The 57,671-nt window shown below is 57.4% G+C and carries 52 protein-coding genes (2 of these 52 only partly in view); 32 read left to right on the forward strand and 20 right to left on the reverse strand.

Annotated features, from left to right (window positions below):
* Positions 1-1,453, reverse strand: the 5' portion of a protein-coding gene (recQ, locus tag BXY66_RS13185; RefSeq protein ID WP_132860722.1) for a DNA helicase RecQ. Its footprint begins 587 nt before the window's first position; only the first 1,453 of its 2,040 coding nucleotides appear in the window; it begins with the start codon at positions 1,451-1,453; the stop codon falls past the left edge of the window.
* Between the two features lie 77 nt (positions 1,454-1,530).
* Positions 1,531-1,812, reverse strand: coding sequence for a YggT family protein (locus BXY66_RS13190; protein WP_132860724.1), 282 nt, complete (start codon positions 1,810-1,812; stop codon positions 1,531-1,533).
* 140 nt (positions 1,813-1,952) lie between these two features.
* Between BXY66_RS13190 and BXY66_RS13195 the strand changes: the two genes are divergently transcribed.
* The 6 genes from BXY66_RS13195 to arfB all read left to right on the forward strand — a co-directional run bounded on the left by BXY66_RS13195 (position 1,953) and on the right by arfB (position 7,188).
* Positions 1,953-2,489 carry an acyl-CoA thioesterase gene (locus BXY66_RS13195; RefSeq protein ID WP_132860726.1) on the forward strand — a complete coding sequence of 179 codons (537 nt, stop codon included), beginning with the start codon at positions 1,953-1,955 and terminating at the stop codon, positions 2,487-2,489.
* Between the two features lie 56 nt (positions 2,490-2,545).
* On the forward strand, positions 2,546-3,931 hold the full coding sequence (locus BXY66_RS13200) for an MFS transporter (RefSeq protein ID WP_132860727.1): 1,386 nt from the start codon (positions 2,546-2,548) through the stop codon (positions 3,929-3,931).
* Positions 3,932-4,020: 89 nt separating this feature from the next.
* Positions 4,021-4,827 (forward strand): penicillin-insensitive murein endopeptidase, encoded by an 807-nt coding sequence (mepA, locus tag BXY66_RS13205; protein WP_425057072.1) that lies wholly within the window; start codon positions 4,021-4,023, stop codon positions 4,825-4,827.
* Positions 4,800-5,705 carry an esterase-like activity of phytase family protein gene (locus BXY66_RS13210; protein WP_132860729.1) on the forward strand — a complete coding sequence of 302 codons (906 nt, stop codon included), beginning with the start codon at positions 4,800-4,802 and terminating at the stop codon, positions 5,703-5,705. Before mepA ends, BXY66_RS13210 begins: the two co-directional genes overlap by 28 nt.
* Positions 5,706-5,804: 99 nt before the next feature.
* On the forward strand, positions 5,805-6,440 hold the full coding sequence (locus tag BXY66_RS13215) for a queuosine precursor transporter (RefSeq protein ID WP_132860730.1): 636 nt from the start codon (positions 5,805-5,807) through the stop codon (positions 6,438-6,440).
* 325 nt (positions 6,441-6,765) lie between these two features.
* The gene (gene arfB, locus BXY66_RS13220; protein ID WP_132860732.1) at positions 6,766-7,188 is read left to right on the forward strand and encodes an alternative ribosome rescue aminoacyl-tRNA hydrolase ArfB; all 423 of its coding nucleotides are present in this window, start codon (positions 6,766-6,768) and stop codon (positions 7,186-7,188) included.
* Here arfB and BXY66_RS13225 read toward each other — a convergent pair.
* Complete coding sequence (locus tag BXY66_RS13225; RefSeq protein WP_132860734.1) at positions 7,185-8,168, reverse strand: ATP-grasp fold amidoligase family protein; 984 nt, start codon at positions 8,166-8,168, stop codon at positions 7,185-7,187. The genes arfB and BXY66_RS13225 overlap by 4 nt on opposite strands.
* A gap of 108 nt (positions 8,169-8,276) precedes the next feature.
* On the opposite strand from BXY66_RS13225, the gene BXY66_RS13230 reads away from it, so the two are divergent.
* Together BXY66_RS13230 and BXY66_RS13235 are read left to right on the forward strand one after the other, a co-directional pair.
* On the forward strand, positions 8,277-9,542 hold the full coding sequence (locus tag BXY66_RS13230; protein WP_132860735.1) for an aspartate aminotransferase family protein: 1,266 nt from the start codon (positions 8,277-8,279) through the stop codon (positions 9,540-9,542).
* Positions 9,539-10,495, forward strand: coding sequence for a phosphotransferase enzyme family protein (locus BXY66_RS13235; RefSeq protein ID WP_165929182.1), 957 nt, complete (start codon positions 9,539-9,541; stop codon positions 10,493-10,495). Before BXY66_RS13230 ends, BXY66_RS13235 begins: the two co-directional genes overlap by 4 nt.
* Here the strand turns inward: BXY66_RS13235 and BXY66_RS13240 are convergent.
* Complete coding sequence (locus tag BXY66_RS13240) at positions 10,492-10,935, reverse strand: winged helix-turn-helix transcriptional regulator (protein WP_132860737.1); 444 nt, start codon at positions 10,933-10,935, stop codon at positions 10,492-10,494. The two genes, BXY66_RS13235 and BXY66_RS13240, sit on opposite strands and share 4 nt — an antisense overlap.
* Before the next feature lie 119 nt (positions 10,936-11,054).
* Here BXY66_RS13240 and BXY66_RS13245 point away from each other — a divergent pair, with 119 nt between their 5' ends.
* Positions 11,055-11,951 carry an alpha/beta hydrolase gene (locus BXY66_RS13245; protein ID WP_132860738.1) on the forward strand — a complete coding sequence of 299 codons (897 nt, stop codon included), beginning with the start codon at positions 11,055-11,057 and terminating at the stop codon, positions 11,949-11,951.
* On the opposite strand, the gene pncB is transcribed toward BXY66_RS13245, so the two are convergent.
* The 3 genes from pncB to pncA all read right to left on the reverse strand — a co-directional run bounded on the left by pncB (position 11,948) and on the right by pncA (position 16,215).
* Positions 11,948-13,240 (reverse strand): nicotinate phosphoribosyltransferase, encoded by a 1,293-nt coding sequence (pncB, locus tag BXY66_RS13250; RefSeq protein WP_132860740.1) that lies wholly within the window; start codon positions 13,238-13,240, stop codon positions 11,948-11,950. The two genes, BXY66_RS13245 and pncB, sit on opposite strands and share 4 nt — an antisense overlap.
* 68 nt (positions 13,241-13,308) lie before the next feature.
* The gene (locus BXY66_RS13255; RefSeq protein WP_132860741.1) at positions 13,309-15,549 is read right to left on the reverse strand and encodes a hybrid sensor histidine kinase/response regulator; all 2,241 of its coding nucleotides are present in this window, start codon (positions 15,547-15,549) and stop codon (positions 13,309-13,311) included.
* A gap of 69 nt (positions 15,550-15,618) precedes the next feature.
* Positions 15,619-16,215 carry a bifunctional nicotinamidase/pyrazinamidase gene (gene pncA, locus BXY66_RS13260; protein ID WP_132860742.1) on the reverse strand — a complete coding sequence of 199 codons (597 nt, stop codon included), beginning with the start codon at positions 16,213-16,215 and terminating at the stop codon, positions 15,619-15,621.
* 155 nt (positions 16,216-16,370) lie between these two features.
* Between pncA and BXY66_RS13265 the strand changes: the two genes are divergently transcribed.
* A complete protein-coding gene (locus BXY66_RS13265) occupies positions 16,371-17,264 on the forward strand; it encodes a YegS/Rv2252/BmrU family lipid kinase (protein ID WP_165929183.1) in 894 nt (297 codons plus the stop codon).
* On the opposite strand, the gene BXY66_RS13270 is transcribed toward BXY66_RS13265, so the two are convergent.
* The 5 genes from BXY66_RS13270 to BXY66_RS13290 form a co-directional block, all read right to left on the reverse strand.
* The gene (locus BXY66_RS13270; RefSeq protein ID WP_132860745.1) at positions 17,265-19,358 is read right to left on the reverse strand and encodes a molybdopterin oxidoreductase family protein; all 2,094 of its coding nucleotides are present in this window, start codon (positions 19,356-19,358) and stop codon (positions 17,265-17,267) included.
* 129 nt (positions 19,359-19,487) lie between these two features.
* On the reverse strand, positions 19,488-20,219 hold the full coding sequence (locus BXY66_RS13275) for an amino acid ABC transporter ATP-binding protein (protein ID WP_132860746.1): 732 nt from the start codon (positions 20,217-20,219) through the stop codon (positions 19,488-19,490).
* Positions 20,219-21,055, reverse strand: coding sequence for an amino acid ABC transporter permease (locus tag BXY66_RS13280; protein WP_132860747.1), 837 nt, complete (start codon positions 21,053-21,055; stop codon positions 20,219-20,221). The genes BXY66_RS13275 and BXY66_RS13280 overlap by 1 nt, the downstream gene beginning before the upstream one ends.
* 1 nt (position 21,056) lies before the next feature.
* Positions 21,057-21,869 carry an ABC transporter substrate-binding protein gene (locus BXY66_RS13285; protein WP_132860749.1) on the reverse strand — a complete coding sequence of 271 codons (813 nt, stop codon included), beginning with the start codon at positions 21,867-21,869 and terminating at the stop codon, positions 21,057-21,059.
* A 119-nt stretch (positions 21,870-21,988) separates the two neighbouring features.
* Complete coding sequence (locus BXY66_RS13290; RefSeq protein ID WP_132860751.1) at positions 21,989-23,029, reverse strand: LacI family DNA-binding transcriptional regulator; 1,041 nt, start codon at positions 23,027-23,029, stop codon at positions 21,989-21,991.
* Positions 23,030-23,204: 175 nt separating this feature from the next.
* Between BXY66_RS13290 and BXY66_RS13295 the strand changes: the two genes are divergently transcribed.
* From BXY66_RS13295 to BXY66_RS13330, 8 genes are all read left to right on the forward strand, one after another.
* Positions 23,205-24,425, forward strand: coding sequence for an ABC transporter substrate-binding protein (locus BXY66_RS13295; protein ID WP_207911332.1), 1,221 nt, complete (start codon positions 23,205-23,207; stop codon positions 24,423-24,425).
* Positions 24,426-24,640: 215 nt separating this feature from the next.
* The gene (locus BXY66_RS13300) at positions 24,641-25,471 is read left to right on the forward strand and encodes a carbohydrate ABC transporter permease (RefSeq protein WP_425057073.1); all 831 of its coding nucleotides are present in this window, start codon (positions 24,641-24,643) and stop codon (positions 25,469-25,471) included.
* Positions 25,464-26,426 (forward strand): carbohydrate ABC transporter permease, encoded by a 963-nt coding sequence (locus BXY66_RS13305; protein ID WP_243694381.1) that lies wholly within the window; start codon positions 25,464-25,466, stop codon positions 26,424-26,426. The genes BXY66_RS13300 and BXY66_RS13305 overlap by 8 nt, the downstream gene beginning before the upstream one ends.
* Before the next feature lie 2 nt (positions 26,427-26,428).
* The gene (locus BXY66_RS13310; RefSeq protein WP_132860757.1) at positions 26,429-27,514 is read left to right on the forward strand and encodes an ABC transporter ATP-binding protein; all 1,086 of its coding nucleotides are present in this window, start codon (positions 26,429-26,431) and stop codon (positions 27,512-27,514) included.
* A gap of 24 nt (positions 27,515-27,538) precedes the next feature.
* A complete protein-coding gene (locus tag BXY66_RS13315) occupies positions 27,539-28,285 on the forward strand; it encodes a sugar phosphate isomerase/epimerase family protein (protein WP_132860759.1) in 747 nt (248 codons plus the stop codon).
* Between the two features lie 3 nt (positions 28,286-28,288).
* A complete protein-coding gene (locus BXY66_RS13320) occupies positions 28,289-29,419 on the forward strand; it encodes a Gfo/Idh/MocA family protein (RefSeq protein WP_132860761.1) in 1,131 nt (376 codons plus the stop codon).
* Positions 29,419-30,477, forward strand: a complete 1,059-nt coding sequence (locus BXY66_RS13325) for a sugar phosphate isomerase/epimerase family protein (protein ID WP_132860763.1) — start codon at positions 29,419-29,421, stop codon at positions 30,475-30,477. Before BXY66_RS13320 ends, BXY66_RS13325 begins: the two co-directional genes overlap by 1 nt.
* Entirely contained in the window at positions 30,477-31,601 is a 1,125-nt protein-coding gene (locus BXY66_RS13330) for a Gfo/Idh/MocA family protein (RefSeq protein WP_132860765.1), read from the forward strand. The genes BXY66_RS13325 and BXY66_RS13330 overlap by 1 nt, the downstream gene beginning before the upstream one ends.
* A gap of 70 nt (positions 31,602-31,671) precedes the next feature.
* Here BXY66_RS13330 and BXY66_RS13335 read toward each other — a convergent pair whose 3' ends face one another.
* Complete coding sequence (locus tag BXY66_RS13335; RefSeq protein WP_132860767.1) at positions 31,672-32,847, reverse strand: acetyl-CoA C-acyltransferase family protein; 1,176 nt, start codon at positions 32,845-32,847, stop codon at positions 31,672-31,674.
* A gap of 131 nt (positions 32,848-32,978) precedes the next feature.
* Here BXY66_RS13335 and BXY66_RS13340 point away from each other — a divergent pair, with 131 nt between their 5' ends.
* From BXY66_RS13340 to BXY66_RS13355, 4 genes are all read left to right on the forward strand, one after another.
* Positions 32,979-33,536: a helix-turn-helix domain-containing protein gene (locus BXY66_RS13340; protein WP_132861076.1), complete on the forward strand. Its 558-nt coding sequence runs from the start codon at positions 32,979-32,981 to the stop codon at positions 33,534-33,536.
* A 286-nt stretch (positions 33,537-33,822) separates the two neighbouring features.
* Positions 33,823-35,007, forward strand: a complete 1,185-nt coding sequence (locus BXY66_RS13345) for a glycine C-acetyltransferase (protein ID WP_132860768.1) — start codon at positions 33,823-33,825, stop codon at positions 35,005-35,007.
* Between the two features lie 17 nt (positions 35,008-35,024).
* Positions 35,025-36,059: an L-threonine 3-dehydrogenase gene (gene tdh, locus BXY66_RS13350; RefSeq protein ID WP_132861077.1), complete on the forward strand. Its 1,035-nt coding sequence runs from the start codon at positions 35,025-35,027 to the stop codon at positions 36,057-36,059.
* Positions 36,060-36,119: 60 nt separating this feature from the next.
* Entirely contained in the window at positions 36,120-37,271 is a 1,152-nt protein-coding gene (locus tag BXY66_RS13355; protein WP_132860769.1) for an adenylate/guanylate cyclase domain-containing protein, read from the forward strand.
* A 67-nt stretch (positions 37,272-37,338) separates the two neighbouring features.
* Here the strand turns inward: BXY66_RS13355 and BXY66_RS13360 are convergent, their stop codons facing one another.
* The gene (locus BXY66_RS13360) at positions 37,339-38,568 is read right to left on the reverse strand and encodes an L-lactate MFS transporter (RefSeq protein WP_132860771.1); all 1,230 of its coding nucleotides are present in this window, start codon (positions 38,566-38,568) and stop codon (positions 37,339-37,341) included.
* A 290-nt stretch (positions 38,569-38,858) separates the two neighbouring features.
* Between BXY66_RS13360 and BXY66_RS13365 the strand changes: the two genes are divergently transcribed.
* The 4 genes from BXY66_RS13365 to BXY66_RS13380 all read left to right on the forward strand — a co-directional run bounded on the left by BXY66_RS13365 (position 38,859) and on the right by BXY66_RS13380 (position 42,112).
* Positions 38,859-39,815, forward strand: coding sequence for a PLP-dependent cysteine synthase family protein (locus tag BXY66_RS13365; protein WP_132860773.1), 957 nt, complete (start codon positions 38,859-38,861; stop codon positions 39,813-39,815).
* Positions 39,816-39,970: 155 nt separating this feature from the next.
* A complete protein-coding gene (locus BXY66_RS13370) occupies positions 39,971-41,182 on the forward strand; it encodes a GTP-binding protein (protein ID WP_132860775.1) in 1,212 nt (403 codons plus the stop codon).
* An 18-nt stretch (positions 41,183-41,200) separates the two neighbouring features.
* The gene (locus tag BXY66_RS20695) at positions 41,201-41,449 is read left to right on the forward strand and encodes a DUF1826 domain-containing protein (RefSeq protein ID WP_279432501.1); all 249 of its coding nucleotides are present in this window, start codon (positions 41,201-41,203) and stop codon (positions 41,447-41,449) included.
* Between the two features lie 105 nt (positions 41,450-41,554).
* Positions 41,555-42,112 (forward strand): TetR/AcrR family transcriptional regulator, encoded by a 558-nt coding sequence (locus BXY66_RS13380; RefSeq protein ID WP_132860776.1) that lies wholly within the window; start codon positions 41,555-41,557, stop codon positions 42,110-42,112.
* On the opposite strand, the gene BXY66_RS13385 is transcribed toward BXY66_RS13380, so the two are convergent.
* Positions 42,106-45,513, reverse strand: coding sequence for a translocation/assembly module TamB domain-containing protein (locus BXY66_RS13385; RefSeq protein WP_132860778.1), 3,408 nt, complete (start codon positions 45,511-45,513; stop codon positions 42,106-42,108). The genes BXY66_RS13380 and BXY66_RS13385 overlap by 7 nt on opposite strands.
* Complete coding sequence (locus BXY66_RS13390; protein WP_132860779.1) at positions 45,513-47,327, reverse strand: autotransporter assembly complex protein TamA; 1,815 nt, start codon at positions 47,325-47,327, stop codon at positions 45,513-45,515. Before BXY66_RS13390 ends, BXY66_RS13385 begins: the two co-directional genes overlap by 1 nt.
* Before the next feature lie 160 nt (positions 47,328-47,487).
* Here BXY66_RS13390 and BXY66_RS13395 point away from each other — a divergent pair, with 160 nt between their 5' ends.
* The 6 genes from BXY66_RS13395 to BXY66_RS13420 all read left to right on the forward strand — a co-directional run bounded on the left by BXY66_RS13395 (position 47,488) and on the right by BXY66_RS13420 (position 54,154).
* A complete protein-coding gene (locus BXY66_RS13395) occupies positions 47,488-48,234 on the forward strand; it encodes a lysophospholipid acyltransferase family protein (protein ID WP_132860780.1) in 747 nt (248 codons plus the stop codon).
* An 87-nt stretch (positions 48,235-48,321) separates the two neighbouring features.
* A complete protein-coding gene (locus BXY66_RS13400) occupies positions 48,322-49,140 on the forward strand; it encodes an OmpA/MotB family protein (RefSeq protein WP_132860781.1) in 819 nt (272 codons plus the stop codon).
* A 93-nt stretch (positions 49,141-49,233) separates the two neighbouring features.
* Positions 49,234-50,547: a flagellar hook protein FlgE gene (locus tag BXY66_RS13405; protein WP_132860783.1), complete on the forward strand. Its 1,314-nt coding sequence runs from the start codon at positions 49,234-49,236 to the stop codon at positions 50,545-50,547.
* 41 nt (positions 50,548-50,588) lie between these two features.
* A complete protein-coding gene (gene flgK / locus BXY66_RS13410) occupies positions 50,589-52,031 on the forward strand; it encodes a flagellar hook-associated protein FlgK (RefSeq protein WP_132860785.1) in 1,443 nt (480 codons plus the stop codon).
* 3 nt (positions 52,032-52,034) lie between these two features.
* Complete coding sequence (locus BXY66_RS13415; protein ID WP_132860787.1) at positions 52,035-53,045, forward strand: flagellin; 1,011 nt, start codon at positions 52,035-52,037, stop codon at positions 53,043-53,045.
* 26 nt (positions 53,046-53,071) lie between these two features.
* Entirely contained in the window at positions 53,072-54,154 is a 1,083-nt protein-coding gene (locus BXY66_RS13420; protein WP_425057074.1) for a flagellar basal body P-ring protein FlgI, read from the forward strand.
* 441 nt (positions 54,155-54,595) lie between these two features.
* On the opposite strand, the gene fliP is transcribed toward BXY66_RS13420, so the two are convergent.
* The 4 genes in view from fliP to fliF are tightly spaced (each overlapping or abutting the next) and all read right to left on the reverse strand, a layout consistent with a single transcriptional unit that may run on beyond the window.
* On the reverse strand, positions 54,596-55,333 hold the full coding sequence (fliP, locus tag BXY66_RS13425) for a flagellar type III secretion system pore protein FliP (protein WP_132860790.1): 738 nt from the start codon (positions 55,331-55,333) through the stop codon (positions 54,596-54,598).
* Positions 55,330-55,611, reverse strand: coding sequence for a FliM/FliN family flagellar motor switch protein (locus BXY66_RS13430; protein WP_132860791.1), 282 nt, complete (start codon positions 55,609-55,611; stop codon positions 55,330-55,332). The genes fliP and BXY66_RS13430 overlap by 4 nt, the downstream gene beginning before the upstream one ends.
* On the reverse strand, positions 55,604-56,200 hold the full coding sequence (locus tag BXY66_RS13435; RefSeq protein WP_132860792.1) for a FliH/SctL family protein: 597 nt from the start codon (positions 56,198-56,200) through the stop codon (positions 55,604-55,606). The genes BXY66_RS13430 and BXY66_RS13435 overlap by 8 nt, the downstream gene beginning before the upstream one ends.
* Positions 56,197-57,671: the 3' portion of a flagellar basal-body MS-ring/collar protein FliF gene (gene fliF, locus BXY66_RS13440; protein WP_132860793.1), read on the reverse strand. 178 nt of this gene lie beyond the right edge of the window; 1,475 of the gene's 1,653 nt are visible here — the last part of the coding sequence; its start codon lies off the right edge, out of view; its stop codon occupies positions 56,197-56,199. Before fliF ends, BXY66_RS13435 begins: the two co-directional genes overlap by 4 nt.

The raw sequence follows: 57,671 nt of genomic DNA on the forward strand, positions 1-57,671 counted from the left end.
TCGTCAATGCCCCATGGCGTTCCGGATTCGGCCGGACAAGATCATGCCCCATCATTTGGCGGAATACAGCCTGCCACTGCCGCTTGCTGAATTCCCTTCCCACACCAAACGTCGGCAAAGTGTCGTGTCCGCGTTCCCGAATTCGGTCGGTTTCATTGCCCAGTAAAATGTCGATCAGGTGCCCAGAGCCGAACCATTCGTCTGTTCGCAATATGGCAGAGAGCGCTTTGCGAACGGCTTCCGTACCATCAAAAACTTCCGCTGGAGTGTCGCATAAATCGCATTTCCCACAGGTAACTTCGGTTTCGCCAAAATATGCCAAAAGGTTCGAACGACGGCACTCCAGCGCTTCGGCCAATCCCAACAGTGCATTGAGGCGCGCGTGATCAGCCGCTCTGCGCTCCGGTGGCGCTAAACCTTCGTCGATCTGTGACCGGCGAAGCCTTATGTCATCGGGACCAAAAAGCGTCAGCGTCTCTGCGGGTCCTCCGTCCCGACCAGATCGCCCGATTTCCTGATAATAAGCTTCGATCGACTTCGGCAAATCCGCATGGGCCACCCAGCGGATGTCAGGTTTGTCCACCCCCATGCCGAACGCGACGGTTGCAACCACGACCAACCCGTCCTCGCGCTGAAATCGCGCCTCAGTTTCGCGACGTTCGTCTGCCTCCATCCCGCCGTGATAATGCAAAGATGCGTGTCCCTCGTCGCGGAGCGCCTTTGCCAAGGTTTCAGTTTTTGCACGTGTCCCGCAATAAACAATCCCTGACTGGCCTTTTCTTGCCGCAGCAAACTGCAGGATCTGCCGGCGCGGGTTGTCTTTGGCCGCGAAGGCAAGATGGATGTTGGGTCGATCAAATCCATGTAGGAAAGTCTGGGGCGGTAATCCGCCAAATAGCCGCTCAACGATTTCTGCGCGGGTTTCAGCATCCGCTGTCGCGGTAAATGCCGCTACCGGCACATCAAGAGCGCGTTGCAGCTCCCCGATACGCAAGTAGTCTGGGCGAAAGTCATGACCCCACTGGCTCACACAGTGGGCCTCATCAACGGCAATCAAGGACACGTTGATGTCGCGCAGCATTCCCAGCGCAGCATGCGAGCCAAGACGTTCGGGCGCGATGTAGAGCAATTTCAAACGCCCGCTGCTTAATGCATCCCAAACCTGCGCGGTTTCCTCGTCCGTGTTTCCAGAAGTTAGCGCCCCCGCTTCGACACCGCTTTCTCGCAACGCCCGCACTTGATCTCGCATCAGTGCAATAAGGGGGGAAATAACTACCGTCACACCCTCACGCAGGAGGGCAGGAAGTTGGAAACACAGGGATTTCCCACCGCCAGTGGGCATGATCGCGAGAACATTCTCACCTCGCGTGACCGCGGCAACAATCTCTTCCTGCCCAGGGCGGAAGTTTTCGAAGCCGAATACATCGCTCAGAACCGTGGCAGCGGCTGGCATAGGGGACCTGTTTCTTGGGGCAGTCTGCTCTTTTTGCGACTGTCCCACAGCCACAGGTCAGGGGCAAGAGGTCAAGATCAGACAGGAATGAGCGGAATGATCGAACTGCGTACCCAAATGACGCCGATAAAAACGACCAACGGCGCCAGATCAAGAGGCCGCGTGTCCGGAAGGACACGTCGAATTGGGTCATAGATCGGATTCAAAAGGCGGTTCATGCCATACCAGATCTGGGCGACTATAGGCTGTCCCATATTCAGCACCTGGAAATTGATCAACCAGCTCATGATAATGTGCACGATCATAAAGAAGAACAGCACGCTGAGGATAAGATCCAGTAGGGTCGCGATTGGGGGCATGTCATGGCCTTTTTGTTCGTTTCGGCCAACAATTAAGCACCAAACCCTTAAATCACAAGGCCAAGCGAAGAACACGGTTGACGACTCCCTACAACAGGCGTTGAAGGCGACGGCCTCTATTCTGCAAAGGACGTGTATCGATGTACCCGATCATGCGCATGGTCAAGGAACTGGTTAAATACCGCAACTCTGCGCCACTACCATTAACAGGCACGCATGTGTCTGAGCATCGGTGTTGGCCAAGTGACATCGACCTCTGGCTGGAACTCAACAACGGGCGCACGCTGACGCTGTTCGACTTAGGCCGCATTCCATTGGCGCGGCGAAACGGATTGATAGACACTCTGCGCAAAAACCGTTGGGGTATGACAATGGCGGGAGCTTCTGTGCGGTATCGCCGGCGCATCCGGACGTTTGAAAAAATCACCATGTATAGCCGTGCGGTTTATTGGGACGACAAATTTGTCTATCTCGAGCAATCCATGTGGAAGCAAAACGGTGAATGCGCCAATCAGGCGCTATACAGAGCAGCGATCACAGGAAAGGACGGCATCGTCTCGCCATCAACTGTGATGGCCGCCATGGAGCGACAAGAAGCGACACCCGAGGCACCAGCATGGGTCCGAAACTGGATTGCCGCTGACGCCACGCGCCCCTGGCCTCCACAAAAGGATTAACTTGCTATTCCGCAATCCAGACGGTCTAAGTAAGGAAAAACATACTGGGGATGGGTATGACTGAGGTTTCCGCGCGCAAGCGCATCTGGGGTTGGTTCTTTTTTGATTGGGCCAGTCAGCCTTATCACACGCTTCTGGTGACTTTTATCTTCGGGCCGTTCTTTGCGGTTGTGGCGACAAACTACTTCATGGGAACGGGTCTGGAGGAGGACGCGGCAAAAGCCAGCGCGCAATCTCTTTGGGCCTGGAATATGGGGATCGCTGGCCTGATCATCGGGTTTGGCGCACCACTAATGGGTGCGCTTGCGGACACCTCGGGACGCAGACGCACCTACATCGCCTTCTTTTCCGTCATGTATTTTGTTGGTGCTGCCGCTCTTTGGTTCACCGATCCTGCAGGCTCTAATATGTACTGGATGCTGGCCTTCTTTGCATTCGGGTTCATCGGCGCGGAATATGCTCTGATCTTCGTGAACTCTCAACTTCCTGACCTCGGAACCGAAGAAGAAGTCGGAGAGATTTCTGGCAGTGGGTTTGCATTTGGTTACTTCGGCGGATTGATCGCACTGATTATCGTTCTGATTTTCTTTGCCGAGCAAGGCGGAGGGCGCACGATCGCAGGCCTGGCACCCGGACTTGGGCTATTGAATCCCGAAATGTCCGAAGGAACGCGGTCAGTTGGCCCAATCACAGCACTTTGGTTCGCGGTCTTTATGGTGCCTTATTTCCGTTGGGTTCATGAGCCAGTTGTCAGCAAAGTGCGTGGCACTGTCCGCGATGCGATGGGATCCCTTATGACCTCCATCAAGCATCTGAAGCACCGGCGGAGCCTGCTTAACCTGTTGATTTCATCTATGTTCTACAGAGACGCCCTAAATGGCATCTACGCGTTTGGCGGCATCTATGCCTTTAATGTTCTGGACTGGACGGTTCCGCAGGTTGGTATTTTCGGCATCATTGGTGCTGCTTCTGCCGCCCTGTTCAGTTGGCTGGGTGGTAAACTTGACCGCCGCGTTGGCCCCAAGCCTGTAGTAGTCGGTGCAATTTGGGTACTGATCGTCATTTGCTTCACGATGATCAACATGTCCCGCGAGGCTATTTTCGGCTTCGCCCTTCCTGAAGGGTCGTCGCTTCCAGATGTTCTGATGATGGCAGCCGGCGCGCTGATCGGCGGAATGGGAGGCACATTGCAGGCTTCCAGTCGTTCTCTCATGGTGCGGCATACTGATCCAAAGTCACCTGCAGAGAGCTTCGGTCTCTATGGACTGTCAGGTCGGGCAACGGCGTTTATTGCTCCGATCCTTATCGGAGTGGCGACAACCATGACCGAATCCGCGAGATTGGGCGTTTCGCCGGTAATCGGTCTTTTCCTGCTTGGGTTGATCCTGCTACGCTGGGTCAACGCAGCGGGAGACAGCGAAACATGGGAAAGCGCAGCCTGATACTTGTTTTGCTGATGGGTCTTGCGGCCTGTCGGTCTGACAACACAACGACTCCAACGGTTTCCACAAGACAGGCGGTGCCTGTTGAAATGCAGGGCGTCGAAGCAAAGCAACTGTTTGGCGCCAAACCCCAAGCCAGCGCGCAGTCGCCAGCACCATTCGGAAGCTATTCCAAGGGCTGCGTCGCAGGTGGTGTTCAACTGGCTGAAACCGGTCCAACCTGGCAGGCAATGCGCCTTTCACGCAATCGCAATTGGGGTCATCCGGAAGTAGTCGATTATATAAAAACCCTATCCGCTAAAGCCGCCCAACAGCCTGGCTGGGAAGGGCTGTATGTCGGTGACATCAGCCAACCTCGTGGGGGCCCCATGTTAACGGGTCACCGAAGTCACCAGTTGGGACTTGATGTCGATATCTGGATGCTTCCCCCGAAAAGGCTGAACCTCAGTGTTACTGAACGCGAAAACATTTCGTCGATTTCGATGCGACGTGAGCGCGGTGCGTTTGTGAACTCCAGTTGGACGCAACAACACCACGAAGTACTCAAGGCCGCAGCAAGTGATCCACGTGTTGCCAGGATTTTTGTTTTTCCTGGCGCAAAGGTGCAAATGTGCAAGGACGAGAAGGGGGACCGCAAGTGGCTACGGAAAATCCGGCCATGGTGGGGTCATCACTACCACTTCCACGTTCGCCTGAATTGTCCCAAGGGCGCGCAGGGGTGCGTGAATCAGGATCCGCCCCCGGCCGGAGACGGCTGTGACGATGCGCAGCAGTGGGTGCAAAATATTCTGTTCCCTCCGCCGCCGGACCCGAACGCGCCCAAGCCTAAACCACGCCGCGAACTCACAATGTTGGATCTCCCCGGCCAATGCGTCGACGTTTTGCAATCCCCCTGACAATTTCGCACTGTCTGGTTCTTGGTCTTGTAGGCCTGTCGTGGGTTCATGCCGGCGGCAATGAGGGTAAGGCGCGACATGTGTCATCCTTCCGATGGCAATTGACCAATACCTGGTTCGGCGGCTTTTCAGCGATCGACCTGAGTGACGACGGGCTGCAGATGGTTGCATTGTCGGATCGTGGCTACTGGGTTGAGGCTGATCTTGTGCGCGAAGACGGAGAGATCGCAGGGATCAAAAATGTGCAAATGAGCCGAGTTCTGCGATCTTCAGGCAAGTTTGCAAGGCACACAGGATGGCGCGACAGTGAGGGGCTGGCGAGACTAAACGACGGGTCGTTTGTTGTGGCCTTCGAAGCCGAACACCGTGTGGAGCGCTTTGAAAAACCGGGAGCCCTGCCACAAAAGATGCCTTGGAACAAAGACCTCGACAAAATGCCGCTCAATGGCGGGTTTGAGGCCTTGGCTGTTGATGATGCAGGTGTCTTGCATGCAATGCCGGAAGTAGCCATTCGGGCGGACAACTCCATTCAGGTTTTTTCTCTCAGGGATCAAGAATGGTCCCACGCATTTACCTTGACGCGGGATAAACAGTTTCAGCCTGTGGGCGCAGATTTCGGACCTGACGGGCGCTTTTACGTTCTGGAGCGGGGATTCAACGGTTTCGGTTTTCGCACGCGCGTGAGAAGCTTTCTTGTAACCGGCGACACCGCAGTTGATGAAAAATTACTATTTTCCAGAGGCGTAGCCGGACACGACAACCTTGAAGGACTGTCCGTTTGGCAAGATGAAAACGGAGCAATCCGGCTGACGATGATTTCAGACGACAATTTCCGTTTTCTGCAAAAGACCGAACTGGTGGAATACGTTCTTCCCTAAAATGTCTTGATCCCTTCAAAGCTTGGGTTTAAACGCCGTCCGTCCCGCGACGAGCGCGGGGCCAAGTCGCCGCTACCTTGTCAAAACGGGCATACAGACATGAAAACGATCCATCTTCCCGGCATTTTTGCCATGGCCGCCATTGTTGTGGCCTCCAACATCCTTGTGCAGTTCCTGTTTGGAAACTGGCTGACATGGGGTGCTTTCACCTATCCGCTTGCCTTCCTTGTGACCGACGTGATGAACCGCGTTTATGGCAAAGACGCCGCGCGCCGCGTGGTGTTTGCCGGTTTCATCGTCGGCGTTATCTGTTCCTTCATCGGCACAAAAATCATGCTGCAAGGCGATGGATTCACCTATCCGGCCGTCACTTTGCGCATCGCGATTGGCTCCGGTTTGGCGTTCCTGACCGCGCAACTGCTTGATGTGGCGATCTTTGATCGGCTGCGCGAAGGCGCGTGGTGGCGGGCGCCGTTGGCCTCGACCCTGATCGGCTCCACTGTAGATACCGCGATTTTCTTCACCGTTGCTTTCAGCGGCGCACTCACCTTTATCGAGCCGGTCAACGATGTGAGCTGGGCCGGTGAGGTTCTGCCTCTGCTGGGCGTTGGTCCTATGGTGCCTCTGTGGGTCAGCCTCGCGGTCGCAGACTGGATGGTCAAATTGAGCCTTGCTTTGCTTGCTCTTGTGCCATTCCGCATCATCGTGGGGAATCTCACTGCACGCACCACATGATTTTGTTTGACTTATCCACAGCCTGTGGCAGGCTGTAGGTACGCGAAACAATTGAAAGGAGGTGCCCATTGTCTAGAGAAGCTATGGAGAACGAGGTCGGAACAGTTTGGAAGGAGTGCAGCTGAGGCAGCCCTTGGCTGACATAAGGTCCGAATTGGTGTGATCCTAACCGACGCACCTCCAATCATCTCGAAGGGCTGTCTCCAACGCGGGAGACAGCCCTTTTCGATTGCGGAGACGGCGTAAAACGCGTTGTCTGCAAAACGTCGGTATTACGTCGGCAAAGTGTCGGCACCAAAAAACAGGTACGGAAACTTACGAAACCATGTTGGTTGTCGCCGAAAATATCACTCTTCAGGACTGGGAGTTGACGGAGCAGTTTGTGCGCGCCAGCGGGCCTGGTGGTCAGAATGTGAACAAGGTCGCGACCGCCGTCGAACTGCGCTTTGAAGCCGAGCGTTCGCCGTCCCTTCCGCCGCAGGTCAAGGCAAGGCTCAAGCGTCTGGCCGGACGGCGCTGGACCAAGGACGGCGCGATTGTCATCCAGTGTGACGAGACCCGTAGCCAGTCCCGGAACCGTGACATTGCCAGAGATCGATTGGCTGAATTGATCCGAAAAGCCATGGTCGCACCGAAGCGTCGAATAAAGACAAAACCAACTTACGGAAGCCAACAACGCAGGCTAAAGGCAAAGAAGGAACGGGGCGAGGTCAAGGCCATGCGTGGCAAAGTGAACCGCGAAGACTAAGCGAAAAAATCGCTTCGCCAAGCGTCGCCCATCATCCGGTCCAGTTTTTCCGATTGTGGAACCCGTTGCCCGCCGAAGGGGGCCAGAGTGATTTCCCCAAGGTAGAGTACGCCTGGTTTGAGGTAGAGGTCGATGCGAGCAAACTCAAAAGGCTTGGCGACGTCTTCCACTACTTTCACGATTGTCCGGTATCCGCTCGGTCTGCGCACTGGTGTTCCGGTCGGAAAAAACATCACTTCGGGCACAAAATTGAAATCGCGGTCAAAGATCAATTGCCGATGGTTTGTGTGTCGATCCAGATCAAGTTGCACCGCAAGTACACGACCGCCGCCGCAGTAAAGCTTCCAGTCAGGCAGATCGCTGTTCACGCTGGGCGACAGGTCGGCCTCAATCAGATTTTGGGGCCGGATCAGCCCGTACCACCATACGCCAGCCCGCACACCATGTTCATGGCTCAACCATTGGGTCGACCGCTTTTCCAGTTCTTCAAGCACTTCCCGTGTCGTGGGCAATGTAAACTGCATGTTTGTGTATGAACCGCAGTTCGACTTGGCAAAATACCGCCCCGGTTTCAGGTCGGCCTGTAGCAATACCTCAGGCGTAATTGGCGACTGCCCCGACCACAATCCCGGTACAGGCCGGATGTGCCGTGCCGCGGTTTCGGGAATGAATCTGCCAGTGGCCAGCTTATCGGCGGGCGATGGCATTGGCACCGGAGCAAAAAACTTGCTGACCGTGAGCTTTTCAAAAAATGTACTTGGGTTGGTCAGATCGGGCACTTCGTTGCGTGCGGCGGCAAATACTTGCAAGGCGCGAGAAATTTTTTGAGTGACTGTGGGGGTGCCCAGAACATCAATGCCACGCAGGGTTCCTCGGGGTGCTGGGTTCGCTGCGCCGAAAAGGTTCTGTTCAAAAATGGATTTCACGGTTTCGCGGGCTATACGCCGCGCCGTGATACGCGTATCCGTTTCCTTGGCCATGGGGTGTTCTGCTCGTCCACGATTTCGGGAATGGGAACACCTTGCGGTCGGCTGAGCAAGCCTATTTCATGGCCGCTGGCTGATACGGTCTTTTGAGGGGAGTGACCGATGAGCGAAATTCTGGAACGCCGTGCGCGTCTCTTGGGTCCGCATATGACAACGTTTTATCGGGAGCCAGTACGCGTGGCTCGGGGGAAGGGTGTCTGGCTTTGGGACACCAATGGCCGGCAATATCTGGATTGCTATAACAACGTACCACATGTTGGACATTGTCATCCGCGCGTCGTGGAAGCCATTTCCAAGCAGGCTTCGGAACTCAACACCCATACGCGGTATGTTCACGACCTGATACTGGACTATGGCGAGGCTCTTGTAGCGAAGTTCGCACATGACCTTGAGAGCATGGTGATGGTTTGTTCAGGGTCTGAGGCCAATGACGTTGCCCTACGCATGGCACAGGCGATGAACGGCAAAACAGGCATCATCGGGACAGACAATACGTATCACGGAAACACGACCGCCGTGAGCCAGCTGAATTCATCAAAGGTGCCAATTGGCGGCTACCTGGATCACATCCGGCAGGTACCTGCTCCAGACAACTTGGCGCCGGTCGGTGGCACACGTGCGGAACAGGCTGAAGCTTTTGCAGCAGGCGTCGAAAACGCCATAGCCGAGCTTGAAGCCTCCGGCCATGGCGTATCGGCTCTTATCGTGTGCCCCTACTTTGCGAACGAAGGTTTCCCCACGCTGGAGCGCGGCTTTATGGATCGCGCGATCTCTGCCGTTCGGAAGGCGGGCGGACTTATTATCGCGGACGAGGTACAGCCGGGTTTTGGTCGTATCGGAAGCCATTGGTGGGGGCATGAAAAGCTCGGGTTTGCTCCGGACATCGTCACACTTGGCAAACCGATGGGCAACGGGCATCCGGTCGCGGCAGTCGTGACACGCCATGATGTGCTGACTTGCTTTCAGGAACAGTTCAAATATTTCAATACTTTCGGCGGAAACCCTGTGAGCGCTGCGGCTGCCATGGCCGTTTTGAACGTGATCGAAGAAGAAGACTTGGTGGCAAATGCGGCCGATGTTGGCGCCTATGCACTGGGCCTTTTGACCGAAGTCGCCAAACGCCATGATGTCATTGCGGATGTACGCGGATCGGGTCTCTTCTTTGGCGCGGAACTTTGGCGGGACGGAAAGCCGGCAACTGAGCTTTGCGCGCTGATGGTCGACGAAATGCGTGATCGCGGCGTTCTTCTGCATTCCGTGGGGCGACATGACAACACCCTAAAGGTAAGGCCGCCTTGCGTCTTCAGTCACGCCAATGCGGATCAACTCGCAGACACGCTGGACGCGGCTCTGGAGGTGGTTGCGTGAACGATCAGGAGGCATATGCGGCGGCGCAAGACGCATTATTGGCGTGGGGTGTCACAGCCAAACCGCGCCTGATCAAGAACCGGGAAAACATCGTTTTTCAAGCCTGTGGCCCGAATGGAGAAAAGGCCGCTTTGCGGCTGCATCGTCCGGGGTATCAGAGCAATGATGCAATCCGGTCCGAACTGTGGTGGTCCGAGGCGCTTGTTGCGGGAGGTATGCACGTTCCGCAGTCAATCCGGACGCTAAATGGTGATGTACTGGCCACCTCCGGTCCTCGCGTCGCGTCCCTTTTGACGTGGCTGGAAGGCGAGCCATTGGGAGAAGGTGATATTCCCCTCGCGATGAACGCAGGTCAGCAAGAACTTTTGCACGAAGCCCTCGGGAGGGAGTTGGCGAGGCTGCACACTGTCAGCGATGCGATGGAAATGCCTGCAGGGTTCACGCGAGAAGCGATGGATATCGATGCGCTTTTAGGCGAACAACCGAGCTGGGGTCGGTTTTGGGAGAATCCTAGCCTGTCGGCAGACGAAGCTGCCTTGTTGCTTGAAGCCAGAGCGCAGGTTCGAGGCGTCATAGAAGCCCACGCCAAAGGTGGTGATTGGGGTTTGATCCACGGGGATGCACTTCGGGAAAACATCCTGGTACAAGGCGGGTCTATAAGGCTTATCGATTTTGACGATGGCGCATTCGGTTTTCGGATGTACGAACTTGGCGTCGCCATGGCACAAAATTGGGATCAGCCTAATTGCGCTGCCTTGGGTCGCGCATTGTTGTACGGCTACGGTGCCGAGCGAGCCTTGCCAGACAACGCCCCGAAGCTTCTTGACGCCTTTATGCTGATGCGCGGTTTGTCATCCTGTGGCTGGGTCATTGGACGCTATGACGATGATCATCCAGCTGTGCGGCAATATGCCGAGAGGGCTTTGGCCATAACACGCCGCTGGCTGGCTTAGTCGTTGGATTCGACCCAAATTGATGAAGACGTGATTTCGGTGCCTGTGTTGGCATCAATCACTTTCGGGGCGATAGGGTCGCGGGTTTCCCGGTTCAATATCCGGTATGGCGGTGCTTTGTCCGTTGTCAGATGTGCGTCTGCCCATGCGATCATAGTTTGCATCACCGGAATGAAATCCTTGGCAGCGCGGGTGGGCACATATTCGTGCCGCACAGGTCGCTCCTGATACGGACGACGCTCCAAAAGGCCTGCTGTCTCCAGCTTTTTCAGGCGTTCGGCCAAAACATGTCGTGTGATACCTAAACGGCGCTGGATGTCGTCAAACTTGCGAATTCCAAAAAGGCAATCGCGCAAAATCAGCAAGGTCCAGCGATCGCCTACGACCGACATGGCACGCGCGACGGGGCAGGCTTCGTCTGAGAGTTCATTCCACTTCATAGCCACGTCTTAGCATCTCCGGCATTAAGTTCCAAATTAGAACTTGACTAAGTTCCGATTCGGAACTCAGTATAGTGCATTCTTTTTTGGAACGCACATCGAGGTATCCGGAGTTCGTCATGGCCTATGTCAGCCCAGCCCGCACCAACACGCGCACTAAACTGAAAAAGCGTCAGGGTATTTCTCTGGGACTTGCCGCATTGAAAGTCCGCTTAGTGGCTCTGAGCATTATCTCACCAGATGCCGCGGCGGCTCTCCTAGCCCGCACATTCACTCAGCGGAGCAAACGGCCTCTCAAGGCCTATGAGCGCGGCTGGGACAAGGGCGCACGCCATTTGGAAATGCGCTTTGGCCAGAATAAGACGCTGGCGGCCTATGTATGGGGTGAAGGACCTCCGGTTATGCTGGTGCACGGATTTGGTGGGCGCGCAGCCCAAATGGCGGGATTTGTCGCGCCGCTGGTGTCAGCTGGTTATAGGGTTGTGACTTTTGACGGCCCTGCACATGGGATCTCTGCAGGTACGCACACAGCCCTGCCGGAGTTCGTTGAAGCCATACACAGTATCGCCGCAAGGACAGGTCCGCTCCATGCCGTGATCGGGCATTCAATGGGGGCGGCGGCTATCGCCACATGTCTCGTTGACGGGCTTGATGCCAAACGCGCGGTTTTGATCTCTGCGCCGGGATACCCAGGTTCGTTTCTGAAAAAACTCGGGATGGCGTTGGGGGCATCAGACAAGGTCATCGGACGGGCGCAGGCTTGGATCGAGGAACGCTACGGAGCGCCGTTTGACACGTACCGAACTGCTTTGAATACCGCGTCACTGAGTTTGCCCGGGCTGGTCATACATGATGCCCACGACAAAAAAGTCCCGGTGGATGACGGGCGCGCAACCGCGAAAGGATGGAAGGCCGCTTCGCTGATGGAAACGGAAGGACTGGGGCACAGCCGGATCCTCGCCGATCCGCATGTGATCTCGGCCGTGACAGACTTCGTGGACAAGGTCGACGTCTAGACAATCACGTCCATTTTTTCTTGCTGCCCAACGCCGAAAACACGCTTGTAGCGCTCGATCTCGGCGGCGGGTCCCATGGCCTTATTCGGGTTGTCTGACAGTTTGACCGTTGGATTGCCGTTGGCGCTTACGGCTTTGCAAACCATGGAGAACGGTGCGAGACCGTCGTCAGGCGTCAGGCCACGGAAGTCATTGGTCAGCAAGGTGCCCCAACCAAAGGAAATTCGAGCACGACCGGCAAACTGGTTGTGCAGTTCGACGATCTTGTCGGTGTCCAGCCCGTCAGAGAAAATGATGAGTTTCTTCGTCGGGTCCTCGCCCCGGTCTTTCCACCATTGTATCGCGGTTTCGGCGCCGCCAGCAGGGTCGCCGCTGTCGATGCGGATACCAGTCCAGCCAGCGAGCCAATCCGGTGCACGATCCAAGAATCCCTTGGTGCCATAAGTATCAGGCAGGATTATGCGAAGGTTGCCCTCGTGCTCTTCATGCCAATCAGCCAAAACCTTGTAAGGCGCTTGAAGAAGCTCATCGTCGTTTCCGGCAAGCGCGGAGAAGACCATAGGCAGTTCGTGCGCGTTGGTACCGATAGCTTCGAGATCACGCTTCATGGCGATTAGGCAATTAGAGGTACCGACAAACTTGTCGCCCAGACCTTCGACCATGGCTTGCACACACCAGTCCTGCCACAAATAGGAGTGGCGGCGGCGCGTACCGAAATCCGCAATGCGCAGATGAGGCAACTCATTCAACTGACCGATCTTTTCCCAAAGTTTGGTCATGGCGCGGGCATAGAGTACTTGAAGCTCGAATTTCCGCATGTCGTGTAGCACAGCCCGGCCACGCAGCTCCATCAGGACTGCCAGCGCCGGAATCTCCCACAGCATTACTTCGTGCCACTTGCCTTCGAAGGTCAGTTCGTATTGGCCGTCCCGCTTCTCCAAATGGTAGTCCGGCAGGCGCATGTTTTCGAACCACTCCATAAAGTCGGAGCGGAACATCTGGCGCTTTCCGTAGAAGGTGTTGCCGCGCAGGAAAGTGCTCTCCCCACGTGTCAGCGACAGGGACTTGATGTGATCCAGCTGCTCTCGCAGTTCGCCCTCGTCGATCAAGTCTGCAAGACGAATGTTCCTGGAACGGTTGATCAGGCTGAATGTCACGTGTGCATCAGGGCGATTGCGGAAAATCGACTGGCACATCAGAAGTTTATAGAAATCGTTGTCGATCAGTGAGCGGACGATCGGGTCGATCTTCCACTTGTGGTTCCAGACGCGCGTGGCGATGTCGGACATGTCGAAAAAGGTCCATTTATCAACGTTTGGACGTTGATAGCCACTTATGCCAAAGGCTCCAACCCCTTTCAGGACGCTTTCAAGTGAGCCCCTGCATGAGCTTTGGCTCGGGTCAGCTCGTGGATCAGTTGTCCTCTGCGAACCGGCTTACTGAGAAAACTGTCCATGCCGGCCTGTAAACAGGCTTCCTTATCCGAAGCGTAAGCATTCGCTGTGAGCGCGATAATGACCGGTTGCACCCCGCCCAGATCACGGATGCGGCGGGTGGCTTCCAGCCCGTCCATGATGGGCATCGACATATCCATGAGAATAATGTCAGGCATGCTTTGGATGGCCGCGTCCACCGCCTCCTGCCCGTTTACGGCCATAGACAGGTCGACTTGTGTGCCTTGCAGGAATTTTTCGATCACCAGACGATTTGTGCGGTTGTCTTCGGCCAGAAGGACCTTTGCGCCAACGAGCAGAGTGCCATCCAGCTTCTCGACTGTTTTTTCTTCGCTGGCCACCTGCTTGGCGATGCCAAAATCAGCCGTAAAGCGGAAACGCGCTCCTTTGTTTGGCAAATTTTCAGCCGTGATGTCACCATTCATCAGCCGTGCAAGGCTGCGTGAAATTGGTAAGCCCAGACCAGTTCCGCCAAATCGACGGGTGCTTGCAGCGTCCGCTTGTGCGAAGCGCTCAAAAATGCGGTCCAACTGGTCTTCCGGAATGCCTATCCCACTGTCTTCGATATTGAACACAAGCTTCGCGACGCCAGATTTCATGGTCGCGGACACCTTCAAACCGACGTGTCCGTTGTCAGTGAACTTGATTGCGTTGCCGATCACGTTGATCAGGATCTGGCGTAGACGCCCGTCATCGCCGATCACCATTGACGGAAGCTCAGGCGTGCAATCCATCCAAAGATCGAGGCCTTTTGCTTTTGCCTGCGGGCGAAGTAAGTTCATCACTTCGTTCAGGCAGGGCTTCAACGCAAAGGTGGTCGGCTTGATCGTCAAATGCCCATCATTCAACTTCGAGAAATCGAGGATGTCGTTAATGATGGTCAAAAGCGCTTCGCCGGAACTGTGTATGGTATCCACGTAGAGGCGGTCCGATTTCGACAAATCGGATTTCGACAACAACTCGGACATGCCAATGATACCGTTCATTGGCGTTCGAATTTCGTGGCTCATAGTCGCAAGGAAAGATGACTTGGCGTGTTCGCCTTTCTCGGCTGCGATGCGCGCCTCTTCCAGTTCAATCTCACGGGTTTTGATGTCGGTAATGTCGCGGTCGATGATAAACATCAACTCCAGTTGGCCTTCTTCATCGAAAACCGGACCGAAGCTGGTTTCAAGCCATCTTTCCTCTCCGCCTCGGTCGTGGAACATGTTGACGATCTTGCCGGAAGCTCCGTCACGCAGACCATCCTTGATCACTTGACTGGCCTCGTTCTCCTCTCCCGGAGAGTTGAAGAAATCGCTGGATTCGTGGCCAAGGATTTCCTTCAATTCGTAGCCGGTGAGTTGCACGAATCCCTCGTTGGCCCAAACGACCTTACCCTTTGGATCCACAAGACAAATTGCATCCGACGCCCGCTGTGCCACAAGCGCCAGCCGGCGGGTTTCCTGTTGCTTGGCGTAAAGAGAGGAATTGGCTTTGGCCAAAGCTAGGCCTTGAGCCAGCAGACGGCGTTGAGCCGAGTTTTCCTTGCCTCGTTCGCGGGTCGCATGGGTCACGAACGGTATGATCAGATAGATCAGCATGGCCGCGCCGAAGAGGTTGAAAAAGAGGTAAACGGGGAACGTATCAAAACGGAACGTGTCGACAATCGCCAGGCTGACAATCAATCCCGCAAACAGACTCAGGCGCATGATTCCGATCTTGCGGTTGAGCGGCATCGCCGTCAGCGCGTTGACGCCACTTCCGCCAAGCAGCGATAAACAAAGGATAATCGCAGACTCACGTGGAACGAAAAACCACGCAATGAAGATGAAGATGCACAGTGCGGATGTTTGGACGAGCGAGCCGACGAACGTCCATCGCCGGGCGGTCAAAACCGGCATGCCACGGTCGAGCCATTTTGGAATGCGCAGCAAGATGGCCGAGTCTATGGCCTCTCCGATCAGGTAGATCCCCAATGCGCCAACCGCGACCTCAAGGCTGATCAGAATACCGACCGCAACCACGCCCGTCATCACGAGCGCGAGGCGGCCGTAAAACCGTGACAGGCGTTCGTCGCGATAGCGCTTCAGCTTTCCCAAAGGAGAGTTGCGGGCGTCAAAGTCTTCTAGCGCCTGTTCAAGTTCTTGAATGGCGTCTGCCATCTTCAGGGAATCTCCGAATAGAGTTTCCCGCTCAATGCCAAGAATTGCTTAATAAAGCGCTAGTGCAAACTAGATCAGGGTTACGCCTGCGACTTGCATGCCGCTGCGTGCAGCAGCGAGCGAACCATCCAGATCTATTGCCCGGCAAAGGCTCTGGTTTACGGTGACATCGAAGCCCAGTTTTGAAGCGTCAACTGCCGAGAAATTCACACAAAAATCTGTCGCCAAGCCCACCATTGTCATTGCTGTCACGCCCCTGGTGCGCAGGTAGCCTTCAAGCCCTGTCGGAGTGGTCTGGTCGTTTTCAAAGAACGCGGAATAGCTGTCGATGGCAGGGTTCATACCCTTGCGGATCACAAGATCCGGGCGTGTGACGTTCAGGCCCTTGTGGAAGGCGCCACCGTCGCTGCCTTGCACACAGTGATCAGGCCATAGAACTTGTGGACCGTAGGGCATATCAACCATGTCGTAGGGAGCTTTGCCGTCGTGACTGGATGCAAATGAGGAGTGGTCCTCGGGGTGCCAATCTTGAGTGAGAACCACAACGTCGAAGTCTGACATCAATGCATTGATGCCGGGAACAATCAGGTCGCCTTCGGGGACGGCAAGCGCGCCGCCAGGGCAGAAATCGTTTTGTACATCAATGACAATCAAAGCGTTGGACATGGAAGCCTCCAGTGGATTTGCGACACGCATACCAGCGCGGAAATGGGGCGTAAATGCGCCTCTGCAACACGTCTGCAAAACGTCGGTATTGCGTCGGTAAGGCCTGCACATGCATTCTGTGGGAGATTTTCAGAAGCAAAACACCGGATTTTTTCATGTGCGCCAAGTCTCTTCTTCTGCTGAACCGGAAATCGGCTGTCCGCTCGGACATCCGTACTATCGTTAAAAAGCTTCAAAACGAGCTCGACATTGATGTGTGGGTACCTTGGTCTGGCAAGCAAACCCGAAAGCTGATCCGACAAGCGGTGAGGAAAGGGACAACCCGGGTCATCGGAGCTGGCGGCGACGGCACAGTGAACGCCGTGGCCAACGCCATCCTGCGGCTCGAATTGGGAGAAACGGTCGATATGGGCCTCGTGCCTCTGGGCACAGCAAATGACTTTGCGCGGGCCTTTGGTGATGACGGTGCCGATCCGGAAGCTTCGTTAAGACGAGCGGCAACCGGCGAAAGCAAAGCAATCGACCTCGGGCGGGTCAATGGAGAGGTCTTTGTGAACGTTGCCAGCGGCGGATATGGCGCGATGATCACGGCCACTACAGACGTCGAGATCAAAAGGCGGTTGGGCGGAATGGCCTATACGCTTGCTGGCATCGCGCGACTGAACGAGCTGGCCCCGACCAAAGCCCGAGTCACTCTAGATAAGGGAGAAACCCGCGAGGTTGACCTGACGATCATGGCGATCGGCAACAGCCGGTTCGCGGGCGGTGGGTTTGATGTGACCCCATTGGCAGACGTGTCGGACGGCAAACTGGATTTTGCGATGCTGGCAGCACCTGGCCTGGTCGAAGGACGTCCGGATTTGCGGGCAATCTTTGAACGGGACGATCCGGCCGAAGCCTTTATGTTCCGCGCGCAGTTTGAGAAGGCGGTTATAGAAACCGATACCCCCTATCACATCAATCTGGACGGCGAGCCCATGGTAGGTTCGCGGTTCGAGGTGGACATCATGCCCGGCGCGCTGCGCCTTGTGCCGCCGGGCAAGTCTTGATCAGCCTGCGAGCCTTACAGCCACCGGCACCCCGTTAAAGGCTGCGTTCCCGCTGACGGGATCAATGCGCGTATCGTCGGTCAGATCGTTGATCGAAACCGTCTGTGTTTTGGTCGCTGCATTGATGTTTCCATGCCGCTGGCCCCAACCCTGCGGGATCGAAACCACGCCCGGGGCCATGTCCTCAGTCACTTCTGCAGGCATTGTCACTTCGCCCACACGGCTTTGAACCACAACGTCGGACTCATCTGATAGACCGAGGCGGGCCGCGTCCGTTGGATGGATTTGCACGGTACAGCGGTTGCGACCTTTCACAAGACGCGGGCTGTTTTGTGTCCAGCTGTTGTGGCTGCGCACCTGACGGCGGCCGATCATCATCATCGGGAAATCATCAGAGGTTGGTGCCTCAAAGTCCTGCAGGCGCGGGAGATCATCAAGAAAGACCTGCGGTGCGAGATGCAGCTTGCCATCCGGTGTCTCCAGACGATCCACGAGGTTAGGTACCAGCGGTCCAAGATCGACAGAGCCTCCCGCAGTCAACATGCCATCTACGGTCACCGTGTCGGCATGGTGGCCTTGAGGAAGAAGCATCGTCAGCACCTGCTCGGGAGATGGCCCGATCTTGTTGGCGCCCGTGAGTTTTGCCGCGAGCGTTGCAATGACTTCCCACTCCTGAGGGTTGCCGTTGGGTGTATCAAAGATCGGCCGCGCATAGGCTGCTGTGTTGTGCACAGCAAAGCTGTGGAAGACCATATCGTACACAACTTCCTCGAGCGCCACAGTGGCAGGCAGGATGAGGTCAGCATGTCTCGTGGTGTCGTTGATGTGAATGTCGATGGACATCATGAAGTCGAGCTTTTCCATCGCACGGTCGATCCGCTGGCCGTTTGGCGCTGTCAGAACGGGGTTGCCTGCGACCGTGACCATGGCGCGGATCTGACCTTCGCCCGGAGTTTCCATTTCCTCCGCCATAACGGAGATCGGAAATTCTCCGTTGTACAGCGGTTGACCGGACACGCGGGACCGTTTTTCGGGATAGGTGCGGTTCTTGCCTTTGCGAGACGTCATACCGACGTAGTCCAACGCCGGGGTGGTGAACATCGCTCCACCTTCGGCATCGAAATTGCCCGTAAGGATGTTGAGCACATTGGTGGCCCACTGGCAAAGCGACCCAAACGCCTGTGTGCTGGCGCCCATGCGTGAATAGACCGCCGCCGTATTCGACGTCGCAAAATCATGGGCCAAAGCCTGAATGGTTTCGGCAGGAATGCCGGTCATGTCGGCGGCTTTGTCCGCGGTGAACGGAACAACCGCATCGCGGAGGGTCTCCAGACCAGTTACCACAGAAGTGAGGGTGTCGAGGTTCACCAGATCGGCGGCAAGAATCTCGTGGATCATCGCCATTAGGAGGTAAGCGTCTGTCTCCGGCTTGATAAAGTGATGTTCCGTGGCCTTCGCTGCAGTCTCAGTGCGACGTGGATCGATCACGATGATGCGGCCGCCGCGGGCTTTCAGCTCGTCCATCCGTTTGCCAAATCCGGGGGCCGTCATCATCGAACCGTTGGAAACCACTGGGTTGCCGCCGACAATCATGAGAAAATCGGTGCGAGCCACGTCAGGGACGGGGATCAGCATAGGATGGCCGAGCATGTGGATAGACGCGACGTGGTGCGGAATCTGGTCAGCCGTCGCAGAGGAATAGCGGTTCTGGGTGCCCAGCGCACGCACCAGAGCCGGCAGGTTCAAAAGGTTTCCGAATTTATGCGCGTTGGGATTGCCCAGATAGACGCCAACCGCGTCCTTGCCGTGTGCTTCCTGAACCAATTGCAAGCGTTCCACCGCAAACTCATATGCCTCGTCCCAGCTGATCGGCACAAACTCTCCATCCACCTTTTTCAGTGGCGTGGTGATGCGGTCCGGGTCTGTGCGGAAATCCTGAAGCGCGGTCGCTTTGGGGCAGATGTGGCCCCGCGAAAGCGGATCGGCAGGGTCCGCTTTGATCGACAGGACATCTTTGTCATCGTGGGTGATGATCAGGCCGCACATGGCCTCGCAAATGTTGCAGGTGCGGTGGTGTATTTGTGCGTTGCTCACGGGTGGCCTCCTCTGGCTTTCGCCCCATTCCGTTGGCTGAAATTAAGGCAAGTTTAAGCGAGGATCGCATCGCGTGGCGAAAAAACACGCGATGCCTTGGTTTGGCGACACTGCGTCACTTCTGATCGGTTACTTGAGCGCGCGCGCGAGGAAAGCTTGAGTTTCAGGCTGTTGCGGCGTGTCAAAGAGCGCCTTGGCCGGACCTTCCTCGATGATTTTGCCATCCTTGAGAAAGCAGACCTTGTCCGCGGCCTCGCGGGCGAACCCCATTTCATGGGTCGCCAACACCATGGTCATCCCGCTCTCCTTGAGCAGACGCAATACGTCGAGCACTTCGCCCACCAATTGAGGATCAAGCGCCGACGTGATTTCGTCAAACAGCATGACCTCGGGCTTCATGGCGAGCGCGCGGACGATGGCGACGCGCTGTTGCTGTCCGCCGGAAAGCTGATCGGGATAGTGGTTCATGTGTTCGGCCAGGCCGAAGCGCGCAAAGAGATCGGTTACTTCCGGGCGCAGGTCGTCGCGGCTGCGTTTGTAGACGCGGCGCGGTGCGAGCATCACGTTTTCAGCTGCCGTCATGTGCGGGAAGAGGTTGAAGGACTGGAACACCATGCCGATGCGGCGGCGCACAGGTTGCGGATCAAGTCCGGGAATGGAGATGTCTTCCTCGTCCAGAAAGATCTCACCGTCCTCGATGTTTTCCAAAAGGTTGATGCAGCGCAGGAGCGTGGATTTTCCGCCACCGGACGCGCCGATCAGACAGACCATCTGGCCTTCCTCAACGTCGAGCGAAATACCGTTGCAGACAGTTTTGTCTCCGAAGCGTTTGACCACGTTTTTCAGGGAAAGCTTGGGCATCAGCTGCGCTCGCGGTTCTGTTTGGCCATGAGGTAATCAGCGTAACGTGTTGCCGGAATTGTCACAGCGAGAAAGATCACGGCAGCGCCGACATATGGCGTGAAATTGGCCAGAAGTGATTTGAACACGCCGGCCTGACGGAAGATTTCCACGGGGCCGATGAAGCTGAGTAATGCAACGTCTTTCTGCAGGGCAATGAACATGTTCATCTGGGCAGGAACGACGCGTCGGATGGCCTGCGGCAAGATCACAAAGCGCATGCTGTCCGCGTCGGACAAACCAAGCGACTGGGCCGCAGAACGCTGGGAGGCGTGCACGCTTTCGATGCCGGAGCGAAATATTTCAGCGACATAAGCTGCATAGGTCAGGATGAGGGCGAGTGAGCCCCAGATATAAGGCGAGTTCCACGGGCGTGGCAGCCCGAGACCCGGAACACCGAACCCGATCAGGTAAACGGTCAGCACGACCGGCACACCGCGGAAGATATCCGTGTAGGCGGCGCCAAGAATTCGCAGCGGGAACAGCGCCGGGTTTCGGACGTCTCGTGCAAGCGCGATCAGGAGACCGAGAATTACGATGGCTGGTGCCGACCATAAGAAGATCAGCACATCCAACTTGAAAGCGGCGAGCAGCTTGGGGAAGGTTTTGGCAAAGACCTCCCAGTTGAAAAAGCTGGCTTTGACCTTTTCCCAACCCGGCGCCATCGGCACAAGGATGATCACGGCAAGAAACACCGCGAGCGTTGAGCTTGCGGCGATGATCATCGAGCGACGGCGGAGCCGGTCTTCGTAGAGTTGGCGACGGGTCTTGCCCGCCGCCTGTTTCTGGTCGGTCATGTTACTTGATCAGCGGGACACCAGTGGTCTGCTGCAGCCACTCAGCTTCGATTGCGTCGAGCTTGCCGGACCCTTTGAGCGACATGATCGCTTCGTCTACACACGCCTTTAGCGCGTTCCCTTCCTCCAGGAGCATGCCAAACTGATCGGGGTTTTCGCTGCGATCAGCGGGGAACTGGCCGATAACGGCGGAGCCTTCCACAACAACGGCGGACAAATAAAGCGCGGTCGGCAGATCAAAAAGCGCGGCGTCGATCTGATTGGCCTGCATCGCGGCGGTCACATCGGCATTGTCACCGTAGAGCAGCGGGTCCTTGTTCGGCCCGATGGCGTCCATCAGCATCGGAACCGCAGTTGTGCCGCCCATGGCGCCCCAGAGAAGACCTTTGAGGGCTTCGGTTTCCGCAGGCGTGTCCTTGACGTTACCCGAAGCGAGAACCGCCATTGGGGCGGCATAGTAAGGCACCGAGAAATCGACGACTTTCTCGCGTTCTTCCGTGATGGAGAACTGCTGCAGGTTGAAGTCGAAATTCTTGGGGCCTGGCTGGATGGCCTCGTCGAAGGAAGACCGAACCCAGGTTACGGCATCTGCTGCAAAGCCCATTTCTTCTGCGACGGCATAGGCCACAGCGGCCTCAAAGCCATTGCCGCTTTCGGGCGCATCATCCATGACCCACGGGTAGTATGCAGGATTGCCGGTGGCGATCGTCAGCGTGCCCTCGGTCAGAGTTTTGCCATCGGCGCAGTGACCTGCAGCAAAAGCGGTAGAAGCAGAAAGCGCCAGTACGGCGGCAGTGGTGAATAGCTTGGTCATGGAAGTCCCCTCTCTCAAAGTGGCGTGAGCAACCCTAGAAAGGGGCGGCAGGCATTGTCCAGAACCCCTGCGCATTTTCCTGACGGTTTGGTCAGGTTTTTTGGCCGATGCGCAGTTTGTCACCGCGGGGCAGGACCGGTGCTCTTGCGTGAAACCAGATGCACCGGAAGGATATGGATGCGCGCGCTGTTCTCCTGCCCGCGGATAAGGCCAAGAATGGACATTGCGGCCTGATGACCCATCTTGTTGCGAGGCTGGTGAATTGTGGTGAGGGGCGGATTGAAAACCTCGGTCATCTCGATGTTGTCAAATCCGGCAACGGAAACATCTTCCGGCACACGCACCCCTGCGCGGTTCAAGGCAGAGATCAGGCCAAATGCGATCTGGTCAGAGGCGCATATCCACGCTGTTGGCGCGTCTGTCATTGCCAATATGGCAGCCGCAGCGACGCGCCCCGCATCAATGGAAAAGTCACCGGGCACAATCCAGTCATCACGGATTTCGCCGCCAAGGGCGCGAACGCGGGACACGAAGCCTTCGCGGCGCACAGTGGAAAGAACATTGGAAGCCGGCCCCATCACGTGACCGAATCGCCGATGACCGTTTTCCCAGAGATGATCGACAAGATTCGCCATGCCGCCCATGTTGTCAGCCCGGACTGAGGGACAATCGACGTCGTTGACCCATTCACAGGCAAAAACCATCGGGCAGGACGGATTGTTATTCTGCACCTGCGCAAAGTCGGATTGCGAGATGCTCCCGTCGAGGACAATCACGCCGTCTGCCTGACCGGCCGCGATCAACCTGTCCATTTGGTCGACAGAAAGCGGCGCGTCGCCGCTGTCAGTGACCAACAGGTTGTAGTCTTCGGCGTTCAGGGCCCGCTCGAGACCGGACAAAATGTTGGAAAAGAACGGGTTAGATAAGTTCGGAACAAGAGCCAAAATGGAACGGCTGCTGTTTGTCCGCAGATTTCGCGCAGCACGATTCACGCGATATCCGGTTTCACTTACCGCCGCGAGAACGGCCTCACGCGTGTCTTTTGACACTTTGTCCGGATTGTTCAGAACGCGACTTACGGTGGCGGTCGAGACTCCGGCGAGGCGGGCCACGTCGACTACTTTGGGTGCGGATCGAGGGGTTTTTGTTTTTTGCACCATTTAATTCTTGACTCAAATTAAGAGCAGGCTACCATTTTGTAATCGATTACAACATTGCTGCATTCTCGTGCGCGACCCCAAGAGGAGGGGGAAGCGGGGCGGAAAGACAGTTTGGGAGAACATGTAATCGATTACAAGGGCAATCAGGCCCATTAGGGAGGAAGAAATGAATTTCATGAAAGCTACCACCGCTGGCATCGCGTTTTGCGCGGCTGGCGCCGTTTCTGCGGCGGAACTGGAAGTCACCCACTGGTGGACTTCGGGCGGCGAGGCCGCGGCTGTTGCAGAATTCGCCAAAGCGTTTGACGCGACCGGCCACACATGGATTGACGGCGCAATCGCCGGTTCGGGCGGCACCGCGCGTCCGATCATCATCAGCCGGATCATCGGTGGTGACCCGATGCATGCCACGCAGCTGAACCATGGCCGTCAGGCGGAGGAGCTGATTGAAGCAGGTCTCTTGCTGGACCTGACCGATGTTGCCGAAGCAGAAGGCTGGAAGGACATCGTGAACCCGACATCGCTGTTGGACAGCTGTACTGTCGATGGCAAAGTATATTGCGCGCCTGTGAACATTCACAGCTGGCAGTGGATCTGGCTCAGCCACAAAGCCTATGAAGACGCTGGCGTGCCGGTTCCGTCCAACTGGGACGAGTATGTTGCCTCTGCCGCAGCATTGGAAGCGGCTGGTAAAATCCCGCTGGCGATGGGCCAACAGGCATGGCAGTCTTCCGGCGCATTTGGCGTGATCAACGTCGCAGTTGGCGGCGTCGAGCTCTGGAACAAGATCAACGTTCAGAAAGACGCCGAAGCAGCTGGTGGTCCGGAAATGGCCAAGGTGTTCGAAGCGGCGGCAGCGGCACGCGCTATGGCAGCCAACTCCAACGTTCAGGACTGGAACCAGGCGACAAACCTTGTCATTACCGGTCAAGCCGGCGCGCAGATCATGGGTGACTGGGCTCAGGGTGAATTTCAGGTGGCCGGCCAGGTCGCAGGTCAAGACTACACCTGTCTGCCAGGTCTGGGTGTGAACGAAGTTATCTCCACCGGCGGTGACGCGTTCTACTTCCCCAAACAAGATGATCCTGAAATCGAGAAGGCCCAGAAAGAACTGGCGGCTCTGCTGTTGAGCCCGGAAGTTCAGGTCAACTTCAACCTGAAGAAGGGCTCCTTGCCGGTTCGTGGTGACATCGATCTGGCGGCTGCCAACGATTGTATGAAGAAGGGTCTCGAAATCCTCGCGGCAGGCAACATCCTGCTGTCGGGTGATCAGGTTCTGTCAGCGGACACCTCGGGTCAGATCGAAGACCTGATGGTCGAGTTCTGGAACGACCCGTCCTACTCGGCGGCTGATGCTCAGGCGAAATACGCCTCGATCATCGCTGACGCGGACTAATCGCAAAGACGCGGGGGCTGGCTTGAGGCCGGCCCCTGCTCTCTTCGCATCTTACCTGACACAGATTTCAGCTTGGCCCGTCGGGATGCGGGATCAAGCGGGGGACGCTGACTATGGCTGTGACCGACAGCGGGGGGACGGAGTCCGCGAGGACCACGTCCAAGAAACCCAACCGCCTATTCAAGAACCTGACGGCAAAGCTCGCCTCGATCCCGATGATACTGACCGCTGTTGTGGTTTTCATCGGATGCACGGGGTGGACGATCTACCACTCATTTACCAAATCGCGACTACTGCCGGCGCCGGACAAATGGGTCGGGCTTGATCAGTACGAACGTCTTTGGAGCACACGGCGCTGGCTGGTCAGCATCGAGAACCTCGCGATATACGGGGTTTGCTCGCTGATCCTGAGCCTTGTGATCGGCTTTACTCTGGCGGCTCTTCTGGACCGGAAAATCCGCGGCGAGAACGTGTTCCGCACGATCTTTCTGTATCCGTTCGCCTTGAGCTTCATCGTTACCGGCCTTGTCTGGCAATGGGTTCTCAATCCCCAGTTTGGCATTCAAAGCGTGGTGCAGCGCTGGGGCTGGGAAAGCTTTGCGTTTGACCCCCTGAACAACGCGGACATCGTTATCTACGGCATCCTGATTGCCGGCATCTGGCAGGGCTCCGGCTTTATCATGGTCATCATGCTGGCCGGTTTGCGCGGCATCGACGAAGACATTTGGAAAGCCACGCGTGTCGAAGGAATCCCCGTTTGGAAAACCTACATCGTTGTGATCATTCCAATGATGCGTCCGGTCTTTGTGACTGCGCTGGTGCTGATCGCCGCAGGGATCATCAAAGTTTATGACCTTGTTGTCGCCCAAACGTCGGGGGGACCAGGCATATCCTCGGAAGTTCCCGCGAAATACGTCATCGAGAAAATGTTCCAATCCCAGAATCTTGGGCAGGGCTTTGCGGCCTCCACCATGATGCTCCTGAGCGTCCTCGTGGTGCTGATCCCCTGGGCCTACCTTGAATTCGGAGGCAAGCGCCGTGACTGATGCAACCGCAAACGCCAATACGGCACCCGCAAAACAACGCGTAACGCCTCGTGGCGCAAAACCGCGCCGCCGCCTGTCTCCTGCAAACATCATGCTCTATGGCACCTTGTTCGTGGCGTCCGTCTACTACCTGTTGCCGCTTTACGTGATGATCGTGACTTCACTAAAAGGCATGCCGGAAATCCGGCTCGGCAATGTGTTCTCTCCGCCAGTCGAAGTGACATTCGAGCCATGGGTGAAGGCCTGGGCGGAAGCCTGTACCGGCATCAACTGCGATGGCCTGAGCCGCGGCTTCTGGAATTCCGTGCAGATCCTCGTGCCTTCGGTGGTGATCTCTATCGCGATTGCCTCGGTCAACGGCTATGCCCTGTCACTCTGGAAGTTCAAGGGTTCGGAAGTCTTCTTCACCATTCTGATCTTTGGAGCCTTCATTCCCTATCAGGTGATGATCTATCCGATTGTTATCCTGTTGCGTGAAGCCGGTGACGTGCTGTCGGCCATCACGGGAACCAAAATCCGCCTGATGGGCAGTATTTGGGGACTTGTGATCGTTCACACAATCTTTGGCATGCCAATCCTGACGCTGTTGTTCCGCAACTATTTCGCCTCGGTGCCGGAAGAGCTTTTCAAGGCCGCCCGCGTGGACGGCGCCGGGTTCTGGGGCATCTATTTCCGGATCATGCTGCCAATGGCTCTGCCGATCTTTGTTGTGGCGATGATCCTTCAGGTCACAGGTATCTGGAATGACTTCCTGTTCGGGGTGATCTTCACCAAGCCCGAGACCTATCCGATGACGGTGCAGCTCAACAATATCGTCAACTCGGTGCAGGGCGTGAAGGAATATAACGTCAACATGGCCGCCACGCTTCTGACCGGCCTTGTCCCTCTCATCATCTACTTTGCCTCCGGCAAACTCTTCGTGCGCGGCATCGCCGCCGGCGCAGTAAAGGGCTGACCATGACCAATGTAACTGTCAAAGACCTCACGCTTGAATTCGGCGCCGTGCGCGTGCTGGACAAGCTCAATATCGAGATCGAGGAGGGCGAGTTCCTCGTGCTGCTTGGTGCATCAGGCTGTGGCAAGTCCACACTTCTGAACTGTGTGGCAGGCCTGCTGGACATCACGGACGGCGAAATCCACATCGGCGGTCGCAACGTGACATGGGAAGAGCCCAGCGAACGAGGCATCGGCATGGTGTTTCAGTCCTACGCGCTCTATCCGCAGATGACAGTCGAAGGGAACCTGTCCTTCGGCCTGAAAAACGCCCGTGTCCCAAAAGCGGAAATTGCTGAGCGGGTCGCCCGCGCGGCGGAAATCCTGCAGATCGAGCCGCTTCTGAAACGCAAGCCTGCTGCCCTGTCGGGCGGACAGCGCCAGCGTGTCGCAATCGGTCGCGCGCTGGTGCGGGACGTGGATGTGTTCCTGTTTGACGAGCCTCTTTCCAACCTTGATGCGAAGCTACGCGCCGACCTTCGGGTAGAACTCAAGCTGCTGCACCAGAAACTCGACAACACCATGATCTATGTAACGCACGATCAGGTCGAAGCGATGACGCTTGCCGACCGGATCGCGATCATGCGGGGCGGCGTCGTGCAACAGATTGCCAGCCCTTCCGAAGTCTACAACCGTCCGTCAAACAAATACGTCGCAGGCTTTATCGGGTCGCCGACGATCAACTTCTTCGAAGGTTCCATCACGGACGGCACCGCGCCAGAATTCTTGGCGGCGGACATGAAGATGCCGCTGGCCGGCTATGAAGCTTCACAAGGTGCACTTTCACCGCGTCCCGCTTGGCTTGGCGTGCGTCCGGAGGCGGTCATCACCGGTACCGACGTGGACAAACAACCATTCACTGCAGAGATCACGGTGGAACTGTTCGAAGCCATGGGCGCGGACACGCTGGTTTACACAACATTGGCTGGTACCCCTTTCCGGTTCCGCATGAGCGGACAGGCTCGGGTGGCGGCTGGCGACACGCTGCGGATCGGGTTCGACCCGGCGCAGGGCTCTCTTTTTGACAAGACAACCGAGGAGCGTCTTTGACGCCCCTAATTTTCGGAGACTGAAATGGGTTTTTCATTCCAACTGTATTCCTCGCGTGATGTCGCGAGCCAAGAGGCCTTTCTCTCGCGTTTGGCCGAGCTGGGCTACACTGCTGTCGAAGGCTATGGCGGTGTTTACGGCAACGCTGACAGCTTCTCCGAAGCGATGCGTGCCAACGGCCTGACGATGCCGAGCGGTCACTTTGGCATCGATGATCTGCGCGAAAACTTCGACGGCGTGATGGCGCTGGCGGAGACCCTGGGCATCGAGCATGTGATCGTTCCCTATCTGAACGCCGAAGTGCGTCCCGCGGACACCGCCGGCTGGCAGGCATTCGCCAAGGAGCTGGCGGCGATCGGCGAGAAGGTCAAAGCGACAGGCAAATCGTTCAGCTGGCACAATCATGATTTCGAGTTCGAAGCTCTCCCGGACGGGACTTACCCGATGGAAGTGATGCTGGAAGCGGCGACTTCAATCGGCTGGGAAGCCGACTTGGGTTGGGTTGCGCGCGCCGGTCTCGACCCTGCGCCGTTTGTTGAGAAATGGGCCGACCGTCTGGTGGCAGTGCACGTCAAGGACATCGCCAAGGAAGGCGAGGGGCTGGATGAAGATGGCTGGTCAGATATTGGCGAAGGTGTCGTGGATTGGGCCGGTCTGTTGAAGCTGATCCGTGCAAAGGCGCCGAACGCCATCCTCGTTGCGGAACAAGACAAGCCGAGCGACGCAGATCGTTTTGCAACCGTCTCGATGACAAATCTGAAAGGGATGTGAGTGATGAGTGAAGCAGTCAAAGTCGGCATTATCGGATGCGGCAACATTTCATCCACCTATATGCGAATGGGTCGGTTTTTCCGCGACTACAAGGTCGTTGCCTGTGCTGACCTGAATATGGAAGCGGCCGAAGCGCGCGCGGCAGAATACGATCTTCGCGCGCTGACGATCGAGGAATTGCTGGCCGATCCGGAAATCGAGGTTGTGGTGAACCTGACAGTGCCAAATGCGCACTTCGAAGTGTCCAGCAACATCCTCAAGGCGGGCAAACATGTGTACTCCGAAAAGCCTTTTGTGCTGACTGCCCAGGAAGGGGCGGCGTTGAAGGCGCTGGCGGAGGAAAAGGGTCTGCGGATCGGGTCCGCGCCAGACACGTTCATGGGCGGCAGCCACCAGAAAGCACGGGAATTGATCGATGCCGGCGAAATCGGGCGCGTGAACTCCGGCACAATCCACGTCATGAGCGGCGGGATGGAGCACTGGCATCCAAATCCGGATTTCTTCTTCCAGCCCGGCGCAGGCCCGATTTTTGATCTGGCACCTTATTACCTGTCCAATCTTGTTCAGCTGCTGGGCCCGGTGTCCCGCGTGGTCGCCATGAGCAGCACGCCGAATTCCCATCGCACAATTGGATGCGGGCCGCGCGACGGCGAGAAGATCCCGGTCGACACGCCAACCACGGTGCATTCGATCCTGCAATTCGCGAATGGCGCGGTCATAAGCTACGGCACCAGTTGGGACGTGAAGGACCACGGGCATTCCAACATGGAGCTTTATGGTCAGGAAGGCACGCTTTACGTACCAGACCCCAACTTCTTTGGCGGTCAGTTGCGGCTGGCCAAGGGTGACGGATCGGAAGCGCTGATTTCCACCGGCCATCCGTTCAGCCAACCCAATGACGGCGACAACGCAAACTATCGTGGCGCGGGTCTCGCGGACATGGCAGCCGCTATTCGTGAAGGTCGCCCGCACCGGTGCAACGATGATCTGGCTGGGCATGTGGTCGAAGTCATGGGCGCGATTCTGGAAGCCGGCGAAACGGGCAACGCCATCGACATCAAAACCACCTGTGAGCGCCCTGCCCCGTTCAGCGCGGATGATGCCTTTGCCATCATGGAACTGGAGGAGACCTGATGCCGACGATGATTAAGGGACCTGCGCTGTTTCTGGCGCAGTTCGCGGATGATACCGCACCATTTAATCAGCTCGATACCATTGCGGATTGGGCGTCCGGTCTTGGCTACAAGGGCCTTCAGGTTCCTTCGGGCGACGCCCGCCTGATGGATCTGGACAAGGCCGCAGAAAGCCAAACCTATTGTGATGATCTGAAAGGTATGCTGGCAGAGCGCGGCATAGAGTTGACCGAGCTTTCGACCCACATTCAGGGACAGCTGCTTGCGGTGCATCCCGCATACGACAAACAGTTCGACGGATTTGCACCGGCGGCTGTGCACGGGAATGCCAAGGCGCGGACAGAATGGGCGCATGATCAGTTGATCAAGACCGCGCAGGCGTCGCGTAAGCTGGGGCTGGATGTCACGGTGTCCTTTTCAGGCTCGCTCGCATTTCCCTATCTCTACCCCTGGCCACAGCGGCCAGCAGGGTTGATTGACGAAGCCTTTGACGAGTTGGCACGGCGTTGGAAACCGGTGATGGATGCCTACGACGACCTCGGCGTGGACATCGCGTTTGAGCTTCATCCGGGCGAGGATCTGTTTGACGGAGCCACATTCGAAATGCTGCTGGATCGGCTGGGCAACCATCCACGCTGTACGATCAACTACGATCCGAGCCACTTTCTGTTGCAGCAGCTGGATTACCTGGCCTTCATCGACATCTACCACGAGCGCATCAAGGCGTTTCACGTCAAAGACGCGGAGTTCCGCCCGGACGGGCGCCAAGGCGTTTACTCGGGGTACCAACCCTGGATCAATCGTGCGGGCCGGTTCCGCAGTCTGGGTGACGGACAAGTCGATTTCCGCGCGATTTTCTCGAAGCTGGCGCAACACGGTTATGACAGCTGGGCTGTGCTGGAATGGGAATGCTGCCTGAAGGACTCTGCAACCGGCGCGGCCGAAGGCGCACCATTCATCATGGATCACATCATTGATGTGACCGAGAAGGCGTTTGACGACTTTGCGGACTCGGGGCTCAGCCAACAGGAAACCCGCGAACTTCTGGGATTGTCGTGATGGCGCGTCTCAAACTTGGCATGGTCGGCGGTGGCGAAGGGGCTTTTATCGGCGCGGTCCACCGTATGGCAGCGCGACTGGATGATCGCTGGGACCTCGTTGCCGGCAACCTTTCTTCCACGCCTGAAAAAGCAGCCCGATCAGCGGCCGCTATCGGGTTGTCACGTAGCTACGGGTCCTTCGAGGAAATGGCCCGCGAGGAAGCCGCACGCGAGGATGGCATCGATGCGGTGTCCATCGTGACCCCGAACCATATGCATGTTCCGGTTGCACGGGCATTTCTAGCGGCTGGCATACATGTGATCTGCGACAAGCCGCTGACCACAGATCTCGAAACCGCGCAGTCCTTTGCTGGGGAATGCAGCCAGTATGAGGCGCAATTCTTCCTGACGCACAACTACACCGGAAGCCCGCTTGTGCGGCAGGCGCGACAGATGGTGGCCGAGGGCATGTTGGGGAACATCCGACTTGTTCACGCCGAATATCTGCAGGACTGGCTAAGCCGCCCCGCTGATCCGGATAATGTACAGGCCGCGTGGCGCACCGATCCCGCGCGCACGGGCGGCGCCGGTGCCATCGGAGACATCGGCACGCATGCCTATAACCTCGCCTGCTTTGTGGCGGGCGAAACCGCCAGTCATCTGGCCGCGGATTTGCAGAGTTTTGTGGACGGACGTGAGGTTGATGACAACGCCAACATCCTGCTGAGGTTCGACTCGGGCGCTCGTGGTTCCATTTTCGCCAGTCAGGTTGCCACGGGCACCGAGAACGGGTTGAAGCTGCGCATTCATGGCGACAAAGGCGGTTTGAGCTGGGCGCAGGAAAATCCGAACGAGCTGATCTACACGCCGATTGGTGGCGTCGAACAGCGCATCACGCGCGGCGGTGCCGGCGCCATGTCTGCAGCAGAGGCTGTGACGCGGATACCCGCGGGCCATCCAGAAGGCTATCTCGAAGCGTTTGGCACGCTCTACCGCGAAGTTGCAGACCATCTTGCAGACGGCAAAACCGGAGCGTCGGACACAGTTCCGGGAATCGCCGAGGCAGTTGCAGGCATGGCATTTATCGATGCCTGCCAGCGATCGACAAAGGCAAACGCCGCTTGGTGTGACCTATCCTCCTGAGGTCACCTCATGCGGAACGAAAACGGCGCGGGGAACCTCCCCGCGCCGTTTTACTTTCAAGCGTTGCGCCTTAGATGCGCTCAATAGCGATAGCGATGCCCTGACCGCCGCCAATGCACATGGTAATCAAACCCTTGGAGCCACCAATGCGCTCAAGTTCGTACATTGCCTTGACGGTGATGATTGCGCCTGTTGCGCCGACGGGGTGACCGAGCGCGATCGCGCCGCCATTCGGGTTCACTTTGGCCGGATCAAGACCGAGGCCTTTGTTCACGGCAATCGCCTGAGCTGCGAAGGCTTCGTTGCTTTCGATCACGTCAAAGTCGGTGATTGCCAGACCTGTTTTTGCCAGCAGGTTCTCCACCGCAGGCACAGGACCGATGCCCATTACTTCGGGACGCACACCGGCGTGGGCATAGCCCAATACGCGGAACTTCGGTGTCAGACCGGCCTTCTCCGCGGCTTCGGCACGCGCGAGAACAATGGCGGCAGCGCCATCGTTGATGCCCGAAGCGTTGCCCGCGGTGACACGACCGTCTTTCTTGAATACAGGGCGCAGCTTGCCGAGAGTTTCCATGGTGGACGCGGTTGGGTGCTCGTCGCGGGCAAAGGCGACCATGTCGCGCTTCACTTTAACCTCGACCGGTACGATCTGCTCGTCGAAATAGCCGGCTTCGATGGCTGCGGCGGCGCGCTGCTGAGACGCGAGCGCGAAGGCGTCCATGTCCTCACGGGTAACGTCATGCTCATCTGCAACATTTTCGGCGGTGACACCCATGTGGCCGGTGCCGAAGGGGCAATTCAGCGCGCCCAGCATCATGTCGAGCGTTTTGACGTCGCCCATCTTTTGGCCCCAGCGCTGGGACTGCATGATGTAAGGCGATTTGGACATGTTTTCGGCGCCTCCTGCGAGCGCGAAGTCCGCATCACCGAGCATCAGGGATTGCGTGGCGGAGACGATGGCCTGTGCACCGGATCCGCAGAGGCGGTTCACGTTCATTGCAGGCGTTGTGTTCGGAATACCCGCGTTCACAGCCGCAACGCGAGAAAGATACATATCGCGTGGCTCAGTGTTGATCACGTGTCCATAGACCACATTGCCGATCTGGCCGGCCTCGACGCCGGAGCGTGACATGGCTTCTTTGGCCACGACGGTGCCAAGGTCGATGGGCGCGGTGTTGGCAAGCGAGCCGCCGAAAGTGCCGATGGCGGTGCGGGCGCCGCCGAGAATGACGATATCTGACATGGTGTCCTCCTGAAGATTTGCGCGCACTATGCAGGTGCAGCATTGCCGAGTCAGGTGAAACGGTGCGTCACAGAGTTTCTACGGACGCGCTTTGATTGACAAACGGGGACGGTTCGCCGCATCTGAAGGGCATGGAAAACGACTTGCCCATTCTCGATCTTTTGCCGTCCCGTCTGCGCGAGGCGCGCCGCGAACAGGGCTTGTCACTGGACGCGGTGGCGAAACTTTCGGGCGTCAGCCGGTCTATGGTGAGCCAGATCGAACGCGGCGAAAGCAGCCCAACAATTGCGACGCTTTGGAACCTGACACGCGCCTTGCAGGTGGATTTTGCCGGTCTGCTTGATGCGGATGCAGGCGACAAGGTGGATGTGCTGCGGGCCTCGGATGTGCCGAGCTTTGACAAGATGGGCGAAAGTTGCCTGATCCGCGTTTTGTCGCCACCTGAGGAGGCTGGCGGGCATGAGGTTTATGACATCCGGTTTGAGAAGGGCGGCAACCTGAAAAGTCAGCCGCATGCGCGTGGTGCGACCGAGCAGTTGACCGTATTGTCAGGTGCAGTGCGCGTGACCAGTGGCAGCGCAACTCAGGATTTGGCGGAGGGTGACACAGCGCGTTATGCGGCGGATGTGGCACATGCGATCGAAGCAAGCGCGGCAGCGCGGGTGTTTTTGATTGTGAAGAACGCTTGAGAGATGAGGGCTGCGCCCGACGCTGGGTGGGCGCGCTCGATCCCTCTCTACTTGTCTTGAAGCGCTGAAAACCACCAAGCATCAATTTCTTTTGAAACGTCGACAAGCGCCCTCCCGTGGGGAGCGTCGGGCGCAGCACGGGCTTGCAGCCCGCGCTATTGGATTGTGCTACACTCCCAACAAACGATTTCCCTAATTGCGGATATTTGTCCGTTATCTTGAATTTCCCACTTTTCGGACGCATGTCCGTTATGCTAGATGTAGTTCCATCATTATGGAGGACCCCATGTCTGACGCTTTCCTGAACGACATTCGTGACACTTTGAAAACCATCGACGCCGAAGGGCTGATGAAACGTGAGCGAATGATCACCTCGCCTCAGGGCGGTGAGATTCAGGTGGGCGACGCGGATGTCATCAACCTTTGTGCCAACAACTACCTTGGATTGGCAGACAATCCGGCGCTGATCGAGGCGGCCAAGGGCGCGATGGACCCGCGCGGGTTTGGCATGGCCTCGGTGCGGTTCATCTGTGGCACACAGGACATTCACCGCGACCTGGAGCAAAAGCTGGCGGATTTCCTGAACAAGGACGACGCGATTCTGTTTGCAGCCTGTTTTGACGCCAACGGCGGGTTGTTCGAGCCGCTGCTGACGGCCGAGGATGCCATTGTGTCAGACAGTCTCAACCATGCGTCAATTATCGACGGCATCCGGCTGTGTAAGGCCAAGCGTTATCGTTATGCGAACAACGATATGAATGATCTTGAAGAGATGCTCAAACATGCACGCAACGAAGGTGCGCGACATATCATGATCGCCACTGATGGTGTTTTCAGCATGGATGGCTATCTGGCGAACCTGCCGGAGATCACGCGGCTGGCAAAGCAATATGGCGCGGTGGTCATGGTGGACGACTGCCACGCGACGGGATTTATGGGGCCGAACGGCGCCGGAACGCCGGATCATTTTGGTGTGGATGTGGACATCCTCACGGGAACTCTGGGCAAGGCACTTGGGGGGGCTATTGGCGGTTATATCGCCGGGCCGCAGCCAGTGATCGACCTGCTGCGGCAGCGGGCGCGGCCCTATTTGTTCTCCAATTCGCTGCCGCCAAGCATCGTGGCCGCCGGGATAGAAGCAATCCGGCTGGTGGAAGAGGGTGCGGAAACGCGTGCGAAACTGTTTGAGAATGCCAACTATTGGCGGGCCGGGCTCGAAAAGCTGGGATTTGACATTTTACCGGGTGAGCACCCGATTATTCCGGTGATGCTTGGCGAAGCCACCGTGGCGCAGGAGATGGCAGCCAAGCTGTTTGACGAAGGCGTGTATGTCTCCGGCTTTTTCTTCCCCGTGGTACCCCGCGGTCAGGCTCGGATCAGGACGCAAATGAACGCGGCACTGACCAAAGACGATCTGGATCGCGCGCTGGCGGCCTTCGGCAAGGTGGGTAAAGAGTTGGGGATCATCTGATGAGCAAACCGAACACAATGACCGCATTGGAAAAATCCAAACCCGAGGAAGGGTTGTGGATGGTGCAGGCTCCGGTGCCGGAAATCGGGCCGGATGAGGTTCTGATCAAGGTCAACAAGACCGGAATTTGCGGTACGGATATCCACATATGGAATTGGGACGACTGGGCCAGCGCGACGGTGCCGGTCCCCATGATCACCGGCCACGAGTTTGCCGGTGAGATTGTCGAAATGGGGCGCAATGTCGAAGGGCTGGAGATCGGCCAGCGCTGTTCCGGCGAGGGCCACATCATCGGCCATGAAAGCCGGCAGGCGCGTGCAGGCAAGTTCCACCTCGACCCTGGCACGCGCGGCATCGGCGTGAATATTCAGGGCGCTTTTGCACAATACCTGCGCCTGCCCGCATTCAACGTGGTGCCCTTACCCGATGATATTCCCGACGAAATCGGAGCCATCCTCGATCCGCTTGGGAACGCCGTTCATACGGCATTGAGCTTTGATCTTCTGGGCGAAGACGTGTTGATCACAGGCGCAGGTCCGATCGGGATCATGTCAGCAGCCGTGGCCAAACACGCGGGCGCGCGGCATGTGGTGATCACCGACATCAATCCCGACAGATTGGCGTTAAGCCAGCACGTCGTTCCGAATGCGCGCACCGTGAATGTTGCGACGGAAGACCTGAACGACGTGATGCACGAACTCGGCCTGAAAGAGGGCTTTGATGTTGGGTTGGAGATGAGTGGCAGCCAGATCGCGCTGGACCAGATGGTCGAGGCTTTGGTGATGGGGGGCAAGATCGCGCTTTTGGGTATTCCGCCAGGCAAATCGCCAGTGGACTGGAGCCGGATCGTGTTCAAGGCGATCACCATCAAGGGCGTCTATGGCCGCGAGATGTTCGAGACCTGGTACAAGATGATTGCCATGTTGCAGAACGGCCTGGATGTGAGCCGCGTGATCACTCATGAATTGCCTGTTGGAGACTTCACCAGCGGGTTTGAAGCGATGAAGTCGGGGAAATCGGGCAAAGTCGTGCTGGACTGGCGTGGGGTCTAAGCTGGCTGGAACTGGCGCGGTCATGGTGTAGGATTGTTCGACCATGACCGTGAGTGAACCGTGCGCGACATCGACACCCTCAACAAATGGCTGATCGCCGAAGGGCGCCTGATTGGTGACGAAATCGCCATTGTGAAAGGGTACTGTCAGGCTTTGGTAGCGTTGGGTGTGCCATTGGCGCGGGCGAGGATTGCGCAGACCTACGCGAACCCTCTGCTGAGTGCGTGGGGTATCATATGGACCGCCGAAAAAACCCACCGATACACGGTTGCTTCCGAAGTCCTATCAACAGGTGCATGGCACGGAAGCCCATTCGAACATGTTGTGACGACACGCTCGTCGCTGCGCCAACGACTTACCGGCGTCGACCTTGACGGGAAGCACACCCTTTATCGTGAACTCGCAGAAGCTGGAGCCACGGATTTCTTGGCGATGGCTCTCGAGTACGGCGACGGTGCCGTTCAGGGCGCGAGCTTCACCACAGCCGCACCGGAAGGGTTTTCGGACCGACATCTCGAGGCGCTGGAGCATACCCGACACGCGCTGGCTGCCGCGCTGGAGCCAATCGCGATGCGAGAGTCCCAGAAGAGCCTACTTCAGACGTATCTCGGTCAGGGACCAGCCATTGAAATCGGACAGGGCCACATCAAGCGGGGCGAATCTCGCAAGCTGAACGCAGCGATCCTCTTTGCGGATTTGCGTGGTTTCACGGCCAAATCGGAAACGTGGCCGGAAGACCAACTGCTTGCCGTTATGGGTGACTATTTCGAGATGGTGGTTGGCGCCATACAAGACCACGGCGGAGATGTTCTGAAATTCATGGGCGACGGTATTCTTGCCGTCTTTGGAGATGGTGAGGCTACGAAAGAAGCCTGCCAATCCGCCGCGAGCGCAGCACAAGCGGCGTTGCAGAAACTGGAAACCTACAACCAAACCGCGATTCAACCCATCGCCTTTGTAGTCGGGCTGGACTACGGCGACGTGACCTATGGCAATATTGGCAGCCCCGACCGGCTTGATTTCACGGTCGTCGGGCGCGCAGTTAACACCGCCAGTCGCGTGCAGGAGCTTTGCAAGACATTGGGCGAGCACGTTTTGATGACACGCGATGTGGCGGTCCAACTCGGTACGCAGACCCGCTCGCTTGGACGTCACCGGATGCGCGGGCTTCCAGAAGCGGTTGAGGTTTTCACAATGGATCCTGATCCTTAGCTGCGTGACAAAAAAATACCTCGCCGAAACGCAGCCCGGCGAGGTGGAGTTTTTCGCGAAGGACGCGTCAGGCTCGGGCCAGAACCTTTTTCTCTTGCACGTCTGTTTCGGCCGAGGGTGCCTTGGTCATGAAGGCGATCAATGCCGCGCCTGCGAGCATGGCCGCGCTGATGACGTAGGCAGTGTTGAAGCTGCCGGTACTGTCAAAGCTGAGCGAGGCAATCACCGGACCAAGTGCACCGGAAAGCCCCCAGCCAATGTAAACGAGGCCATAGTTGGCACCGTAGCCTTTGAGGCCAAAGTAGTCCGCCGTGAGCGACGGGAACACGCTGAGCAACGCACCGTAGCAGAGCGCACCGGTGACGGCCCCTGCAATAAGCATGGCCTCGGTCGAGATCCCCATGAAGAACCACATGTTGGCGGCTTGCAAAACAAAGGCCACGATCAGTGTATTCACTCGCCCGATCTTGTCGGACACCATGCCACCCAAAACACGACCAGCCGCATTTGCGATGGCCAAAAGGCTGACGAGATAGACCGCGCCTTCAAGCCCAACCTGGAGCGCACCGATCTGGGTGATGTTCCCGATCAACATGACACCGGCGCTGGAGGCCAGCGCGAACATGATGAACAAGAAATAGAACTGACGTGTCTTGATCATCTCGCGCCAGTTCATTTCAACGCCTGTTCCGGCTGCTTCAGGGTTCCAATCCTCGGGCCCTTCAGCGACATAACCTTTGGGCGGGTTCACGACAGTGGCGCCCAGACCGACTGAAATCGCGATGATGCCGGTTCCGAGAATTATGAAGGCTGTCTGGATGTCGAAGGCATTGACCAAGGCTTTGGTCAAAGGCGCTACATAGACCGCACCGAGGCCGAAGCCACCGACGATCAGGCCCGAGACCATGCCTTTTTTGGATGGGTGCCACCATTTCATCGCTGCTGGCGTCACACAGGCATAAGCAAAGCCGATGCCTGATCCAACCACCACACCAAAGGTCAGCATCACTGCTGTGGGATTGGTCAAAAGACCGGTGAGGATCATGCCTGAACCCACAAACGCACCACCAAGCATGATGATCCGCCGCGGGCCAAATTTGTCCTGAAGGACACCAGCGGTCAGCGTCGCGATGGAGAATACCACGATGGCGATACTGTAAGGCGTCGACGCTTGAGTGGCCGTCCAGCCAAGGTCATTCACAAGCGCATCTTTGAACACGCTCCAGGCGTACAGAACGCCGATTGAAAGGTTGATTCCGATCCCGGCAAGCAGAATCGTAAGGGGTCGTTTTGACATCTTACCGCTCCAAAAACTCATGTCTGAAAGGCGCCTAGACTGGCGGATTGGGGCGGTAAATCAGCGAAAAGATCGGGTTGTAATCGTTTTTTAACACTCGGCCAAGACCAGCCGATTGCAGCCGTTTGACGTGGCTTTTCAGGCAGGTTTTGGCCGAGTGAACGGGATCTGAACAGGAGCTAGAATGGGGCCGCAATTCGGGTTTGCCAGCCGTGCAAGGGTCTGAACTTCTTGGATTTTGATTCGCGATTGCGCAAAGTGCCTAGTAAGACGATGGCGAGGGAAAAATCATGGCGGCAGGGTCTTTACTAGAGGTGATTGGCAGGACGCCATCGGTGTGGCTCGACCGGATGATCGCTGCACGCGGACTTGAGGGGCGCATTCTGGCAAAGCTCGATTACCTGAACCCCGGCTTTTCCAAAAAAGACCGCGCCGCCAAGGGCATCATCGAAATGGCCGAGGCATCGGGAGACTTGCGCCCCGGACAAACTGTTGTGGAATTGACCAGCGGCAACATGGGCACGGGGCTTGCCATTGTTTGCGGGATCAAGGGGTATCCGTTTGTGGCAGTGATGAGCCGCGGCAATTCTGTTGAGCGCGCCCGCATGATGGAAGCTCTGGGCGCTGAAGTGGTGCTGGTGGATCAACTTCCGGGGTCAGTACCCGGACAAGTATCGGGCGGCGACCTCGCACAAGTCGACAAAGTCGCGATGGAGATCGTTGCGGAACGCGGAGCTTATCGCGCAGATCAGTTCCATCATGCCGGAAATGCTCGGGCGCATCTTGAAACCACCGGTCCCGAGATGTGGCGGGACAGCGACGAAGAGCTGACCGCGTTTGTGGATTTCGCCGGATCCGGCGGAACCTACGGCGGCACGATGACCGCTTTGAAAGAGTTCAAACGTGACATTCGCGGATACGTGCTTGAGCCAATTGGAGCAGCCGCACTTTCCGGCGCTGAAGTAACGCAGCCAGAGCACCCCATGCAGGGCGGCGGATATGCGATGGCTGAACTCGATTTTCTTCGAAACGCGCCGGTAGACGGATATATCACTGTGACCGGCGAACAGGCGCGGGCAACCGCGCGGGCGATGGCGAAAGAAGAAGGCATTTTTGGCGGTTTCTCCGCTGGTGCCAACGTTGCAGCTGCATTGGATTTGCTGGCAGGACCGGAAAAGGGTGGCGTCGTCGGGGTTGTGATTTGCGATAGCGGTTTGAAATATTTGTCTACTGACTTGTGGGCATGATCACCCCGCCATTGGCGGCCAATCCCGTTGGCAGCAACCGCCTCCGCAAAATTTCACGAGAACACCGTTTATCAACCTGATTATTGTTATGTTATACCATTATGTGCCGTAAATTGATTTTCGCCACCCTACCTGCACCGACGAGGACTTCAGACATGACCGACAATCGCCTGCCCGTAACCGTTCTGTCCGGATTTCTTGGAGCCGGAAAAACCACCCTGCTCAACCGTGTTTTGAACAATCGGGACGGGCGGCGTGTCGCTGTCATTGTAAATGACATGTCGGAAGTGAATATCGACGCCGATCTGGTGCGCGCCGACACCGAGCTGTCGCGAACGGAGGAAACGCTTGTCGAAATGTCCAATGGCTGCATTTGCTGCACTTTGCGCGATGACCTTCTGGCCGAGGTGCGGCAACTGGCGACGGCGGGGAGGTTGGATTATTTGCTGATCGAGTCCACGGGCATCTCTGAGCCATTGCCCGTCGCCGCGACCTTTGAGTTCCGAGATGAGTTGGGTGACAGCCTCGCGGACGTCTCCCGACTGGACACGATGGTTACCGTCGTCGACGCGGTCAACTTGCTCAAAGACTTCTCCAGCCACGATTTCCTGCACGACCGCGGCGAAACACTTGGCGAAGAAGACGACCGTACACTGGTTCATCTGCTGACCGATCAGATCGAATTTGCAGATGTTGTGATCCTGAATAAAGTTTCCGACGCCGGCCCAGAGCGTACCGACGCAGCGCGTAAAATCATTCGCAGCCTGAACGCAGATGCGCGCATTCTGGAAACCGATCATTCAAACGTCGCCGCGCAGGAAATTCTCGACACCGGCCTGTTTGACTTTGACAAAGCCCATGAGCATCCAATGTGGGCCAAAGAACTTTATGGTTTCTCCGACCACGTGCCGGAAACCGAAGAGTATGGCGTAGCAAGCTTCGTGTACCGCGCACGGCAGCCTTTTGTGCCCGAGAAGATCATGGAAATCCTCAACGGTGATCTCCCCGGTGTCATCAGGGCCAAGGGCCATTTCTGGATTGCCACGCGGCCGGAATGGGTGGCGGAGTTCTCCCTTGCAGGGGCGTTGTCCTCCGTCACGCCGTTGGGCACTTGGTGGGCAACTGTCCCAAAGGAACGCTGGCCCGACCATGACAGCGCAAAAGCCTACTTGCAGCAACACTGGCAGGAACCATGGGGCGACCGTCGGCAAGAGATTGTGTTTATCGGTGCGGGCATCGACTGGCCGGCGCTAAAGGCGCGTTTGGATACCGCACTGTTGCCGGTTGTTGCAGCAAGTGGTCCGGACAGTCTGCCTGATTTGCCTGATCCCTTCCCGGTTTGGCGCCGCGCGGAGGCGGCAGAATGATGGACGGCTCTTTGTGGAGTGACGTGCAGGCCGCGTCCCGCGTGCATTTGGCATCATCGCGCGACGGGCTTGCCGACTTCAAAATACAACGACCCGGAAGAAATTCTGACCGCGCCAACAGGCGGCGCAATGGTGTTGCGGGGCACGTTGTCAGAAGGCCTGTCCAATCCCAGCTTGCGTCACCGATCACCGCCAATAGAAGGGTCGGGTGAAGTCCGCTCCGTCCTGGTGGTGGATCCCGTCGAAGATTCCGCGAGCGAACTCTGACTCTCTGACGTTGGCCGTCACGACGCTTGCCCCGTTCCGCACCACCGCCTATTGTCCAGCGTTGAACAGGTGTTCAATGGCACTGATTTGGGGACAAGAGGCGGGATGCGGGACAAGATTCTTGAGGCCACTGCGGCAATGTTGGTGGAACACGGCACGCAGGCGTCCATGGCACGGATTGCAAGCCGGGCGGGCGTGGCAACCGGATCTCTCTACAACCACTTTGAAAACAAGGATGTGTTGATCCGTGCGGTCTATGACGATCTGGCGCGCGTGGTCGAAGAAAACCTTGTTGCTGGCGATGCGCCCGATGCAGGCGCACCGGAGCGGTTGACCCGCTACATCGACAACCAGATCACCTTCTTCTGGGAAAACCCTGATCGCGCAATCCTATTTGAATACCTGTCGAATGTGCCGCTGCTGCCGGGTGAAGAGGTTCTGAGCAGCTTTGAGCGCACAACGCGGTTCATTGGAGATTTGCTGCGGGAATTGCAGGCCGATGGATGGCTGATCGAGGGTGATGTCAGTGTGATGGGGGGCTTCATTGGCGGGGCGATCCGCAACACATTGAAGTGGCAACGTATGCTGGGCGCCGATCTGACGGACGAGAAGCGCACTCAAATGCGGGACATGTGCCTGAAGTCTCTCAAGCGGAATCAGTAATCGTGCTGATAGAAAATGCCGACGCCCGTCTCGTTTTCAGAGTTCACGCGCCCCTTAATCGTCACGCGGTCATTTACGTCCAGATTTAGGTCGATCGTGCTTTTGCCGTCGCTGTCCACACCAATTTCAGTATAGAGGTTGTCGTTCAGATATCCGCCAGTAGACAACCCTGCGCCGCCACTGTCCGACGTCAGGGTAAAGAGGCCGCCACCACCGCCGCCGCGCGACAGCGCCCTGACCGTGGTTGCGAGTTGGAGCGCCTGAAGGGGCGAAATACTGGAAATGTCCCGCCCGAAAAGGAGTTGCGACAGCACTTCGTCTTCGGGCAGTTCCGGATCGGAATCGAGTCTGATCTTCAGATCATCCAGCGATCCTTCAATGGTCAGGTTCACGGTGACGTCGGTCTGATCGGCGAAGGCCACAATACGCACCGTTGGCGTAAATCCACCGGCCAGCGCGACACGGCCTTCGTCGATTTCAAGCGTCTTTCCAAGAAAGTTCATGCGGCCGCGTGTCACTTCAAGCCCGCCCTCTGGCTTCACGTCAGCCGTCGTGCCTTTCAAAGTCAGCGCGCCTTCGAAAACCGTGTCCAGTCCCAGACCTGAAACGTTGATGCGTTCGCCTGTTCGAACCGAGATATCAAGGTTGAACGGCGGAGCAGATGACCCCGACGAGGTCTCTTCCTCCAGAACTCCTGCCCGCAATCGGGTCGTGCGCGACCCGCCGGGCTCGGCGATGTGTAAGACATCGGGAATGCCCGCTGCGCCGCCCAGCGCGCTCTCGGAAATGCGTACATCGGTTTTTCCCAAAACCAGATCACCTGCGATAGAGCCACCGCCCGTCAGGGGACCGGACAAAGTCACGGTGCCGTCCACGCCGGTTTCGATGAAGCGGCCTTCCTGATGGCGGAGTCCAATCAGTTGCACCGGAAGGTTGGCATTGAACGGCGGCGCAATGCCGACGGTACCGTTCACTGCGATCTGGCCACCACCGGAATAGTCGGTGGTCATGTTTACCCGAGCCACAGAGTCCGCCAGCGTGACAGTGCCACCAATTTCGGAGAAAGCCATGCGCAAAGCAGGCATAGCGAAACGACCACCACCCAGAGATACCGTCCCGGTCAGGTTGCCGGGATCGAGCGCGCCGTTGAGTTGCATGTCCAGTTGCGCAGTGCCTTGAATGGAGTTCGGGGAAAGGAACGGGTTCGCCGCTGCCAGCGGCACCGCACCAGTCAGCGTCAGCGCGTTTCTGTTACCCGTCGGATCAATGGTGCCTTCGCTATTGAGTGTTGATTGCAACGGACCCTGAACCGCCAGTTTGACGTCGAACACATCGCCGTTCTGGGACGCCGATCCTTTGACATTGGCCGAACCCGGCAAAGACGGCACGAAGAGTTCGACCTTGCCGATCTTCAGATCAAAATCCGCCTTTGCCTGTCCATCGGAGTTCACGGTAGCCAGCACTTTGGCTGAACTGTCCGCAGGCGCTGTGGCGCTGGCATCAACTTGCCAGTTGCCTTCAGAAAGCTGCGCCCTTCCCCGGACGGTGGCGGGACCGGAAATATCCGGAACCAACAAGGATGTGTCGGTGAGACTCACGTTGAATGCCACGTCGCCCGCTTCGCTCGATAGCATGCCTTGCCCCTCGGCAGAAACCGCATCGCTGGTGAGCGCAAACTCCCGCAGGTTGATGCCTTCGAAGGTGCGCGCTGCGGAGACTTTCAGATTGGCCTCACCTTTGGCCAGTGCGTCTACTTGTGCGATGCCTACGGTCAAATCTCGTGTACGGGCTGAAACCTCGCCGTCAAAAACGCCATCAAGCGCGGCAAAGCTCCCATTGACCGATGCGACCAATTCTCCGCCGAGATCCCGCCCTGCGACAGCAGAAAAGCGAGAAGCGTCCGGCACCAGCACGCGGGCCGCTCCAGCAACGGTAAGGCTTTCATCCAGGCCGCTAACTGTCGCGTTGCCGCGCGCGACAAGCCCTCCTGAGAGCAGTTCAAATTCTGAAATCTCTACATCCGCGCCTTCATTCCACAACAGGTTCGCCATGAGCGTCCCGTCTGTGCCAACGGCTTGGGACAGTCCAGCGTCTTCCATACGCAGACCCGCCATGTCCAACAGCAGATCGGCGGACACTCGAAGCGGTGTGTTCGGATTGATAATGCCCTTGCCGGTAATACCGAGACGATTCAGACCAACCGCGGGCGTGTCGAGGCCGTCCACCGTACCGTTGAGTGTCCAGCGATTGCCAACGTCATGATCAAAACTGGCCGTCAGATTGGCAGATTGAAGTCGGATTGGATCACCCGCAACCGGAAGCAACATTGCTTCATTTTCAGGATCGCGCATTCGCAAGTTCAGTCCAAACTGGCTCGGCATTCCGTTGGCCGCCAGTTCGAGATCACCCACCAGATTGAGTGCAGCAGTCCATAGAGCGAGGTTTTCCAGTGTGATGCGTCCGTCGGGAAATATCCGCGCGAAGGTCGTTAGGCCGATATCGGTGCCAAAAAACTTGCGATATTCTTCATCGAAAAGCGGAGCGATATCGCCGCGAAGGTCTGCGCTGACAGTCCGCATGAGGGCAGTTTCGTCTTCGGGCATAGGCTGTGCTCCAAGCACAACCTGCCCCGCGAGCCGATCCTGACCGTCACTGGAAAGTTTGATGTCAGCGGTGAAATCATCCAGCGGCCCAGCGCCCAGCATTGTCAACGCGATGGAGGGCTCACCCGGGATGCCTGCGAGCGTTGTTATGATACCGCCTTGTGCCTCGGACGCATTCAGGTCAAGCCGCAGTTGGCGCGACGCGTTGGAATAACCCACGTCCACAAGGAAATGAGATGCAGGGCCGTCGACGCGTGTGGCATTCAGAAGCGCTTCACCATCACCGCCGGACAAAATAAGCCGGGCCTGCAAAGACAGCGACAGCGCTTCTCCCAGGACTGCTTCACCCAAGTCAATCTGCGTGGCTGTCAAATCTTGAATATTGATGCTGACGGGCAGTTCCGGCAACGAGAACGGCGTTGCCTCGGCCTTGGGCGCATCAGGCTGGGGAGTGGTCTTTGGTACCCGCGTCAGGACAATTCTGTCAGCTTTTAGCTGGTTGACGTCGAAATTGCCTGCCAGCACGGCCAGCCGGTTCCAGTTCAAGGTGACGCCTGACAGCGAGAGCCAGACGCCTTCGTCGTCGGAAATGCGCAGTTCCCGTAGCGATGCTTCAGAGCTGATCGCTCCGCGTAAACCAATGACTTCAACCTTGCGGCCCGCGCCGGACAGGGATTCTTCGATGAAGTTTGCCAGCATCCCCTTGTCTTCTTCGCTTGCTTCCGGAGTTTCCTCCGAGCTTTGCGCGAAGAGCTGTAAGGGCATTAACGCCAATATGAGAACCGCCAGCCACCGCATCAGAACGCGTGTCCAATGCCAATGTAGAGTTGAGGTCCGCCGGATGTATCACCCGACACGGGGAACCCGAGATCAAGCCGCAAGGGACCAAAACCGGTGTGATATCGCGCGCCAAGGCCGGCACCTGCGTGCCAGTTGCCAGCGCCCGTGAAATCCGCGGTCTCCCCGACGAAACCGGCATCATAAAAGGCGACCGCCGAAATCTGCTGGGTCACTTTCACGCGCAATTCACCAGACAAACCAAGGAAGGACAAACCACCGCTGTCGATCCCACCAACCGAGACAAAGTTGGATTGATACGGCTGACCACGCACGCTGCCGCCGCCGCCAGAGAAGAACAGCAGGTCCGGAGGCGTTTCAGGAATGTCTGGTCCGATGATCGAGCCGACCTGAACCCGTGCGGCCGCGATCACGCGGTTGTCGAGGCCGAAGCCGCGATAGGTTCTGAAATCACCTTTCAGGAAAAGCGCGTTTTTCGCGTCGGCATAGCCAAGGTACGGAAACGCGGTTGCTCCAACGTAATACCCGCGGGTCGGATCAACGATATCGTCCCGCGCATCGTATTTGAAGCGGAATGGCAAACCGTAGATGGCGAAGTCCCTGACGCCGAAATTGTCTTCAACCTCAGAGATAAAAACGCCCAGGCCAAGTTCGGCTTCGACCCTTTTGGAGTAGACACGTCGAAACCCGATCACGGTGCCGACCTGCCGCAAAAAGTAGAGCGGCTCGTCTTCCTGTTTGATTTCGAAGGCGATGGCAAGCTCAGTATCCGAACGCAAGGTGGCAGGGCGGGTATACGTGGTGCCGATCCTGTAGTCTGTGCCACCTGATTGTGCGCCGAGGTTGTCCACGGATGCATCGATGCGGAAGTTCTCGGCGCCCCCGAACAGGTTCCGGTGCAGCCAGAATGCCGACAGGCTAAGGCCGTCGCGGCTTTCCAGTTCCGCGCCAAAACCGATCCGCCGCCGTTTGTCGTCGACAACCGTCAGGTTCATGTCCAGAGACCCGTCCGGGTTGGGTTCGTCGGCTTCGCGAAGGTCGACGGCACGGAACGTGCCGGTCCGGCGCAGACGGGTTGCAACGCGGCGGGCTTCTTCCGGATCGAACCGTTCACCGGAGGGAAGGTCCGCGATCGCAACGACCCGCTCGTCGCGCACCTGGGATTCGCCGGTGTAGATCAGCCGACCGAACGTGAGTTCCGGGCCGGGTTCAATGTCCACTTTTGCGTCCAGCTCAGCAGAGCGGTGGTCGGCGGTGATGGTTTGACCAGCAACATCCGCCTTTGCGTGCCCCTTGGCCCGCCAGCCGTCAACAGCGGCAACCGCTGCGTCTTGAATGACGGACACAGAAGCCGTTTTGCCACTGGCAAATCCGTCAGGTAGTTCCGTCTCCGGCGCAACGGGTGCGACCACTGCGTCGCCAAACTGGAACTGAGGGCCGGTGTCCACATCTAATACGATCCGTTTCACCGAGGTAATCGTGGCAAACGGTGAAATGTCCGCAGCTTCGCGGCCATCCAGATTAATGCTGACACTTGGACCGAAGTAGCCTGCCTCATAAAGAACGCTTATCAGGCGTTTGTAATCGGCCTGCGCAGCAGCGACGATATCTTGACCATCGGTGATTTCTTCGGCTTTTGCCTGAAACACCAGAGAGGCGCCGGTGACCCTTTGATACAAGGGTGTGTCCGGTGCAATACCTTCCAGTATTGCGTCAAAGGCGCTTGCCAGACCGGGTATTAAACAAAGCAAAAGAGACGTTAGGACATGGGGAGTTTTAGGGAAAAAACGGAAAGGTAGTGTCCGCTTTGCCATTCGCCAGAACCCTTTAAACCTGAATGCGCCGAAATACGGCTTTGCTTGCTGCTCACGTCCTTTATTTGACCCTAGCGGACAGGTTTTGGTTTGGCCATAAAAAGCATGGGTGAAATTTGTGCGGCATGCGCCGCTGATTCTGGATTAGATTATTTCATAGATGACCGATCTTGTCCGAGCACACTCCCAGACGCCACGCCTTGCAGATTACCTGCGCACAATGGCGTTTTTTGGGCTGTCATGCGCTCTGGCTCTTCCGTTTCTTCTGTTGTTCCCGTTCATTTTCCTGCCTGAAAGTATCGTTCGGCGCGTGTGCATGGCGTACCTGAAGCTGCAAGGCGGGCTGTTGTCCATCTTTTGCGGAATCCGCTATCGCGTCACCGGACTGGAGAACCTGCCGGATGGGGCTGCGTTGATTGCGTCCCAACACGAAAGCACCTGGGAGACGTTGTACTTCCAGATGCTGCTGGACCGTCCGGTGATGTATGCAAAGGAAGACATATTTTCCTATCCCGTATTTGGGCCTCTCACTCGCAAGTTCGGCCATATTCCGGTTTCGAGGTCCGGAGGCGGGGACGCGATGCGCGAAGGATTTCGCAAGGGCGCCGAAGTGGTTTCATCCGGCCGAAAACTGCTGATATTTCCTACGGGCACGCGACGGTTGGCGGAGGCACAGAAACTGCAATCCGGCGTCGGCGTGGTTTATCAATTGGCGAACGCGCCTCTAGTACCTGTGCTGGTGAATTCAGGGCAATGCTGGCCGCACGGCACGTGGATCAAATTCTCAGGAACGATCGACGTGGAGATATTGCCGCCTATTCCGGCAGGGTTGCCGCGACCTGAGTTGATGGAACGCTTGCGCGCCGATTTGGCCAGAGCGCCCACCAAAGCTCAAAAAGATGGTTAAGATCATTCCGACTTTCTGGATTTCATTAAGCCTGAAGTAAGGCCTGATGCCTATGGGTTGGCTGCGCGCAAGCAGTCAGGACTCAAAATGGCAGACCAGTCGAACAGGCCGATCATCATCAAACGCAAGAAGGTTGTCGCCGGTGGCGGCCACCATGGTGGCGCATGGAAGATCGCATATGCTGACTTTGTGACAGCCATGATGGCGTTTTTCTTGCTGATGTGGCTGATCAATGCCACGTCCGAAGAACAACGTCTGGGGCTCGCCGAATACTTCAGTCCGACCATCCCGCTCAACCGAATCGCCGGTGGTGGCAGCCACATGTTTGGTGGCAAGAGCGTGACCGAAGAACAGATTCTGTCCCGTTCGGGGCGCGGTGGTCTTCCGACCAACATGACAGGACAACCGGGCACCGAGGAATCCGACGAATCCGCGATGAATTCGGGCGACAAGTTTAGCGACGTTCAGGATTATCTGGTCGGTGGCGGAGGCGAGAGCTTCCTGAAAGACAACCTCGAGAAACATGTTGTCACGCGCCTGACCGACGAGGGGCTTGTCATCGAGTTGTTTGCCATCAAGGACGACCCGCTCTTTGTTGACGGCGAAGCCACTCCGATGCCGATCATGGGTGACCTTGTGGAAATCATCGCGAAGGCTGCTCAGATGGTGAACAACAATGTCGCCGTCGAAGGCCATGTGCGCACCGAACCGGTGGTTCTGCGCGAATCGCGTGTGTGGGATCTGTCGACCGCAAGAGCCGCAACCGTCCGCGAGATGCTGGAGAATTTCGGTGTCGCTCCGCACCGTCTGGCACGGGTCGTCGGGCATGCCGACCGCGAGCTTATGTCCAATGCACCAAGGGATGTGCGCAACAACCGGATCGAAATCATCCTGTTGCGCGAGTGAACGGATTAAACGGCTAAGATTTTATCCGTTAGCCGCCTGTTAATCGCGTCCGTCCTATCACCAGAGCAAATCGATACAGCAGAAAGGCGTACCATGTCACTTTCCTCCTCGCTGAACGCGGGCGTCGCGGGTCTGGCCGCGAACTCCACGAAGCTCAGCGCAATTTCCGACAACATTGCGAACTCCGGCACCTATGGCTATCGCCGGGCTTCGACCGACTTCCACTCGATGGTGACCGGAAGCGGCGGTGGCGGCAGCTATTCCGCAGGCGGCGTGAAAGCGACAACCAGCCGTCTGATCACACAGGGTGGCACGCTGGTATCGACATCCAATCCGACCGACCTGGCAGTCAGCGGCGGCGGCTTCCTTCCTGTGGCCTCTGCAACCGAGATCAACGCGAACGTCACAAACCCGACCATGATGTTGACCACCACAGGCTCCTTCCTGCCTGACTCCCGCGGCTATCTGGTATCCGACACGGGCCTGACACTGATGGGCTGGCCAGCAAACGCCAACGGCTCGATCCCGGACTACCCGCGTACGTCTTCTGACTCTCTGGAACCGATCCGCCTCTCGACCACATCCTTGGAAGGGTCACCGACCACCAGCCTACAGCTGGGCGTCAACCTGCCAGCCGTTGACACGGAAGCAGGTGCCGCGGGCACGCCGCACACCATGAGCGTGGAATACTTCGGTAACCTCGGCTTCTCCGAGACCCTCGATATCTCCTTCACGCCGACCATTCCGGCTGCCGGTGCTCCTCCGTCCAATGAATGGACCATGGTCATCACCGATTCCGCATCTGGCGGTGCCGTAATTGGCGAATACACCATGACCTTTGATGACAGCCGCACCGGCGGTGGGTCTCTTGCATCGGTAACACCGATCGGCGCAAGCCCGGCCTATGATCCGACCACGGGTACCGCGATCCTGAATGTTGCAGGCGGCCCTCTGGAACTGGACATCGGCACCATCGGCGGCAACGGCGGCATGACCCAACTGGGTTATGACTTTGCACCTCTGCAAATCAACAAGGACGGGTCTCCGGTTGGCACCATGACCTCCGTTTCGATTGACGAGAACGGCATGGTTCACGCCTACTACTCCACCGGCATCACCAAAACCATCGCACAGGTTCCGCTGGTCGATATGGCCAACCCGAACGGCATGGCGACCCTTGATTACGGCACCTATCTGCCGACCAATGAAAGTGGTTCGTTCTATCTTTGGGATGCAGGTACCGGCCCAACCGGTGAAGTCGTTTCCTTCGCACGTGAGGCTTCCGCCGTGGACGTGGCAGAGGAGTTGACCGACCTGATCGAAACCCAGCGTGCCTACAGTTCCAGCGCCAAGATCATCCAGACAGTGGATGAGATGTTGCAGGAAACCACCAACATCAAACGCTGATAACGGCATCTGACGCGGCCGACTAAGAAAGGAACCCTACTGTGAGTCTTACAGGAGCCCTGGCAAACGCCATGTCCGGCCTTTCGGCCGCGTCACGCAACGCACAAGTCACATCCAACAACATCGCGAACGCGATGACGCCCGGGTATTCCGTGCGCAACGTGTCGGTGTCGCAAAACAGTCTTGGTGGTGTATCCATCGCTGGCATTTCGCGACACTCAGACCCCGTCCTGCTTGCAGAAAGACGTGCATCTGACGCGGAAACCGGATCGGCAGCTGTTACCAGCGAGTTCTATACCCGTCTGGAAACCCTGATGGGCACTCCGGATCAGGCTTCCAGCCTGTCCGGCAAGTTTTCCAACTTTGAATCGGCATTGGTGGCGGCGACCGGTGGGCCAGAAAGCGACGTTCGCCTCAAAAGCGTGGTGGATTCTGCGGAACTTCTCGTCGATGGGATCAACAAGGCGTCCAACGGTGTGCAGGACATGCGCCAGCAATCTGACGCCACCATCGGGCAGATGGTCGATAGCCTGAACGGCCTGTTGAAGACCACCGAGGAACTGAACCTTAAGATCACGCAAGCCACGGTGCAGGGCAAGGACACAGCCGCGTTGATGGACCAACGCCAACAAGCCATCGACCAGATCAATGAAATGGTGCCCGTGCGCATCATGGAGCGTGAAAACGGCTCGGTTGCGCTGTTCTCCGGCGGAGGCCAGACGCTTCTGGACGGCTCTGCCCGTGAGCTTGAATTCACACCGACGCCGACAATCACTGCTCATATGACTCAGGGCAACGGTCAGTTGTCGGGCCTGTCGATCGACGGCAAGCCTTTGGTGACAGACTCTACCGGGTCTCTGTCCGGCGGCACACTTTATGCGCAGTTTGAAGTCCGGGATGAACAGGCGGTGTCTGCTCAGGCCGAACTGGATGCGCTCGCACGCGACCTCGTAGACCGCTTCCAGAACAGCGGTGCTGATCCGACTCTCGGTCCGGGTGATGCTGGTTTGTTCACAGATGGCGGCGGTGCCTTTGATCCTCTGGACGAAGTCGGCCTGGCCGGCCGTCTGGAACTCAACAGCCTCGTGACTTCTGATGGCGCGGGCGAAGTCTGGCGTCTGCGGGACGGCATGAACGCCGCGGCCCCCGGTGACGTAGGCAATGCCAGCATCCTGACGTCGCTGGTTGATGCCGTGCAGGCGTCGACCGTTCCCGGCAGCGGCGCTCTTGGCAGCAAGGCCTCCACAATGTCTGAAATGTTCGGTGCTTTGCACTCGTCCACCACCACCGGTCGCGTGAACAGCGAAACGGCACTGAGCTACGCAGCATCCCAGCGGGACACTTTTGTCGGCATGGAGCTGGCACAAGGCGTCGACACGGATGTGGAGATGCAGAACCTGATGCTGATCGAACAGGCCTACTCGGCGAACGCCAAGATCATTCAGGCCGTAGACGACATGATGAACACGATTTTGGGGATCTAAGCCATGACGATTAACGGATTCGGCAACCTCGCCCGCCACGTAATGATGCAAACCCAGATGACCTCGGTCAAAGGCGAAATGGACCGCCTGGGTCAGGAGCTTGCCTCCGGTTTGAAATCCGATGTCGGCGCCTCGTTGGGCGGCGATTTCAAGGCGCTCAATGACATCAACCGTCAATTGACCGTGTTGGACAGTTATGACCATGCTCTGATGGATGCCAAGCTGTTCACCAGCACCATGCAAACGACACTGGATCGCGTTCAGTCGCTGACCCAGGATCTCAGCGCAGCATTGATTTCTACCGCAAGCAGCGGCGTGGGCGACTCTGCTACGACCGCAAGCAAGGCGGCTATGGATGACTTCTCCACGCTGGTACACTCGCTGAACGGACGATCTGGCGACAAGACCATGTTCGCCGGTGCGGCCAACGACGGCCCCGCCACGATCAGCGCGGAAGAGATGATGACTCACTTGAGCGCGGCTGTCGCCGGTGCGGCCACGGTCAACGACGTAATCGCAGCAGTGGATGACTGGTTCATGGCACCCGGCGGCGGTTTCGAAACCGTCGGCTATCTCGGTTCTGCAGACCCGTTGTCGCCGTTCCAGTTGAACGAAGACGCCAGCGCGACCGTGGATATCAAGGCTGATGATGACGCGATACGTGCGCTGATGCGCGACACCGCACTGGCCGCGATTGCCAATGATCCGGGTCTTGGCCTGAATTCTGCCGACAAACTGGAGCTTCTGGATACCGCTGGCAAACGGCTTTTGGGATCTCAGGATGCTCTGACACAAACCCGTTCAAGTCTTGGCTATGCGGAACAGAAAATCGGAATTTCCGAGACACAGAATGCGGCAACCCGCACGAGCCTGACGATGGCTCGGAATGAAATTACCACGGTCGACTCCACGGAAGTGGCCGGCCAATTCCAGGCTGCGCAGTACCAACTCGAGATGGTCTACACCATCACTGCACGGCTCAACAGCATGTCCCTAATGGATTACATGAGATGAAACTTCTCCTGAAAATCGCTCAAGTAATGAGCGTGCTGATCCTGCTGCCAGCTATGGCGATGGCGAATGAAATTCGCATCAAGGATCTGGTTGATTTCGACGGCGTACGCGGCAACGACCTTGTCGGCTACGGCCTTGTTGTGGGTCTGAACGGATCCGGTGACAGCCTGCGCAACGCCCCGTTTACCGAAGAAATCATGTCTAACATTCTGGAACGTCTGGGCGTCAACGTGACCGGCGAACAGTTGCGGCCCAAGAACGTGGCCGCCGTGTTTGTTACCGCCACCCTGCCTCCGTTTTCCCGTGCTGGATCGCAGATTGACGTGACCGTCTCTGCCATCGGCGACGCAGACAGTCTGCTTGGCGGTACGCTTGTCATGACACCTCTGAATGCGGCCGACGGTGAGATTTACGCTGTGGCACAGGGTACGATCATCGCAGGCGGTATTTCCGCTCAAGGTGATGGCGGCGGTGTCGTTCAGGGCGTACCAACGGCTGGCGTTGTGCCTTCGGGTGCGCGTGTTGAACGCGAGATCGACTTTGATTTCACATCGCTTACCAGCATGCGTCTGGCTCTGCGAGAACCTGACTTCACAACGGCAGGCCGGATCGAAAATGCAATCAACCGGAACTTTGGCCGTCAGGTCGCGTTGATGACCGATGCCGGCACGGTTCAGGTTGATATCCAGCGCACAGGACAGCCGACCGCCGCACACGCGCTCGGGCAGATCGAGAACATCCTTGTCGCGCCTCAACGCAAGGCACGCGTCGTCGTGGATCAACGCTCTGGCACCATCGTAATGGGCGAGGATGTGCGCATTTCCCGCGTGGCGGTATCGCAGGGCAACTTGACGCTGCGCATTCAGGAAACGCCGGTTGTGGTTCAACCCAACCCCTTTGCCAACGGGCAGACCGTGGTTGTGCCGCGCACAGATGCAGAAATCGACAAGGGGGAAGGTACCGGATTGGCTGAAGTGCCTGAGGGAACCTCGCTGTCGGAAGTCATCGCCGGCCTGAACGCTCTGGGCGTCGCGCCGCATGACATGATCGACATCCTGAAATCAATCAAAGCAGCGGGTGCGCTGCACGCAGAGTTTGTGGTGCGTTAAGCGCCGGGGATGTCTGGCGTCTGGGGAGTTGTCAGACGGGCGGTGCCAGAGATGGTGCCGCCCTTTTTTGTGACTTCAAGCTGGGCAGGAACCACGGGACCTGCGCGGCGAACATGTCGTTGGCAACCTCGTGCCGCTGGAAACGTTGGGCTTGGTGCCCTGATTGGTCGTGACCAGATGATGACCATCGGAAAAAGTGTGGCGCCCCTTTGGCAATGCGCAAGCCTGCCGCCCTAACAGGCGTTGGCCGGCCACCAGGCTGGCCGTCGGTGACCGCACGAACGCTCAGGGACCTTCGGCAGGCTGGGACGTTCAAGGTATCGCAGGCAGCCTCCTGTCGCGCGGCCGCCGATGAGCGGAAACGCCGACGCCTAGGGGGCACGGCAACAAAAAAGGCGACCCGTGAGGGCCGCCGTTTTTGAGAAGGTTGTGTGGCGAGTGCTAAAAGTAACTTCGCACAAGCGCGCTAGCGATAAGGCTCCAGCCGTCAGCCAGCACGAAGAAACTGAGCTTGAACGGAAGCGACACGATCGCTGGCGGCACCATCATCATCCCCATCGACATAAGCACCGCTGCGACCACGAGATCGATGATCAGGAACGGCAAGAAGATCAGGAAGCCGATTTGGAACGCTCGCGCCATTTCCGAAAGCATGAAGCTCGGCACCAGAACGGACAATGGAGCATCCGGTCCGGGCAAGGTTGCGGCTGCGTCAGGACGCAGCGCCGCCAAGGCCAGATACGTATCGGGATCCATGCGCTCGGACATGAATATGCGGAACGGACCGACCGTGCGTTCAAATGCCTGTTCGGCCGTGATCTGCTCTTCGAGCATGGGCGTCACGCCTTCTGTCCATGCCGCAGTAAACACCGGTTCCATAACAAAGAAGGTGAGGAACATCGCCAGCGAGACCAGCAACATGTTCGGTGGGGATGCCTGAAGACCGAGACCCTGCCTCAGAATAGACAGCACAGTGATGAGGAACGGGAAGCAGGTCACCATGATCGCGATGCCTGGTGCGAGAGACAGCACCGTGAGCAACAGGAAGATCTGGATGCTGCGCGAAGTCAGAGAGCCCTCAAGACTTGACGCAAGCGAGGTGTCCTGGGCCATCGCCGGATCGACCGCAAAGCCGATGAACAGAATGGAGGCGACGGCCAGTAAGGCCGCCCGTCTCATTCGAGACCGTTCTGCATATCGGCGAGTTCAGTCAGGCGCACGGCCATCTGGCCTTCTTGCGAGCCTTCGATCTCTTCCAGCTGACCGCGCGCGATCAACTTGTCACCGATGAACAGTTCGACGGGATCATCCACCCGACGATCCAGTTGCAGAACGGAGTTTTCTCCGAGCTTCAAAAGATCAGAAATCGCAGGGCGGGCTTTGCCCACGGAGATGGTGATTTCCACCGGTACCGAAGTGAAAGGGTTGTTTGCTTCGGGTTTCATTACGTCAGCCATTCTGGGCCTCCTTGCGGGTTTCATGCGTGAACGCTGCAAAGGCCTGTTCGACGGCGCCAAGCACCTCCGACAGGTCAATCTCACGCTCACGCGAATCGAATTCAAATTGCGCCTGACCAGAGGCCAGGGTGGGGTCGGATTTAAGCACGACTGGAAACTGCAGATCCTCTGGGATCATGGCTGCAACCGTGTCGTGATCGTCTTGAGAAGTGACCAGGCACACCTGGGTGCCACCATGGGTGTCGATGATGCGGCGAAGCTCTTCGACAACCACGGCGCCTACAGATTTGCGGGCGATTTCCGGCAGGACCGTCATGATGGCTTTTTCCACCATCGGAGCGATATCGCCCAGCACCGCCTCGTGAGCTTCGTGATAGGTGAAGGACAGATCCTGCAAATTGGCAGCAAGGGAATCACTGACGGCCTTTTGGCCATCTTCCCGGGCCTTGGTTGCGTCGTCCCAACCAGCCTTATAGCCGGTTTCGTAGCTGTCTAGCAGCGCCTCTTCACTGACCGGTTCTGCGGTCTGGGCGGCGCTGCTGGCCTCTACGCTGTTGCCAAAATCTTCGAGCAGGTGGGAAATTGTCATGAGGATTTCTCCTGACGCCCGTCCTCAAGCCAACTGCGCAGAATTTCGACGGTTTCTTCCTGACGGTCGCTGATCAGGGACCGCAGGCGTTCCACTGCATCTCCGTCGCCACCGACATCACCACCCATCGGGGCCGGCAGACCACCCATATCGCCTCCGAGTTCGCCGCCGAGGTTCGGAAGTGCAGGGAAGTCCCCGCCCATGTCTCCACCAAGATCGCCTCCGAATGTCGGGAGCGGGCCAAAATCGGAATCATTGTCCAGAGGCGGCAACATAGGAGCTGCGCTGCCGTCCAGAGCCGGACCTGCCCCTCCACCTTGAGAGGCGAGTAGCGGACGCACGACGAACATGCCCAGTCCCAGCGCGACCATGGCGAGAATCACCATCTGAACAATCGACATTACATCCAGGTTCAAGTCACCCAACATAGAGCTTTCCGCGGCGGTACCCATCGGGGTCGCTGGCAGGAAGTTCATGGATTTCAGAGTGATAACGTCACCGCGCTGTTGATCAAAACCAACGGCTGACGCGACCAGTTCACGCATGTTTTCCAGTTCGGCATCCGAACGCGGCACGATGATTTCATTGCCGTTTTCGTCAAGCCCGGTGGTGCCGTTGAGCAAAACAGCAACGCTGACCCGCTTGATGCTTCCAGGTTCACGCAGAATCTCACGCTGGGTTTCGGAAACCTCATAATTCACACGCTCGCGGGTTTCACGGTTCTGATTGCTTGAACCGGATGTTTCGTTCGCGTCGCCGTCCGGCAGGTTTGAGGCCACAGTCACCTGACCTTCCGAGTTCTGGGAATCGGTGCTGCGCTCTTCTGTTTCGGTCGAGATCGCTACACGGCTGTTCGGATCAAACGTACGCTCGACTATGGATTCGGTTTCGGTGACCGTATCAATGGTCACTTCGACAACAGCGTTGCCAGTGCCGACACGGGCTTCGAGAAGGCGCTGAACAGATGCGCGCATCAACTCGGCGCGATCTTCGCCGGCCTTGTCCTTGCGTTCTTCGGTCGCACCAATCAGGCCTCCGTTGCCGTCAATGATGGACACATCTTCCGGCGAAAGGCCGGCAACTGCCGAAGCAACAAGGAATCGCAGCGCTTGAGCGTGCTTTTGCGGAAGTGTGCCGGAGGTCGGGGTGACGGTTACGCTGGCTGTAGATTTGATCGTGCGTTGGAACGGGTTGGACCCGGCATTGGCAATATGTACACGCGCGTGGCTGATCAGCGGGCTGCCAACAATGGTGCGCGCCAGTTCGCCTTCCTTGGCGCGCCAATAGGCGGCATCAAACATTTGCGAGGTTGTGCCGAATCCCGAAAGAGAATCGAGCAGCTCGTACCCCTGAGTCGTGTTGGCCGGCAAACCCTCGCTTGCAAGCGTCATTCGCAGCTCGTCACGTTGTGTCCCGGACACGTAAATTGAACCGCCACGCACTTCGTAAGAGATGCCGCGTTGCTCCAGAG

This window comes from Shimia isoporae, from assembly GCF_004346865.1.
In the GTDB taxonomy this organism is placed as follows: domain Bacteria; phylum Pseudomonadota; class Alphaproteobacteria; order Rhodobacterales; family Rhodobacteraceae; genus Shimia; species Shimia isoporae.

Coding starts and splice junctions, on each gene's coding strand:
- BXY66_RS13200 (WP_132860727.1), top strand. CDS start 2,546: ATGACTGAGGTTTCCGCGCGCAAGCGCATCTGGGGTTGGTTCTTTTTT.
- BXY66_RS13190 (WP_132860724.1), bottom strand. CDS start 1,812: ATGCCCCCAATCGCGACCCTACTGGATCTTATCCTCAGCGTGCTGTTC.
- BXY66_RS13345 (WP_132860768.1), top strand. CDS start 33,823: ATGTCTGACGCTTTCCTGAACGACATTCGTGACACTTTGAAAACCATC.
- arfB (WP_132860732.1), top strand. CDS start 6,766: ATGTTGGTTGTCGCCGAAAATATCACTCTTCAGGACTGGGAGTTGACG.
- BXY66_RS13390 (WP_132860779.1), bottom strand. CDS start 47,327: ATGGCAAAGCGGACACTACCTTTCCGTTTTTTCCCTAAAACTCCCCAT.
- BXY66_RS13215 (WP_132860730.1), top strand. CDS start 5,805: ATGAAAACGATCCATCTTCCCGGCATTTTTGCCATGGCCGCCATTGTT.
- BXY66_RS13280 (WP_132860747.1), bottom strand. CDS start 21,055: ATGACCGACCAGAAACAGGCGGCGGGCAAGACCCGTCGCCAACTCTAC.
- BXY66_RS13315 (WP_132860759.1), top strand. CDS start 27,539: ATGGGTTTTTCATTCCAACTGTATTCCTCGCGTGATGTCGCGAGCCAA.
- BXY66_RS13360 (WP_132860771.1), bottom strand. CDS start 38,568: ATGTCAAAACGACCCCTTACGATTCTGCTTGCCGGGATCGGAATCAAC.
- BXY66_RS13290 (WP_132860751.1), bottom strand. CDS start 23,029: ATGGTGCAAAAAACAAAAACCCCTCGATCCGCACCCAAAGTAGTCGAC.
- tdh (WP_132861077.1), top strand. CDS start 35,025: ATGACCGCATTGGAAAAATCCAAACCCGAGGAAGGGTTGTGGATGGTG.
- BXY66_RS13325 (WP_132860763.1), top strand. CDS start 29,419: ATGCCGACGATGATTAAGGGACCTGCGCTGTTTCTGGCGCAGTTCGCG.
- BXY66_RS13435 (WP_132860792.1), bottom strand. CDS start 56,200: ATGACAATTTCCCACCTGCTCGAAGATTTTGGCAACAGCGTAGAGGCC.
- BXY66_RS13245 (WP_132860738.1), top strand. CDS start 11,055: ATGGCCTATGTCAGCCCAGCCCGCACCAACACGCGCACTAAACTGAAA.
- BXY66_RS13365 (WP_132860773.1), top strand. CDS start 38,859: ATGGCGGCAGGGTCTTTACTAGAGGTGATTGGCAGGACGCCATCGGTG.
- mepA (WP_425057072.1), top strand. CDS start 4,021: ATGCAGGGCGTCGAAGCAAAGCAACTGTTTGGCGCCAAACCCCAAGCC.
- BXY66_RS13370 (WP_132860775.1), top strand. CDS start 39,971: ATGACCGACAATCGCCTGCCCGTAACCGTTCTGTCCGGATTTCTTGGA.
- BXY66_RS13225 (WP_132860734.1), bottom strand. CDS start 8,168: ATGGCCAAGGAAACGGATACGCGTATCACGGCGCGGCGTATAGCCCGC.
- BXY66_RS13335 (WP_132860767.1), bottom strand. CDS start 32,847: ATGTCAGATATCGTCATTCTCGGCGGCGCCCGCACCGCCATCGGCACT.
- BXY66_RS13420 (WP_425057074.1), top strand. CDS start 53,072: ATGAGCGTGCTGATCCTGCTGCCAGCTATGGCGATGGCGAATGAAATT.
- fliP (WP_132860790.1), bottom strand. CDS start 55,333: ATGAGACGGGCGGCCTTACTGGCCGTCGCCTCCATTCTGTTCATCGGC.
- BXY66_RS13380 (WP_132860776.1), top strand. CDS start 41,555: ATGCGGGACAAGATTCTTGAGGCCACTGCGGCAATGTTGGTGGAACAC.
- BXY66_RS13240 (WP_132860737.1), bottom strand. CDS start 10,935: ATGAAGTGGAATGAACTCTCAGACGAAGCCTGCCCCGTCGCGCGTGCC.
- BXY66_RS13395 (WP_132860780.1), top strand. CDS start 47,488: ATGACCGATCTTGTCCGAGCACACTCCCAGACGCCACGCCTTGCAGAT.
- BXY66_RS13320 (WP_132860761.1), top strand. CDS start 28,289: ATGAGTGAAGCAGTCAAAGTCGGCATTATCGGATGCGGCAACATTTCA.
- BXY66_RS13310 (WP_132860757.1), top strand. CDS start 26,429: ATGACCAATGTAACTGTCAAAGACCTCACGCTTGAATTCGGCGCCGTG.
- BXY66_RS13265 (WP_165929183.1), top strand. CDS start 16,371: ATGTGCGCCAAGTCTCTTCTTCTGCTGAACCGGAAATCGGCTGTCCGC.
- pncA (WP_132860742.1), bottom strand. CDS start 16,215: ATGTCCAACGCTTTGATTGTCATTGATGTACAAAACGATTTCTGCCCT.
- BXY66_RS13385 (WP_132860778.1), bottom strand. CDS start 45,513: ATGCGGTGGCTGGCGGTTCTCATATTGGCGTTAATGCCCTTACAGCTC.
- BXY66_RS13430 (WP_132860791.1), bottom strand. CDS start 55,611: ATGGCTGACGTAATGAAACCCGAAGCAAACAACCCTTTCACTTCGGTA.
- BXY66_RS13195 (WP_132860726.1), top strand. CDS start 1,953: ATGTACCCGATCATGCGCATGGTCAAGGAACTGGTTAAATACCGCAAC.
- BXY66_RS13295 (WP_207911332.1), top strand. CDS start 23,205: ATGAAAGCTACCACCGCTGGCATCGCGTTTTGCGCGGCTGGCGCCGTT.
- BXY66_RS13275 (WP_132860746.1), bottom strand. CDS start 20,219: ATGCCCAAGCTTTCCCTGAAAAACGTGGTCAAACGCTTCGGAGACAAA.
- BXY66_RS13300 (WP_425057073.1), top strand. CDS start 24,641: ATGATACTGACCGCTGTTGTGGTTTTCATCGGATGCACGGGGTGGACG.
- BXY66_RS13285 (WP_132860749.1), bottom strand. CDS start 21,869: ATGACCAAGCTATTCACCACTGCCGCCGTACTGGCGCTTTCTGCTTCT.
- BXY66_RS13400 (WP_132860781.1), top strand. CDS start 48,322: ATGGCAGACCAGTCGAACAGGCCGATCATCATCAAACGCAAGAAGGTT.
- BXY66_RS13255 (WP_132860741.1), bottom strand. CDS start 15,549: ATGGCAGACGCCATTCAAGAACTTGAACAGGCGCTAGAAGACTTTGAC.
- BXY66_RS13405 (WP_132860783.1), top strand. CDS start 49,234: ATGTCACTTTCCTCCTCGCTGAACGCGGGCGTCGCGGGTCTGGCCGCG.
- BXY66_RS13340 (WP_132861076.1), top strand. CDS start 32,979: ATGGAAAACGACTTGCCCATTCTCGATCTTTTGCCGTCCCGTCTGCGC.
- BXY66_RS13230 (WP_132860735.1), top strand. CDS start 8,277: ATGAGCGAAATTCTGGAACGCCGTGCGCGTCTCTTGGGTCCGCATATG.
- pncB (WP_132860740.1), bottom strand. CDS start 13,240: ATGTCCGACATCGCCACGCGCGTCTGGAACCACAAGTGGAAGATCGAC.
- BXY66_RS13210 (WP_132860729.1), top strand. CDS start 4,800: ATGCGTCGACGTTTTGCAATCCCCCTGACAATTTCGCACTGTCTGGTT.
- BXY66_RS13330 (WP_132860765.1), top strand. CDS start 30,477: ATGGCGCGTCTCAAACTTGGCATGGTCGGCGGTGGCGAAGGGGCTTTT.
- BXY66_RS13415 (WP_132860787.1), top strand. CDS start 52,035: ATGACGATTAACGGATTCGGCAACCTCGCCCGCCACGTAATGATGCAA.